General features: G+C 42.2%; 54 protein-coding genes and 2 pseudogenes (2 of these 56 running past the window's edge). 50 read left to right on the forward strand and 6 right to left on the reverse strand.

All coding sequences use genetic code 11. The features are described 5' to 3' along the window. Positions 1–654 carry the 5' portion of a MurR/RpiR family transcriptional regulator gene (locus IGK85_RS03840; protein WP_008377267.1) on the reverse strand. The gene continues 156 nt to the left of window position 1, outside the view, so the window shows 654 of its 810 coding nt (coding positions 1–654); it begins with the start codon at positions 652–654; its stop codon lies beyond the left edge, outside the window. Between the two features lie 107 nt (positions 655–761). On the opposite strand from IGK85_RS03840, the gene IGK85_RS03845 reads away from it, so the two are divergent. The 5 genes from IGK85_RS03845 (at position 762) to IGK85_RS03865 (ending at position 6,925) form a co-directional block, all read left to right on the forward strand. Beyond that, positions 762–2,633, forward strand: coding sequence for a beta-glucoside-specific PTS transporter subunit IIABC (locus IGK85_RS03845; RefSeq protein ID WP_081487899.1), 1,872 nt, complete (start codon positions 762–764; stop codon positions 2,631–2,633). After that, positions 2,630–4,072 (forward strand): glycoside hydrolase family 1 protein, encoded by a 1,443-nt coding sequence (locus IGK85_RS03850; protein ID WP_005237340.1) that lies wholly within the window; start codon positions 2,630–2,632, stop codon positions 4,070–4,072. Before IGK85_RS03845 ends, IGK85_RS03850 begins: the two co-directional genes overlap by 4 nt. 1 nt (position 4,073) lies before the next feature. Beyond that, the gene (locus IGK85_RS03855) at positions 4,074–5,534 is read left to right on the forward strand and encodes a glycoside hydrolase family 1 protein (protein ID WP_008377272.1); all 1,461 of its coding nucleotides are present in this window, start codon (positions 4,074–4,076) and stop codon (positions 5,532–5,534) included. 247 nt (positions 5,535–5,781) lie between these two features. After that, entirely contained in the window at positions 5,782–5,982 is a 201-nt protein-coding gene (locus IGK85_RS03860; RefSeq protein ID WP_005225331.1) for a cold-shock protein, read from the forward strand. A 589-nt stretch (positions 5,983–6,571) separates the two neighbouring features. Then, complete coding sequence (locus IGK85_RS03865; protein WP_005237337.1) at positions 6,572–6,925, forward strand: nuclear transport factor 2 family protein; 354 nt, start codon at positions 6,572–6,574, stop codon at positions 6,923–6,925. A 449-nt stretch (positions 6,926–7,374) separates the two neighbouring features. On the opposite strand, the gene IGK85_RS03870 is transcribed toward IGK85_RS03865, so the two are convergent. Then, positions 7,375–8,775, reverse strand: coding sequence for a metallophosphoesterase (locus tag IGK85_RS03870; RefSeq protein WP_008377278.1), 1,401 nt, complete (start codon positions 8,773–8,775; stop codon positions 7,375–7,377). A 392-nt stretch (positions 8,776–9,167) separates the two neighbouring features. On the opposite strand from IGK85_RS03870, the gene IGK85_RS03875 reads away from it, so the two are divergent. Next, positions 9,168–10,550, forward strand: a complete 1,383-nt coding sequence (locus tag IGK85_RS03875) for a CHAP domain-containing protein (protein ID WP_008377280.1) — start codon at positions 9,168–9,170, stop codon at positions 10,548–10,550. A 163-nt stretch (positions 10,551–10,713) separates the two neighbouring features. Here the strand turns inward: IGK85_RS03875 and IGK85_RS03880 are convergent, their stop codons facing one another. Beyond that, the gene (locus IGK85_RS03880) at positions 10,714–12,852 is read right to left on the reverse strand and encodes a HelD family protein (protein WP_429972140.1); all 2,139 of its coding nucleotides are present in this window, start codon (positions 12,850–12,852) and stop codon (positions 10,714–10,716) included. Positions 12,853–13,115: 263 nt separating this feature from the next. Between IGK85_RS03880 and IGK85_RS03885 the strand changes: the two genes are divergently transcribed. The 17 genes from IGK85_RS03885 (at position 13,116) to IGK85_RS03965 (ending at position 25,048) form a co-directional block, all read left to right on the forward strand. Beyond that, the gene (locus IGK85_RS03885; RefSeq protein WP_008377285.1) at positions 13,116–14,153 is read left to right on the forward strand and encodes an NADH:flavin oxidoreductase/NADH oxidase; all 1,038 of its coding nucleotides are present in this window, start codon (positions 13,116–13,118) and stop codon (positions 14,151–14,153) included. Between the two features lie 320 nt (positions 14,154–14,473). Next, a complete protein-coding gene (locus tag IGK85_RS03890) occupies positions 14,474–14,956 on the forward strand; it encodes a PTS sugar transporter subunit IIA (RefSeq protein ID WP_237714947.1) in 483 nt (160 codons plus the stop codon). Next, positions 14,953–16,356: a PTS fructose transporter subunit IIC gene (locus IGK85_RS03895; RefSeq protein WP_008377289.1), complete on the forward strand. Its 1,404-nt coding sequence runs from the start codon at positions 14,953–14,955 to the stop codon at positions 16,354–16,356. The genes IGK85_RS03890 and IGK85_RS03895 overlap by 4 nt, the downstream gene beginning before the upstream one ends. A 53-nt stretch (positions 16,357–16,409) precedes the next feature. Beyond that, positions 16,410–17,276, forward strand: a complete 867-nt coding sequence (locus tag IGK85_RS03900) for a ketose-bisphosphate aldolase (RefSeq protein WP_008377291.1) — start codon at positions 16,410–16,412, stop codon at positions 17,274–17,276. 67 nt (positions 17,277–17,343) lie between these two features. Continuing rightward, positions 17,344–18,048 carry a DeoR/GlpR family DNA-binding transcription regulator gene (locus IGK85_RS03905; protein WP_008377293.1) on the forward strand — a complete coding sequence of 235 codons (705 nt, stop codon included), beginning with the start codon at positions 17,344–17,346 and terminating at the stop codon, positions 18,046–18,048. 155 nt (positions 18,049–18,203) lie between these two features. Beyond that, the gene (locus tag IGK85_RS03910) at positions 18,204–18,521 is read left to right on the forward strand and encodes a PadR family transcriptional regulator (protein ID WP_008377296.1); all 318 of its coding nucleotides are present in this window, start codon (positions 18,204–18,206) and stop codon (positions 18,519–18,521) included. A 6-nt stretch (positions 18,522–18,527) separates the two neighbouring features. Continuing rightward, a complete protein-coding gene (locus IGK85_RS03915) occupies positions 18,528–19,361 on the forward strand; it encodes a hypothetical protein (RefSeq protein WP_008377298.1) in 834 nt (277 codons plus the stop codon). 117 nt (positions 19,362–19,478) lie between these two features. Next, positions 19,479–20,423, forward strand: coding sequence for a tocopherol cyclase family protein (locus IGK85_RS03920; protein ID WP_008377300.1), 945 nt, complete (start codon positions 19,479–19,481; stop codon positions 20,421–20,423). A gap of 78 nt (positions 20,424–20,501) precedes the next feature. After that, on the forward strand, positions 20,502–22,481 hold the full coding sequence (locus tag IGK85_RS03925) for a S9 family peptidase (protein ID WP_008377302.1): 1,980 nt from the start codon (positions 20,502–20,504) through the stop codon (positions 22,479–22,481). Positions 22,482–22,779: 298 nt separating this feature from the next. Further along, the gene (gene rpmG, locus IGK85_RS03930) at positions 22,780–22,932 is read left to right on the forward strand and encodes a 50S ribosomal protein L33 (protein ID WP_005225339.1); all 153 of its coding nucleotides are present in this window, start codon (positions 22,780–22,782) and stop codon (positions 22,930–22,932) included. Between the two features lie 16 nt (positions 22,933–22,948). After that, positions 22,949–23,218: a 30S ribosomal protein S14 gene (gene rpsN, locus IGK85_RS03935; RefSeq protein ID WP_005237326.1), complete on the forward strand. Its 270-nt coding sequence runs from the start codon at positions 22,949–22,951 to the stop codon at positions 23,216–23,218. 15 nt (positions 23,219–23,233) lie between these two features. Next, positions 23,234–23,368, forward strand: a complete 135-nt coding sequence (locus IGK85_RS03940) for a putative metal homeostasis protein (RefSeq protein WP_005237325.1) — start codon at positions 23,234–23,236, stop codon at positions 23,366–23,368. A 29-nt stretch (positions 23,369–23,397) separates the two neighbouring features. Then, positions 23,398–23,568, forward strand: coding sequence for a 50S ribosomal protein L32 (rpmF, locus tag IGK85_RS03945; RefSeq protein ID WP_005237324.1), 171 nt, complete (start codon positions 23,398–23,400; stop codon positions 23,566–23,568). Between the two features lie 37 nt (positions 23,569–23,605). Continuing rightward, complete coding sequence (locus IGK85_RS03950) at positions 23,606–24,001, forward strand: hypothetical protein (RefSeq protein ID WP_008377307.1); 396 nt, start codon at positions 23,606–23,608, stop codon at positions 23,999–24,001. 14 nt (positions 24,002–24,015) lie between these two features. Beyond that, on the forward strand, positions 24,016–24,423 hold the full coding sequence (locus IGK85_RS03955; protein ID WP_005237322.1) for a NusG domain II-containing protein: 408 nt from the start codon (positions 24,016–24,018) through the stop codon (positions 24,421–24,423). A gap of 160 nt (positions 24,424–24,583) precedes the next feature. Beyond that, the gene (locus IGK85_RS03960; RefSeq protein WP_005237321.1) at positions 24,584–24,775 is read left to right on the forward strand and encodes a hypothetical protein; all 192 of its coding nucleotides are present in this window, start codon (positions 24,584–24,586) and stop codon (positions 24,773–24,775) included. A gap of 105 nt (positions 24,776–24,880) precedes the next feature. Beyond that, a complete protein-coding gene (locus IGK85_RS03965; protein WP_005237320.1) occupies positions 24,881–25,048 on the forward strand; it encodes a hypothetical protein in 168 nt (55 codons plus the stop codon). Positions 25,049–25,091: 43 nt separating this feature from the next. Here the strand turns inward: IGK85_RS03965 and IGK85_RS03970 are convergent, their stop codons facing one another. Then, entirely contained in the window at positions 25,092–25,697 is a 606-nt protein-coding gene (locus tag IGK85_RS03970) for a TetR/AcrR family transcriptional regulator (protein ID WP_005237309.1), read from the reverse strand. Between the two features lie 174 nt (positions 25,698–25,871). Between IGK85_RS03970 and IGK85_RS03975 the strand changes: the two genes are divergently transcribed. Continuing rightward, positions 25,872–30,098, forward strand: coding sequence for a 2-hydroxyacyl-CoA dehydratase (locus tag IGK85_RS03975; RefSeq protein WP_008377313.1), 4,227 nt, complete (start codon positions 25,872–25,874; stop codon positions 30,096–30,098). Positions 30,099–30,297: 199 nt separating this feature from the next. Continuing rightward, entirely contained in the window at positions 30,298–31,005 is a 708-nt protein-coding gene (locus tag IGK85_RS03980; protein ID WP_005228765.1) for a GntR family transcriptional regulator, read from the forward strand. Between the two features lie 195 nt (positions 31,006–31,200). Here the strand turns inward: IGK85_RS03980 and IGK85_RS03985 are convergent, their stop codons facing one another. Next, on the reverse strand, positions 31,201–31,842 hold the full coding sequence (locus tag IGK85_RS03985; RefSeq protein ID WP_035006530.1) for a YigZ family protein: 642 nt from the start codon (positions 31,840–31,842) through the stop codon (positions 31,201–31,203). Between the two features lie 110 nt (positions 31,843–31,952). On the opposite strand from IGK85_RS03985, the gene IGK85_RS03990 reads away from it, so the two are divergent. The 16 genes and pseudogenes from IGK85_RS03990 (at position 31,953) to cls (ending at position 48,286) form a co-directional block, all read left to right on the forward strand. Further along, positions 31,953–32,246, forward strand: a complete 294-nt coding sequence (locus IGK85_RS03990; RefSeq protein ID WP_005237305.1) for a DUF7662 domain-containing protein — start codon at positions 31,953–31,955, stop codon at positions 32,244–32,246. Between the two features lie 72 nt (positions 32,247–32,318). Then, positions 32,319–32,639, forward strand: a complete 321-nt coding sequence (locus tag IGK85_RS03995) for a PTS sugar transporter subunit IIB (RefSeq protein ID WP_005228768.1) — start codon at positions 32,319–32,321, stop codon at positions 32,637–32,639. A gap of 106 nt (positions 32,640–32,745) precedes the next feature. Beyond that, complete coding sequence (locus IGK85_RS04000; protein WP_008377316.1) at positions 32,746–34,056, forward strand: DEAD/DEAH box helicase; 1,311 nt, start codon at positions 32,746–32,748, stop codon at positions 34,054–34,056. After that, positions 34,046–34,729 (forward strand): ComF family protein, encoded by a 684-nt coding sequence (locus IGK85_RS04005; RefSeq protein ID WP_008377318.1) that lies wholly within the window; start codon positions 34,046–34,048, stop codon positions 34,727–34,729. Before IGK85_RS04000 ends, IGK85_RS04005 begins: the two co-directional genes overlap by 11 nt. Before the next feature lie 137 nt (positions 34,730–34,866). Beyond that, the gene (gene hpf, locus IGK85_RS04010; protein WP_005237301.1) at positions 34,867–35,424 is read left to right on the forward strand and encodes a ribosome hibernation-promoting factor, HPF/YfiA family; all 558 of its coding nucleotides are present in this window, start codon (positions 34,867–34,869) and stop codon (positions 35,422–35,424) included. A gap of 188 nt (positions 35,425–35,612) precedes the next feature. After that, the gene (locus IGK85_RS04015) at positions 35,613–36,560 is read left to right on the forward strand and encodes a LacI family DNA-binding transcriptional regulator (protein ID WP_008377320.1); all 948 of its coding nucleotides are present in this window, start codon (positions 35,613–35,615) and stop codon (positions 36,558–36,560) included. A gap of 156 nt (positions 36,561–36,716) precedes the next feature. Beyond that, positions 36,717–37,982 (forward strand): extracellular solute-binding protein, encoded by a 1,266-nt coding sequence (locus IGK85_RS04020; RefSeq protein WP_061053856.1) that lies wholly within the window; start codon positions 36,717–36,719, stop codon positions 37,980–37,982. Between the two features lie 160 nt (positions 37,983–38,142). Beyond that, positions 38,143–39,432, forward strand: a complete 1,290-nt coding sequence (locus tag IGK85_RS04025; protein ID WP_005237298.1) for a carbohydrate ABC transporter permease — start codon at positions 38,143–38,145, stop codon at positions 39,430–39,432. Positions 39,433–39,434: 2 nt separating this feature from the next. Further along, on the forward strand, positions 39,435–40,268 hold the full coding sequence (locus tag IGK85_RS04030; protein WP_005237297.1) for a sugar ABC transporter permease: 834 nt from the start codon (positions 39,435–39,437) through the stop codon (positions 40,266–40,268). Positions 40,269–40,278: 10 nt separating this feature from the next. Beyond that, positions 40,279–41,094, forward strand: a complete 816-nt coding sequence (locus IGK85_RS04035; RefSeq protein ID WP_008377324.1) for a maltodextrose utilization protein MalA — start codon at positions 40,279–40,281, stop codon at positions 41,092–41,094. 247 nt (positions 41,095–41,341) lie between these two features. Beyond that, a pseudogene (secA, locus tag IGK85_RS04040) lies at positions 41,342–43,726 on the forward strand (preprotein translocase subunit SecA); the annotation flags it as partial. 45 nt (positions 43,727–43,771) lie between these two features. Beyond that, positions 43,772–43,846 (forward strand): annotated as a pseudogene (locus IGK85_RS04045) (SEC-C metal-binding domain-containing protein); the annotation flags it as partial. An 87-nt stretch (positions 43,847–43,933) separates the two neighbouring features. Then, a protein-coding gene (prfB, locus tag IGK85_RS04050) for a peptide chain release factor 2 (RefSeq protein ID WP_101495161.1) occupies positions 43,934–45,041 on the forward strand; the annotation gives its coding sequence in 2 pieces (ribosomal slippage) (positions 43,934–44,005 and positions 44,007–45,041; 1,107 coding nt in all). A gap of 112 nt (positions 45,042–45,153) precedes the next feature. Beyond that, positions 45,154–45,840: a cell division ATP-binding protein FtsE gene (gene ftsE, locus IGK85_RS04055; RefSeq protein ID WP_005237293.1), complete on the forward strand. Its 687-nt coding sequence runs from the start codon at positions 45,154–45,156 to the stop codon at positions 45,838–45,840. Then, complete coding sequence (gene ftsX / locus IGK85_RS04060) at positions 45,833–46,717, forward strand: permease-like cell division protein FtsX (protein ID WP_005237292.1); 885 nt, start codon at positions 45,833–45,835, stop codon at positions 46,715–46,717. The genes ftsE and ftsX overlap by 8 nt, the downstream gene beginning before the upstream one ends. A 123-nt stretch (positions 46,718–46,840) precedes the next feature. Continuing rightward, on the forward strand, positions 46,841–48,286 hold the full coding sequence (gene cls / locus IGK85_RS04065; RefSeq protein ID WP_008377328.1) for a cardiolipin synthase: 1,446 nt from the start codon (positions 46,841–46,843) through the stop codon (positions 48,284–48,286). A gap of 62 nt (positions 48,287–48,348) precedes the next feature. On the opposite strand, the gene IGK85_RS04070 is transcribed toward cls, so the two are convergent. Next, on the reverse strand, positions 48,349–48,468 hold the full coding sequence (locus IGK85_RS04070) for a DUF4044 domain-containing protein (protein WP_005237290.1): 120 nt from the start codon (positions 48,466–48,468) through the stop codon (positions 48,349–48,351). A gap of 332 nt (positions 48,469–48,800) precedes the next feature. Here IGK85_RS04070 and IGK85_RS04075 point away from each other — a divergent pair, with 332 nt between their 5' ends. From IGK85_RS04075 to IGK85_RS04115, 9 genes are all read left to right on the forward strand, one after another. Next, positions 48,801–49,169 (forward strand): DUF3397 domain-containing protein, encoded by a 369-nt coding sequence (locus tag IGK85_RS04075; protein ID WP_005237289.1) that lies wholly within the window; start codon positions 48,801–48,803, stop codon positions 49,167–49,169. 198 nt (positions 49,170–49,367) lie between these two features. After that, the gene (gene mraZ / locus IGK85_RS04080) at positions 49,368–49,799 is read left to right on the forward strand and encodes a division/cell wall cluster transcriptional repressor MraZ (RefSeq protein ID WP_005228792.1); all 432 of its coding nucleotides are present in this window, start codon (positions 49,368–49,370) and stop codon (positions 49,797–49,799) included. 25 nt (positions 49,800–49,824) lie between these two features. Beyond that, a complete protein-coding gene (gene rsmH, locus IGK85_RS04085) occupies positions 49,825–50,784 on the forward strand; it encodes a 16S rRNA (cytosine(1402)-N(4))-methyltransferase RsmH (protein ID WP_008377332.1) in 960 nt (319 codons plus the stop codon). Between the two features lie 5 nt (positions 50,785–50,789). Next, positions 50,790–51,209: a cell division protein FtsL gene (gene ftsL / locus IGK85_RS04090; protein WP_008377334.1), complete on the forward strand. Its 420-nt coding sequence runs from the start codon at positions 50,790–50,792 to the stop codon at positions 51,207–51,209. Beyond that, positions 51,210–53,405, forward strand: coding sequence for a penicillin-binding transpeptidase domain-containing protein (locus IGK85_RS04095; protein ID WP_008377336.1), 2,196 nt, complete (start codon positions 51,210–51,212; stop codon positions 53,403–53,405). 15 nt (positions 53,406–53,420) lie between these two features. Further along, complete coding sequence (gene mraY / locus IGK85_RS04100; RefSeq protein ID WP_005237283.1) at positions 53,421–54,383, forward strand: phospho-N-acetylmuramoyl-pentapeptide-transferase; 963 nt, start codon at positions 53,421–53,423, stop codon at positions 54,381–54,383. Between the two features lie 12 nt (positions 54,384–54,395). Further along, positions 54,396–55,754: a UDP-N-acetylmuramoyl-L-alanine--D-glutamate ligase gene (murD, locus tag IGK85_RS04105; protein ID WP_008377338.1), complete on the forward strand. Its 1,359-nt coding sequence runs from the start codon at positions 54,396–54,398 to the stop codon at positions 55,752–55,754. Positions 55,755–55,769: 15 nt separating this feature from the next. Beyond that, a complete protein-coding gene (gene murG / locus IGK85_RS04110) occupies positions 55,770–56,864 on the forward strand; it encodes an undecaprenyldiphospho-muramoylpentapeptide beta-N-acetylglucosaminyltransferase (protein WP_005237281.1) in 1,095 nt (364 codons plus the stop codon). Between the two features lie 86 nt (positions 56,865–56,950). Next, positions 56,951–57,671, forward strand: partial view of a cell division protein FtsQ/DivIB gene (locus IGK85_RS04115; RefSeq protein ID WP_005237280.1) — the 5' portion only. The gene runs 272 nt beyond the window's last position; only the first 721 of its 993 coding nucleotides appear in the window; its start codon is at positions 56,951–56,953; the stop codon falls past the right edge of the window.

The raw sequence follows: 57,671 nt of genomic DNA on the forward strand, positions 1-57,671 counted from the left end.
GATCACGATGACTTTGGCTTTGGTTCGATCAAAGAAATCTTTTCGAGGCGTTCCATTTCGAATTTGTTGCTTGGTCAGGTAGTCACCGGAATTGGTAAAAATAATAAAAAGCGATTCTTCATCGGCAGATTTGATGATTTCTTCCTGTACGAGATCGTCTTGGAAGGTCCGAATGAACTTGCCGTTGTAAGCTAGTTTGATCTGGAAATCAATAGCAGCCGATTCTGAGAATAATATTCCAAAAGCAAAGACATTTTTATGCGAAACAATTGCTTGTGCGACCCGTTCGATGGCTGGCAGATCAAGATGATGCCGCAGATAATCGATGTCTTGTATCACTGCGTCAAAATAGGAGTCTACGCCTTCTTGCTCCAAAGCAGACAAAATATTCGAGCGATAATTTAGCGGATTGTTGAAGCGGTTCTCGATGAAAGCTGCGTTGTCTTTTAAATCACCATAGTCATCAAAGCCTAAGGTACGGGCGAATTTTGAAACGGTTGACTTTGACACATGGCAAAGAGCGGCGAATTCACCAATACTTAGAGTTTGGATCTGATCGTAATAGTTGATCATGGTCAAACCGATATAGTAGTTGGTGGAATCAGTGGGTGCATTATTTAAAAGATTCAATAAACGAATGATTAAGAGGCCCATTTTCTTTCCTTTCTTGTAAGCAGTTTCCAAATTGCGAACTTTCGCAGGTGAGAGAAAAAAATCTGCTATAGTAACGCCATAAAGCGCTTTATAAATCAAACACGGGAGTGAGTCATTTGGCAAAAGATTATTCAAAACTTGCTAGTGAAATTATAGCACAGGTCGGTGGGGAACAAAATATCGTTAGCCTGTATCATTGCATCACTAGATTGCGTTTTAAGTTGAAAGATGTCGAGTTGGCACGAAAAAATAAGAAAAAAATCCAGCAGCTTGATGGGGTATTGTCAGTCATTGAAGGAAATGGCCAGTTTCAAGTCGTGATCGGGAATCATGTGGCAGATGTTTTTCAAACGATCATGAGCAAGTATTCGATCCAAAACGCTTTGGAAAGTGATGGAGATGCCGAAGAATCAACAGAAAAACAAGGCAATGTATTTATCCGATTCTTCAATGTATTGTCTGCGATCTTTAATCCAATCATTGTTGCGCTTGCAGGGGCAGGGATGTTGAAAGCTTTACTAGTTGTTTTTACGACCTATCATTTGATGGACGCAGAAGGAAGCACCTATAAAATATTAGCTGCTGCTGGCAATAGTGTCTTTTATTTCTTGCCTTTATTTTTAGCGATCAGTGCAGCGCGGATTTTCAAAGTCAATATGTTTATTGCTTTAGCAATCGTTGGGGCGTTGCTGGAGCCGAATTTTACAGCAATGGTGACGGAAAACGGTGTGACGGTTGATTTCTTTGGCATCCCAGCTGTGCTGATGGGGTATTCGGGTACCGTGATTCCAGCGATCGTTTCGATCTATATCTACTCGCACTTGGAACGCCTACTCAAACGGATCATTCCTAAGAGTATCGAGATTTTTGCTCTATCGCTAGTGGCTCTTTTGATCATGGTGCCTCTGACCGTTTTGATCATTGGACCGGTAGGTGTAATGCTTGGGGACGGTTTAGGCAATGCCATGAACTTTATCAGCGATAAGAGTGGGCTGTTGGCTGGCTTGTTGATCGGTGGCGGTTGGACATTCTTAGTAATGATCGGGATCCATTGGGGAGTTGTACCGATCATGGTCAATAACCTAGCGGTATATGGCTATGATACGCTGCGCCCGATGATCGCAGCAGCAACATTTGCGAGTGCTGGGGTTGCTTTAGGTGTATTTTTACGCTCTCGCAGAAAAGAAACCAAAGGTCTGGCGCTATCTTCCTTGCTTCCAGCATTGCTTGGAGGAATTACAGAACCCATCGTCTATGGACTTTCGGTAAAATTTAAAAAGCCGTTGATTGCTCAAACCATCGTTGGTGCCATTGCTGGTGCGTTTATGGGCATGATGCAAACCAAGGCCATCGTCTATGTTTTTCCAGCATTGACGACATTGCCAGCTTTCTTTGGGGACACCTTTGTGTACTATTTGATCGGCATTGCCTTTGCGTTCTTCGGTACTGCTATTTTGACCTATGTATTAGGATTTGAAGAAACGCTAGAACCTGTTTTAGAAGAAGGTGCAGGGCTGCAAGTGATGACACCAGTTGCTGGTGAAGCGATCACGCTTGATGATGTCAAAGATGAAGTATTTTCTTCTCGAGCAATGGGAGATGGATTAGCCGTTTATCCATCAGCCGGCGATATTTATGCGCCACTTACTGGTACGGTTGTGACAGTGTTTCCAACTGGACATGCTTTTGGGATCCAATCAGCTGCTGGGACGGAAGTGTTGGTTCATATCGGCTTAGACACGGTTGATTTAGCAAAAAACGTGTTTGAGATTTCGGTGAAACAAGGGGATCAAGTCGTGAAGGGGCAAAAAATTGGCACCTTTGACTTAGCAAAAATTATTGAAAAAGGATATGATCCGACAACCATGTTGGTCTTTACCAGTGTGATCAAAGAAGATGCATTGACAGTTGTGGATCAAGCGAAAAAAGACGTTACCGCATTGGTAGCAAATGATTTATTAAAAGGAGCGATTTCATGAGTGTATTTCCAAAAAATTTCCTATGGGGCGGCGCAATCGCCGCAAATCAAGCCGAAGGAGCTTATTTGGAAGGAGGAAAAGGATTAAGCGTAGCAGATATTTTACCAGTTGGTGAAAAACGTATTGAGCAAGTTTCACTGCAGCTTGAAGAGGAAAACTTTTATCCGAGCCATGAAGCCATCGACTTTTATCATCGGTACCCAGAAGACATTGAACTGTTTGCGGAAATGGGCTTGAAGTGTTTGCGTACCTCAATTGCTTGGAGTCGCATTTTTCCGAATGGGGATGAGACGGAACCGAATGAAGCAGGTTTACAATTTTATGATGATTTATTTGATGCCTTGAATGAAAAAGGGATCCAACCAGTTGTTACGTTAGCTCACTTTGAGACACCACTGCATTTGGTAACGAAATATGGTGGTTGGCAAAATCGTGCACTGATCGATTTTTTTGATCGGTATACAAAAGTGGTTTTTGCACGCTATAAAGGGAAAGTGAAATATTGGATGACTTTCAATGAAATCAACCATACCCATACGATCCCTTTACTCGCAGCAGGTATCGATGTGTTTTCTTTCGAGACTGAAGAAGAAAAATTACAGGCACTTTATCAAGCGAGTCATAATATGTTTGTTGCAAGTGCCAAAGCAGTTCTGAATGGGAAGGCAGTAGATGAAAACAATCAGATTGGCTGTATGCTGTCACTGAGTCCGATTTATCCTGCAACGTGCAACCCGCAAGATGTTTTTGAATCGTATCAACTGCGCCGTCGTTCTTTGTTTTATAGTGATGTGCAATTGCGAGGAGCGTATCCTGAATACTTCGACCGCATCGTGAAGGATAATCATCTGTTGCTGGACATTACAGAAGAAGATCTAGCGATCATTAAAGCGGGGACCTGCGATTATTTAGGCTTTAGTTTTTACCGCAGCTCATTGCATGAAGCGGGCATGAAAATTTTAGGCAATACTGGCGGATTATTGGGGAAAAAGAATCCTTACCTAAAAGAAACTGCTTGGGGATGGCCGATCGATCCGTTGGCATTACGCTATGTTTGCAGCGAATTGACTGATCGCTATCAAAAACCATTATTTATCGTTGAAAACGGAATTGGTTTAAAGGATGTTGTCAATGAAGATGGATCGATCGTCGATGAAGAACGGATGGCTTATTTGAAAGACCATGTAAAGGCAATGGCGGAATCGATCAAAGATGGCGCAACGATTCTAGGCTATACATGGTGGGGACCGATCGATATCGTTTCTGCGGGGACAGGAGAGATGGAAAAACGATACGGCTTTATCTATGTCGATAAGCAAAATGATGGTAGCGGAGATCTTTCCCGCAAGAAAAAAGCTAGTTTTGCGTATTATCAGCAAGTGATCGCCACGAATGGGGAAGCGTTGGCGTACGAATCATTTTTGAAAGGAGGCAAGTAAAATGAAAAGTTATTTTCCAAAAGATTTCCTCTGGGGGGGAGCAACAGCTGCCAACCAAGTTGAAGGAGGCTCTGGGATCGATGGAAAAGGCTTGTCGGTTTCTGATGTCTATCTGTTCGATTCCTCAATGCCGAAAGAACGTTGGACTGACCAATGGCATATGATGACTCATCAGCAAGTTGCAGAAGCACAGGATCCTAACAGCACGAAATACTATCCGAAAAGACAGGGCATCGATTTTTATCATCACTTTAAAGAAGATATTCGCTTATTTGCTGAGATGGGCTTCAAAGCCTATCGGATGTCAATTGCTTGGACACGGATCTTTCCAAAGGGGAATGAGGTAGAGCCAAACGAAGCTGGATTGGCATTTTACGACGCAGTCTTTGATGAATGTTTGAAGTATGGGATTGAACCAGTGGTATCACTATCCCATTATGAGATGCCTTTGTATTTAGTGACTGAGTATGGAGGATGGCCGAATCGGCAAGTGATCGACTTTCATGTCCGTTTTGCCAAGACGGTGATTGAGCGATACCAAAAGAAAGTCAAATACTGGGTGACTTTTAATGAAATCAACTGTGTCAAACACCATCCATATGTTAGTGTTGGGATCATTGAAGAAGGCCATCTTAATATTGAACAAGAAAAGTACCAAGGGGCGCACCATCAATTTGTCGCCAGCGCAATCGTGACTGACTATTGCCATCGATTGATTCCCGATGCTAAGGTTGGCTGCATGATCAGCTATCAATTATTAACGCCGTACAGCTGTGATCCGGACGATGTCCAAAAAACAGTCGAAAGTCAACGAACCTCACTCTTTTTCAGTGATGTGCAGGCAAGAGGCTATTATCCAGCATATGCCAACCGCATGTTTGAAGAAAAAGGAGTGGAATTGGTGATCGAACCAGGAGATTTAGAAGTCATCCGGGAAAACCCTGTGGATTTTGTTTCCTTTAGTTACTATATGTCCAGTGCAGTCAGCGCGCATCCAGAACGATTGGAAAGTGCTGTCGGGAATTTGATTACTGGTGGGATCAAAAACCCCTATTTGCCAAGCAGTAAATGGGGCTGGCAGATCGATCCCAAAGGGTTGCGAACAGCATTGAATCAACTCTATGACCGCTACCAAAAACCTTTGTTTATTGCCGAAAACGGTTTGGGAGCAGAGGATGTCGTAAACGAAGATGGCACGATCGATGATTTTTATCGAATCGACTATCTGCGTCAGCATATTGAACAAATCAATGAAGCCTTACATGATGGCGTCGAGGTCTTCGGCTATACGGCATGGGGCTGCATCGATATCATCAGTGCTTCGACCTCACAAATGTCGAAACGCTATGGTTTTATCTACGTCGACCAAGACGATGAAGGCAATGGCACAAAGAAACGCATCAAGAAAGCATCTTTTGATTGGTACAAAAAAGTAATTGCTTCAAACGGCGCAACTCTTTGATTTTTGATTCTTCCAGATAAAGCAATTCCTAGGCTTAATCATAAGGTTTCTTAACAATTTCGCTTATTATCAAGAAAAAAGCCCAAATTTATTTGCTATTTTATTTTAACCGTGCTATGATGAATAGGTAAAGTTCTGATATGTTAATACTTGTTTATCTTTTCTATTGATACACACTTCAATTACACATCATTTTCTATTACAAACAAATAAACACAGTCGATGTGTAATATGGAGGTATACGTTTATGAATAACGGTACAGTAAAATGGTTTAATGCAGATAAAGGTTTTGGATTTATTACAGGTGAAGACGGCAATGATGTATTTGCTCACTTCTCAGCTATCCAAGGCGACGGCTTCAAAACTTTAGAAGAAGGTCAAGCAGTGACTTTCGACGTTGAAGAAGGCCAACGTGGCTTACAAGCAACAAACATCGTTAAAGGTTAATTGACGTTAACAAGCGAGAATCCATTGGGTTCTCGCTTTTTTTTGTTTTATTTTATGTAAATATTGAAATTGATAAGGTTTCCAGGATCTGTTACAAGAGAATAGTTGCAGGCTTTGAGGGCCTGACATGGTAAATAGTACATCTTTGCTTTCGATAGTCAACTAACCCTAAGCGTTGCGTTTTACTTATCCATGATTTCTCATTCGATGATAAGCGTATAAAAAGAGGAAAACAGAAAGAGAGGCTATATACCGTATTTAATAAATAAATGCTTTTCACAGTAAATGAAAAAGTGATTGAACAGGTTTAATAGCATCGCTATCAATAAAATCAATGATCGCTAGTGATTCAAATGGCATGTCTCATTTGAATAGAATAAAGAGACAGGTACAGTGGAAAATGCCACGATTCAATGTATGGTCCCCCGTACTTATACAAGAGTAATTGATGTGCAAGATCGATAATTCTTATTCGTTTCATCGATATTGTCTTGAATCAATTGCAAAAGTAGAATATATTGATACAAATTAGATACTTTTTTTATTGCAGATGGGAACAAAGATGATTACCTATCGAGGGGGAATCTATATGAAGCCAAAAGAAATACTTTGCCAATGGGTTGATGCGTTTAATCAAGCAGATGTAGAATGTATTTCAGAATTATATGATGACAATGCAATAAACCATCAGGTTGCCAATGAGCCAGTTATTGGGAAAGAAGCGATAAAGCAGATGTTTGAGCAAGATTTTTCTAACGCAAAAATGGTTTGTATCGTTGAGAACATTTTCGAAGATGGACAATGGGCAATTTTAGAGTGGCGTGACCCATTAGGTTTGAGAGGCTGCGGTTTTTTTCAAATAGTAAATGATAAAATTTTATTTCAAAGAGGCTACTGGGATAAATTATCTTTTTTAAAACAGCACGACTTGCCTATTGAATAAAAGGAATTCCCGTATAGGAATGGTTAGCAGATATGCATGACAGGAAGGTTAATCGCTTCACGTAAAATTCTTAAAGGGCAACACTGTATGAAAATAAAGCTTTTTGTTTAAGTAATGTTTAAGAATAAGTACGTTTTCTTCCATTTGCACTCTGTCTCGTGGTATAGTTATTGATAAGCGACAAATATTTTTGTACCACACGTTACTTGTTTTGAAGAAATTTATTCAAACCTGGCGTAACTTCAGAGTTACAAGGATACAATAGAGGTTAGGGATTGTATCGTTTAAATGAGAAATAAATAATAGTAGTAATAGTATGCTGCACTTTCAAAGAATAAATATTGACTCGTCAGATAGCCTTCTCGTTTACCCAAACGAGAGGGCTATCGTTCATTAGAAAAGAGAAAGTGTCTTTTTCCTAAAAGAAAGGAAGAAGACACTTTTTGGCTTTATTCTGCTTTGAGGGGGATCGTCAGCTTGCGATCATCGGTTTGATCGTCGAGCATTGAATCGACATATTGCTTCAAAAAGTAAGAATAGGTCGCTAACCACTGATACTCCTCGGAGTCTTTGATGGCAGCTATTTCCTCGACTGAGTAAGTATCATTGCCAGTAAAAAGGGCCGTGTTCAGCTTCGTGACAAACGTGCAAAGTTGTGTGATCTGGGCTTCTGACAGTTCAGACACGGCGGACAATTGGTCGCGGACCAGTTGGTCGGTATCATTTTCAAAAATACTTTTCTGGTAGTTTTGATAGTCCAGTAACTGTTCATCAGTTTGCTTCGTTTCAGCCGCCCAAGCATCGAGATCAATCTGCCGAGCTTCGTAGTCGATATCTTTGTCAGAAAGAGAAAGGACGCCGTAGCCTAATTCTGCTGTTGAATAAGACCCAGTGACTGCTTCATAAAGCGAATCATTCCCTTCGTTAATGTCTTGAATGTGGATATGACCAGAGAAAACGGCTGGCACGTTGAAACGGTCCAACAAAGCGACAGTTTTGGAGGCATTATCGAGAACATAACCGTCTTGTAAGAGTTCATTATGACTGAACAAGTTATGGTGTAAAAAGACCAGTGGTACTTGCTCTGCTTCTTTTGTCAGGGTTAATTGCTCCTCCAACCAGGTTAGAGTAGCTGGTTTCAACTCACCATTCGTTGTGGGCTCATCCCAATTAACCTCAGAATCGTAGATACATGAATCTAGTAAAAAGAGGCGATACTTGTCATTTAACTGAATGCTGTAGCTAAGGGAAGACTTGTCGATACTGTTGGCTTTTTCGTAACCTTCAGCAAAAATCGTTTGAAAATCCTCAGGACTGATTTGATCGGCATAGTATTCCTTTTCACCTTGAAATGCTCGCGCCCAACCATTGTAAATCTCGTGGTTGCCAGGTAATGCTAAAACCATAATGCCAGCTTCTTGCAATGGTTCAAGCAATCTTGCCAACTCTTGAGCACTTGCTTTCTCGCCATTGAGCGTCATATCACCGGTCAAAATAATTCCCGTGGGTTTCTCTTTTAAGGCTTGAGCGGTGAAGGCTTCGATTGATTGTTCTTGATACATCATCTCTTTGCCAGCAGCTCCTTGCGTGAAGGTCTGAAAGGCTTCGCCATTATCATGAAGCGTGGAGGAAAGAAAATGAATATCACTTAAGAGCCAAAACTCACTGTTGCTTGCCTGTTGCAAAGGTGTATCGGCTTCATGCACCTTACGAAATTGAAAGAATAACAGGAAACAGGTGACAAAAAGTGTAAGAAGTGCCAATGGCCAAAACCATTTTTTGTGTGTACGAATCGCGATTCCCTCCTCGCTTGTTTTATTTATTATAGGAAGGAAAAGGAATCTTGTCACATAAAGGGTCTTTTTTTGAAAGATTTCTTGTTTTCATAGTTTTTCTTGTTAAGATAATTCCGAAAAAACTATAAGTGCTCTTATTTAGGTGCTTTTATGTGATAAAAATAACTAAAATAGAAAAAATATCATTTTTTGAAAATGAAAAGAAAACGCGATGTTTTATTCAGAAACATTGATTTAACGGTCTTTAATTGTTCTGTTATTTATCGCTGAGATAAAGGAAGTGTTAGATTGAAACATTTTTGTAACATTTCCTTTATCTGTGTGTCATATCATTGTGGTAGAATTCATTTGTCGTTAAATCGAACATTAAACTTTCTTAGACAAAATTAAGTTTTTATAAAGGCAGTTCATCTGTCAAATCAACCAGCTAGTCGGAGGAAAAACGAGTGAAGAATAGTTTGTTATCAGCATTAATGGTGTGTTCACTAACATTAACCGCAGTTGCAGCACCTGCATTAGCATTTGCAGATTCCATTGATGATCAAATCGAGCAGCAAGACCAAAAAATCAATTCTCTTAAAGGTCAGCAAGCTGACGCCCAATCACAGATCGATTCTCTAGAAGCAGAAATTGAAACAGTGAGTGCAAAAGTTGCTTCATTAGAAGCAAAACAAGTTGAGTTAGGTCAAGAAGCTGAGAAATTGCAAGACAAAATCGCAACATTGAAATTGCGTATTGCCAAACGTGAAGAAGCAATTCAAAAGCAAGCCCGTGATGTACAAGTTAACGGTCAAAGCACCAATTTCATTGATGCTGTTTTAGAAGCAGATTCTTTAACGGATGTTATCGGTCGCGTACAAGCGATGACAACGATCGTCAATGCAAACAATGATTTAGTTGAACAACAAAAACAAGACAAACAAGATGTTGAAGACAAAGTCAAAGAAAACGAAAGCAAGATCCAAGAAGTTGCTGCAAACCAAGCAGAACTTAGCCAACAAAAAGATGCCATTGCAGCAAAACAAGCTGATTTAAATGTCTTGAAAGCAAACTTAGCAGCAGAACAAGCAACTGCTGAAAAAGACAAAGATGCATTGAACAAGAAAAAACAAGAAGCGGAAGCTGAAAAAGCCCGTATCTTGAAAGAACAACAAGAAGCTGCTGCTGCTCAAAAAGCAGAAGAAGAAAGACAAGCTGCTGCTTTGAAAGAAGCACAAGAAGAAGCTGCTGCCCAATCAACAGAGAGCACGACAGAAAATACAGTTGCTTCTACTGAAACAGCAACAAGTAGTTCTTCAAGCAACACAAGCTCAAGTTCAAGCAATACTAGCAGTTCTAACAGCTCAAGTTCATCGAACACAAGCTCTTCGAACACTGGTTCAAGCAATTCAAGTTCAAGTAACTCAGGTTCAAACTCTTCATCAAACAATGATTCTACCGGAAATACTTCTACAGGCGGCGGAAAAGATCATTCAAGCTCAGGGAACATGTATGCTTGGGGTCAATGTACTTGGTACGTGAAAAACCGTGCTCCTTGGGTAGGTACTTACTGGGGTAACGGGGCCCAATGGGGTGCGTCAGCTGCAGCTGATGGGTACACTGTCAATGGTACACCAGCAGCCGGTGCTGTTGTAGTCTTTGCCGCTGGTCAATCAGTTGGTGGCGTTTGGACTGCTGATCCAACTTATGGTCACGTAGCCTATGTTGAATCATACAACCCATCAAACAATACGATCACGATCTCTCAAGGCGGAATGGGCTTTGACAGTCCTGGTGGACCAAACACTGCAACATTGAGCGCATCTGGATATACTTACATCCATCGCTAATCAAATCAAAAGCAAAGCATCAACGCAATCGCGTTGATGCTTTTTTATTTGATCGACCGCTTTCTAAATCGGTCAGACAAGAGAATTACCCGGAGAGACAAGACAGGGTTCTCTCAAATCTTATCAACATTCTATAGAAAATAGGAGGTTTCTCGTTCTACTATCAAATAGTGAGAAACGGTGAAAAGGTCGTTTTTGAAGTTACCATCAGTTCTTCCATGGCACGAGAAATCGCCGTATAGAGAATCCGCTGATCTTGATCGGTATGATAATTTTCTGCTGAAACATCATATAAAAGAACCTGCTTAAATTCCAATCCTTTGGCAAGATGAATCGGTAAAACCGTTCCATGAAATGACACGGCCTGTTTATCGAAGAATTGTTTAAGCTCTTCACTGGATCGACTATCTTTTGTGATGATCGTTACTGGCTGCTTAAGTTCCTTTACTATGTCTACCAAGGCAACGTCAGTCAGATTGGCATAAAACTGTGGCAACTTTCCTGCTGGTCGAACGGCAGAGATTTTTAAATTGGTTTCTTTTGGTAGCATTTGAGCAAATAACCGTGTGATTGCACCGCTAGACCGATAACTCGTAGTCAGCTGATACGTTTCGAGGGATTTCGCCTGTTGTTGAAATATCGTTTGAATTTCTGATACGGTGATGGCACTTGTAAAAATCGCCTGTTGCTGATCCCCCACGAGGGTGAAAGCGGTCATAGGAAAAAGACATAATAGAAACTGCAGTTGTGCTGGCGTATAATCTTGGACTTCGTCGATAAAGAGATAGCGCAAAGCAGGGACAGGTTGTTTTTCGGCCACCAAATGACGTATCAGCAATAGACAAACAGTATAATCCAAACTATCTGTTGTTTGCGTCAAAGCGATCTGTCCATGAGTAAAATAGTCGGCACTGTCTGCTAACAATTGTTTCGTATCAAACCACGTAAGGTCGTTGATTTGTTTCGTAACTTTTTCATATTTTTTCTTTAGGAGGCGAAGGGCTGCTTTCTGAATCGTTTTTTCTGAATCATCTTTTAAAACTGTCCCTAAAAGGGATCGTTGTTCATCTTCAGTCAAAGAACGAACTTGGTCGTGAACATTCGCTGCTAAGGCATTTTTTTGCAATCGTTTCTCCCAAGCGTAAGCCAATTTCTTTTTGACAGCTTGGATGCGATCGCGCAAGGGTGCCTGTTTCGGTGTTTCTTGGAAGAAAGTGTCGATCGTTTCTTCAGAAAAAAGGACGACGTTTTTTCTTTTGATTGGTTTAAACTGAAGCACAAGTTCTTCTGGCAGCTGTTTGCTCAAGGATTGAAGAAAGCGGCTGAAGTCAGCACTGCGTAAAAGTTCGATTGCTTCACTGGGTGCTTGCTGGATGCGGTCAAAATAACCCTCTTCCGATTCTAAGTCAACGCTAGGAAATGCTTGGCAAAACTGCCGCATGGTCAACGTCAATGGATTTTTTTCACCGAGGGAAGGCAGCACTTGCGAAATATAATCAATAAACCGCGAATTCGGGGAGAGGATCAAGACATTCTCTGCGGTCATCTCTTCACGAAAATGGTACAGCAAAAAGGCGATCCGCTGCATGACAGCAGAAGTTTTTCCGCTTCCAGCAACACCGTTGACCAGTAGGTTTTTATGCGCTAAGTCACGGATGATGACGTTTTGTTCGTGTTGGATCGAAGCAGTGATATCCTGCATTTTTTGGCTATTATTGGCTTCAAGGGCTGCCAGTAACACGTCATCTTGAATCGCCACTGAGGTATCAAAGGCTTGCTTCAATTGATCTTTTTCGATAATAAATTGACGGCGTTGTTCAAGAACGGCAGAAATCGTCTGATTGTTCACTTGATAAGAGACCGGACCCAGGCGTTTGGCATAGAACAATTCGGCAATTGGGGAGCGCCAATCATAGATCAGCCCTTCCTTATTTTCATTAACAAAACCATTGATCCCAATGTAAAAATCTTCTATCGTTTCCTCATCTTCAAATTGTAGGGAGATTTTACCAAAGTAGGGACTATCCAGAAGACGGTCGATGGCAGCTAATTCACGTTCAGCAGATTGAAGAGCGGCGTTCATTTGGTCGATCTCACGATTCTTACTTTCGATGGCAGCAAAAGTATCTAAACGGTCAGCAAAATTATCAAAGTTTAAGCGAATTTCTTCGCCGATGCTTTGCATCGCAAGGCGATCTTTTTTTCTGCCTTCAGTCAAGAAACTGTTCAGCACTGTCTTTCGTGTCAGCAATTGCTGGTACGTGTCTGCGAGATGCTTCTTTTCAGCCTTTAGGTTGTTCATTCAGACTCACATCCATTCTCCAAAGTAACTCAATTATACGGGCATCCACCAAAAATACTAGTCTATTTTTTTGACTCTGGATGCGGTATAATAATAGTGGGAAGAGGCAGCTGATTGTTCCAATGTCATGGGAGCAAGCAGAATGCGTCTATTTTTTTGTTTTAAAAATGAGAAAAAGGGTCATTGCTTGTGTTTTTGAAGGGGCTGTTTATACTGAATATAGAGAAAAATACAAAGCGAAAAATCGTTGAGGGAGTGTCAAAATGTCCAAACTATTGTCACCAGTGAAGCTAGCGAATTTAACATTGGCCAACCGCGTCGTTATGTCGCCGATGTGTATGTATGAAGTAAAAAAAGAAGACGGTGTTGCGGAGCCCTTTCATTTTGTTCACTATGGGGCACGAGCATTAAGCAAAGCCGGATTGATCATTATCGAAGCAACTGCCGTTGAACCAGACGGACGAATCACAAACAATGATCTAGGGTTATGGAATGAAGAACAGCAAACAGAACTGACGAAATTGGTGGAACTGCTGCATGGTTTCAATGCGCAAGTATGCATCCAACTAAGCCATGCAGGACGAAAAGCAGTTGATGCCACCAATCCTTTGGCACCAAGTGCCGTTGCCTTTAACGAACGCTACCCGTTACCGTCAGAAATGACCCTGGCGGAGATCAAACGGGTGCAAGACAGTTTTGTTCAGGCTGCCCAACGAGCAGCTAATGCGGGTGTCGCGATGATCGAACTTCATGGGGCTCATGGCTACTTGATGGATCAATTTCTTTCGCCATTCGTCAATCAACGCACCGACCAGTATGGTGGTTCCTTAGAGAATCGGTATCGCTTTGTAAAAGAAACGGTACAAGCAGTTCGGGCGGTCTTTTCTGGGGCATTGTGGATGCGCTTGTCACTGACAGACTATGAAGAACCAGGACGCCAAAATTCGTTGGAAGATTGGCAGCAAGTAGCCCAATGGCTTCAAGCAGATGGCATTGATTGTCTTGATTGCTCAACCGGTGGTGTGGTGGATAAAAAGCCTAATATTCCGATCTATGATGGCTACCAAGTGCCCTTTGCTGCAGCCATCAAGCAAGTGGTCGATATTCCCGTAGCAGCAGTCGGTTTATTGGATAATCCTGATCTTTGCGAATATCTTTTGCAAACCAATCAAGTGGATTTGGTTTTACAAGGCCGCGCGTTGATCAGAAATGTCAACTGGTTGGCAGATGCAGCGGCTAAACTTCACGATAAGTCCTTTCAAGCGTACAATGATTCCTATCAACGTGGGGTGAAACGTTGATATATGTTTTATTACATGAGAGTTGATTCGAAAGAATGACTTGTAAGTGTAGAGATCGGGAATGGAAGAAAAGTAGAGATTTACTTACGGTTCTTCTTTTAAAAATTTTTTTAGTATAGGTTAGGAATTAATCGAAATAAGAGAACAATGGACGATGATTTGTCGTTCTTTGTTCTTTTTTTTGACTTTTATAGATCATTTTTATGAACGTATTCCACTTTTTTTCGTCTATTTGCATTAAATAGCTCATAGCATTGAACTGTTTAGTTCACGATGGTATAGTTTAGGCAAGTTTTCGAAAACGATTACAAAAAATGGAGGTGTTGAAATTGGATATCGGTCAACTGATTGATGAACGACTCATTTTATTTGATGAGCAAATTCGGACAAAAGAAGAATTGTTTACTCAAGCATCTGTTTTATTCGAGTCCTCAGGAGTTATCAGTAATATAAAGAAGTACAAAAAAGATTTATTTCGTCGCGAGAAACAAACCTCTACTGGGATTGAAGATCATTTTGGTATTCCTCATGCAAAAAGTAAGGCAGTACTAAGGCCCGCAATCGCCTTCGTAAAGTCGAGTCCAATTACTGATTATCAAGCAATTGACGGAACGGCTGTCACCTATTCTTTTGTCATCGCAGTACCTGAAAAGAGTACTGACGATCATTTAATCATCTTAAGCAATCTCGCACGATTGTTGATGCACGAAGGATTTCGAAATGCAGTAAAGAAGGCAAAAGACGCCTCAGATATTATTAATAATATTCAATCAAATCAATCAGAAAAGAGGGAACCTGTATGAAAATTGTCGGTATTTCTGCTTGTCCGACTGGAATTGCGCATACGTATATGGCTGCTGAAAAACTGGAAAAAACGGCAAAATCATTGGGATATACAATCAAAATCGAGACACAAGGAGTAAAAGTCGAAAACATTTTGAGTACAGAAGAAATTCAACAGGCAGAGGTTGTCATTTTAGCGGTTGACAAAGAAGTACAGACCGACCGATTTGCTGGAAAAAAAGTTAAAAGAGTGTCAACCGCAAGAGCAATCAGAGAACCAGAAAAAGTGATCCAAGAGGCAATTGATGGGTTAGAAGTGACCACGATTGCCCAAGGCGAGCATGTTTCAAACGAATCCGGAAAGAAAGCTGGCATTTATAATCATTTCATGAATGGCGTTAATTACATGTTGCCTTTGGTTATTGCTGGTGGAATTTTAATTGCGTTTAGTTTTGCTTTTGGGATCAATGCAGCTGATCCTAGCGATCCATCATACAATCAAATTGCCGAAGTTTTAAGCACAATTGGTGGGAATACGGCTTTTGCATTGATGGTTCCTGCACTTGCAGCAGGAATTGCCACTTCCGTTGCCGGTAGACCGGGCTTTGCCGCTGGTTTGGTTGCGGGAACGATGGCGGCAAGTGGAGGATCTGGTTTTTTAGGTGGGATGGTTGGTGGTTTACTCGCTGGGTATGCTACGGATTATTTAGCGAATAAAGTAACAGTAGCAAAATCATTTGCGGCACTATATCAGTTGATTATTGTTCCTTTGATCTCAGTTGCTGTGACTGGCTTTGCCATGTTTTATTTCATTGATAAACCAATCTCTTATGTATTGGATGCTTTGACGAATTGGCTTAATGGACTTGGTTCTACGAGTGGTGTGGTATTCGGCTTACTGATAGGCATTATGATGGCAGCTGATATGGGCGGTCCCATCAATAAATCGATTTCAACCTTTAGTATTGGTTTGATGTCGGCAGGAGTTAATGCACCAATTGCGGCTTGTATGGCTGCCGGGATGACACCTCCTCTAGGCATTGCCTTGGCTTCTATCTTGTTTAAGCAAAAATTTACTCAAGAAGAACGAACTTCTGCTCAGTCTTGCTGGGTTTTGGGATTATCTTATATTACTGAAGGTGCGATTCCATTTGCTGTCGCTGACCCATTACGAGTAATACCTAGTTTGATGGCAGGTTCAGCAACCGCTGCTGCAATATCAATGGGTGTCGGCGTAACTTCATTAGCTCCACATGGTGGTATCTGGATCTTACCGATTCCCAATGTATTGAACAATCCGTTGATGTATGTCGTGGCAATCGTTTCTGGAACGGTGGTTACAGCATTGATGTTAGGGTTTTTGAAAAAATCTAGAACTGAAATGGAACGCCAACCAACCGATGAAGGAAAACTGATTTAGAAACTATTTATAAGTTGAAGCGAAACGAATCAAAAGAAAAGAGGAATGTCACAATGTTAATGACAATGAAAGAATTACTTGCTGTAGCAAAAGAATATAAATTTGCTGTTCCAGCATTTAATATTTGCAGTTTTGATATGTTAAAAGCAATCATGGAAGAAGTTGAGGCACAGGATGCACCAGTCATTTTAGAAATTCATCCTGATGAGATCGAATACTTAGGAGATTGTTTCATAGCGACAGTGCGGGAGTACGCATTAAAAAGTAAGGTACCAGTCGTTATTCATTTGGATCACGGGGGATCAATCTACGATGTCATGCGGGCGATCCGTAATGGCTATACCTCGGTGATGATCGATGCATCATTAGCCGATTACGAAGAAAATAAAAAAATCACGAAAGAAGTTGTTGAACTGGCACATATGGTTGGTGTCAGCGTTGAAGCAGAAATTGGTACGATTGGGAACAACGGTTCCGCAGAAGGGGGAGCTGCAGAAATTATTTACACAGATGTCGACCAAGCCGAAGACTTTGTACGTGCTACCGGCATTGACACCCTTGCCATTGCAATTGGAACGGCTCATGGGTTGTATCCAAAAAATATCACCCCTAAGTTGAACATCGATTTGTTGAAAAAGTTGAACGATCGTATTGCTTTACCATTTGTATTGCATGGTGGGTCAGGAAACCCAGATCATGAAGTGCGAGAGTCTGTAAAATATGGCGTATGTAAAGTAAATCTTAGTTCTGATTTGAAATCCGTATTTTTTGATTCAGTCAGAAAAGTATTGACGGAAAACCCTGCTATGTATGAACCAAATCAAGTATATGTACAACCAATAAAAGATGTGAAAGCTGTTGTACGCCATAAGTTGACCCTGCTGAATACGGTTGACAAAGCACGTTTTTATCAGAGATAATAAATGAAATGATTGATTGGTACAGGATTAAATTGGTGGGAATCTCTTTTTTAAAGGAGTTTAATGTATGGGGAAAGCAAAAGATGAGCGTAAGCAGAAAATCATGATGTATTTAAATGAAACGAAATTTGCTTCTCTGGGGGAATTAGTTGAATTCTTACATTATAGTGATGCTACGGTCAAACGCGATCTGATTGAACTGGAAAACGAAGAACAAATCAGACGTACCCGAGGTGGTGCTGTGCTGATCGATTCAGAGAAGGTCGATGCGGCTTATCTGACAAAAGTGGGGAATTATGTCAATGATGAAGAAAAACGCAGAATTGCAGAACGTGCAGTGACGTATATTGAGGACGATATGACCATTTTCGTGGACAGTTCGAGCACAGCTTTGCACCTGATCCCTTACCTGAAAAAAATTCATGGGTTACGAGTGGTAACCAATAGTGTGCTAACTGCCGCACTACTATCGGAACATACTGCTGCTGAGGTGACCATCGTTGGCGGGACGGTAACGAACAAAAAGTTTACCGTTAATTCAGTTACAGCAGTCAACCAGCTCAGAACCTATCATTTTGATCTTGCACTTCTCTCATGTAGAGGATACGATGAAGAAAAAGGAGCCACTGAGAATACTGAAGGGGAAGCAGTATTTAAACAGGTATTGAAAGACTGCACCGAAAAAATTATTCTAATGGTTTTAGAATCAAAGCGGAATAAAGTATATTTTTACAAGAGCCTCTTACCCGAGGATATCGATATTGTCATCTAGAAAAAAGCATCGGGTTTGTCAAAAACGGTCTTATTTAAAAGGCCGTTTTTATTTCCACTGCTAGTATGCTTTACAAACTAGTGGCAAACACGTATACTAGGTACAACACTAGTTTGTATAACAAACTAGATAAAGGGAACCAAAGGAGGGAAATCGTGAAAGAGACGCAATTGCTAAAAGGGGTTTTGGAAGGGTGTGTTTTGCAAGTGATTGCTCAAAAAGAGATTTATGGTTATGAACTGGTACAGGAACTGAAGCAAAGAGGCTTTGAAACGATCGTTGGCGGCACGATCTATCCTTTGCTGCAGAAGTTGGAAAAACAAGAACTTATTACCTCTGAGATGAAAAAGTCACCTGAAGGACCTGATCGCAAGTATTTCTCGATCACCCCGAAAGGCATAGACTATTTGGCACAATTTAGAGAACAATGGACGAACCTAATGAAGAAAGTCGAAGGATTATTTAAGGAGTGAGGAAACATGGCAAATAAACAAGAGACGACCTATTGGCGAAAGCAAACCAATCTGATCGAGCAACAATTCAATGAGAAAAATCGCCAATTTTTTGATGATTTTCGAGGCTACCTCTTACTTTCCAGCCTTTTTTACGATGAGCATAAAGTCACAGAGCAGGTATACGCGATTGCAATGGATTTATTAGAAGCACAAACTCATGGGGAAGAGGCGCAACACTATTTTGGCAATGATCCGAAAGGGGTGGCAGATGAACTATTGGCAAACACGCCAAAGAGTAATCTCAAAGAGCGCCTCAAATTGGCGTATCTAGCGGTTGGCATCAGTTGGGGAATCAAATTTATAGCTGATTTTACAAATCAAGGACCACTGGTTCTTAACCTTCTGGATTATCTTTTGACAGGATTGGTAACTGTGTTAGCGATCATCGGGATTTTTGCGATCATCAGCAAAACCATCTATCAAAAGAAGGGCACAAGCAAAGTGATTCGTTTCGGCTCCCTGTGGCTCGTTGTGAGTGGCTGGATTGGTCTTTCACTGCTGATCAATCTGCTGACCCCAAACTGGTGGCTCCTGACGATCGCATTTCCATTTGATGTAGTATTGGTTGGCAGTTTGCTGGTAGCGGCGATCGTTTTTGTTGTATCACTCAAAGAAAAAGCTTTTTATCCGATCGTTTTTCTACTGGGGGTATTTGTGTTGCTTGGTTGCCTGCAAAAAGCCATGGCATTTTATCACATTGGGGATCCATCGTGGATGACCGGCGGACTTTTGACACTGTTAGTTGTAGGGTTTCTTATTTTTCTCTGGTGGACCCGTCGAGTGATGAAAGAGCAATAAACAAAGCCAGAAACAAGTGTCTTACTTGTTTCTGGCTTTTTTTACATAGAAAAAGCATTATCCTGAGGAATCTTTCTGCTTCATGCTACACTAAAAAAGAAACGGAGGGAAATCAAGATGTTGACAACAGATCAGTTCTTTCACGGCCACGACAAGCAGACCGCTTTTTTTGAAGGCTGGTACCATAAACACCAAATCGGTGAAGAAGTCTATGCTTTTATTCCTGGTTTTTCGATTCAAAAAGACGGGACCAAAGAAGTATTCATTCAAGTGATCAATCATGAGGGTGCGCATTACTTTTCCTTTCCAGAAACTGACTTTCAAGTGTCTGAAGAGGAGCGTAAAGTAACGATTGGTGACAATATCTTTAGTGAAGCAGGCATCCAAGTCTCTTTAAAAAATAACGAACTTCAAGTACAAGGGTCAGTAAAGTATAACGACCACAAACCGATTCAGCGGACACGTTATGCGCCGAGTATCATGGGTCCTTTTTCGTATCTGTCATTTATGGAGTGTTATCACGGGGTCTTGAGCATGAGTCATACCTTAGAAGGTACGCTGCAGTGGAACGACGAAGCAATCGATTTTACGAACGGGATCGGTTATTTGGAAAAAGATTGGGGAACCTCCTTTCCAGCAGCTTATATTTGGGTTCAATGCAACAGCTTTGATGCGCCAGATGTTCGGTTCTTTTTCTCCGCAGCCGACATTCCCTTTGCTGGTTTTGCTTTTTTGGGAACGATTTGTGTTCTGCAAGTCGGGAGCCAAGAATATCGTTTTGCTACTTATCATGGTGCAAAGATTCATGATGTCAAACGCACGGAAGACCGTTTAGTGATCCATCTCAAACAAAAACAATGGTCCTTAACGATCGAAGTTTTGACGAAAGAAGGGCATTCTTTGAGGGCACCTTCTATTGGGCAAATGAATCGGATCATTCGCGAAAGTGCCAGTACGGAAATTGCCTTGACCCTTTTAGAAAATGGGCAGGAGATCTTAAGGCAGACAGGGATGTCGGCTGGTTTTGAAGAAGTTGCGAATTTGCGAGGATTTCACTATTAAAAAAAGCAGAAAAATTCGTTTCTTTTGATATACTAGTAGATAGTTACTACGAAAACACGTATATTTGGAGGGAAATGGATGAAAAAAATAACGAATGAGACACTGTTTGAACTGAAAACGATTGCGCAGCCTGCAGTGGGGCAAAATCAGGTTTTTTACTTGGAAACGGTAGTCAACCCAGAGACCAACACGTATGATTCAGCGATTTATAGTATTGACGCAAAGACCAATGAACGGCGTGAGTGGGGCACCGAAGCGACGACCCACAACAGTCTAAAGGTCTCGCCAGATGAGCAATGGCTCAGTTTTGTGACGACCGATCCAAAGAAAGGTGAAAGTACGTTATGGACGATGCCGATATCCGGCGGCAAGCCCCAAGCACTTGTCACTGAAAAAGGTCTGGGCGACTATTTTTGGGAGCAAGACGCAACGGCTATCTATTACCAGCTGGCACAAGAGGAGACAGTTTCAGAGGATCAAGACGACAAAGAAAAGACGGACAAGCAGAAGGAATTTCCACAAGTAAAAGCTACTACGAAAGTCAATTATTTGGCGGATGGCGTCGGCTTTTTAAAAGAAAAAAAACATTCGATCATCAAAAAAACGATCGCGACACAAGAAACGGAACTGATTTTTGAGCATAAGTATCCCTTTGTGTTCTCTGGCTTAGCGGATGATCAAGAGACTTTGTTTCTCACTTTTGACAAAGAGGAAGAAGACGAGTGGGACTATGGATCGAAGGTTTGTCTCCTAAATAGCCAGACGAAAAAGACAGAAAGTTTAGAAAACATTCTGCCAGAAGGAACGTATACTTTTGCTGCAGCGCGCAATGATCAGCTATTACTATTAGGCAATGATCTTTCCTATGGTTTTGTGACCTTGGATGATTTGTTTTTGGTCGACTTAAAAACAAAAGCGGTCAAAAATCTTTCCCAAGATCTTGACATCGCTTTTGGCAATGCGATCATCAGTGATTTTCAACAAAAAAATCGCGGCGTAGCGATCACCTGGTTGACGGATGACACATTCCTTGTACCCGTAACGGAGCATGGCAAGCTACAATTGTACCGCGCCTCGATCCAAGGAGAATGGACCAAACTGCTTGATGAAAAAATGGATATCCTTGATGCGGCGATCTATTCGGAAGCCAAACTTGCTGTTGCTTATGCGACGCCATCGATCCCTAGTCGCTTAGGCTTGATTGACTTAACAAGTGGCGAAGTAACTGATCTATACGATCCCAACCAAGCAATTATGTCACAGTTAGCGATCAGTAAACCCGAAGCGTTTTGGTACGAAGGAGCAGATGGTTGGCAAATTCAAGGCTGGTATTTGCCCCCGACCGAAACACAAGAAAGTCATCCAGCAATTTTGTACATCCATGGCGGTCCGCAAGTCTGCTACGGCGAAACATTTTTCCACGAGATGCAAGTCCATGCCGCTAACGGCTATGGGGTCATCTTGTTGAACCCTCGTGGCGGGCAAGGGTACGGTCAGGCGTTTGTCAAATCGATTTTAGGTGATTATGGCAATAAAGATTATCAAGACTTGCTGTTGGGGGTTGATGCCTTGGTGGCAAACCATCCAGAAATCGATACGAACACGATCCATGTAGCTGGTGGCAGCTATGGTGGCTTTATGACCAACTGGATCGTTGGTCATACCGATCGTTTTTGTGCGGCAGTTACGCAACGCTCGATCTCAAATTGGATCAGCTTTTATGGGACGAGCGACATTGGACCTGCCTTTGTCAAATTCCAATTGTTGCGGGAACTTGATGAGACCGAAGGACTTTGGAAGATGTCGCCTTTGGCCTATGCCAGCCAAGTCAAGACACCTACGCTAGTACTCCATGGGGAAAATGATTTGCGATGTCCGCAAGAACAAGGACAGCAGTTTTACATGGCGTTGCAGCGTAAAGGCGTCGATACGAAGCTGATGCTGTTTCCTCAATCCTCTCATGGTTTATCACGCAATGGCTTGCCGAACTTGCGGATAGAACGCTTGCAAGCGATCAGTGAATGGCTTGCATCACATGAGAACAAATCAGTAAATTAACCGAAAGAAATCACCTGATAAAGGATCACGACGTGGGCTGCTTGAAAAGCCCGACCAGTGATTCCTTAAAGATCAGGTGGTTTTTTTGCGCGATCAAAAGCTACAGGTTCCTGTTACCTTGCCGCCAATGACAGCAACGATTGAAAACAAATTCATATGACGTTTTCTTCACGTGTTAAATAACAAAAAGAAGAAATAGTTTTGCTTGCTTCCTATGTTTGAGTGTGATATGATACAAAACGTAATCGTTACACTTTAACCTTTTTTGGTGTGACGCAAGAGAAAGGAGCTGGTTATTATGAGAAACAATATTATTTTGGCATGTGTGGAGACAGGGGAAAGACTTTATTTGACCAATAAGAACCAGCGCAATACGCCGGAACGTTTAGAATTAAAAAAATATTCACCAAAGTTGCGGCGCAGAGCGATTTTTCGTGAAATCAAGAAATAGGAAGGACAATAACTGAATGGCAAAAAAATCAAAAATGGCAAAATACAACAAGCAAGTACAACTGATCGAACAATACCGAGCAGTGCGTCAAGAATTAAAAGCGCAAGGAGATACTCAAGCATTGGCCAAACTACCGAAGGATTCGAATCCGACTCGTTTGAAGAAACGGGATATGATCGATGGTCGTCCTCGGGGCTACATGAATAAATTCGGAATGTCACGGATCAATTTCCGTAAGCATGCACACCTCGGAGAAATTCCCGGCGTTACAAAAGCAAGCTGGTAACAGAAAGGAGTCAACATGGAAAAAACGGACTTGTCTAGTGCGTATCGACGTTTAAAGAGCCCGAACATCAAAACAAGGAAACGCGCATTAAAAATCATTCATGAATTTAAACGAAACAAACGAAAAAATGCATTGCAGCTGCGTGCATAATGAAAAAGTGAAAGAAAGTTGGAAATGACATGGCAGTACCTGCAAGAAAAACATCAAAAGCAAAAAAGAATAAGCGCCGGACCCACCATGGCGTCAAATCCCCAGCGATTTCGTTTGATGGGACAACAGGAACCTTCAAGCGCAGCCACCATGTATCTTTAGCAGAATACAAAGCACAGCACCCAATCGAAAAGAATTAACGCCGTCTTATGACGCCGTCCAGAAAGCAGGGGGAAAATGGAGATCATCTATCCGTCATTGATTGAAGAAGCCTACCGTCACAGTAAAAAATTTCATCCAGAGATCACCAAAGAGGCCATCTATCGCCATTTTTACGAAGCTGGTTTAATCAAAGAAAATGGCGATCCAACGGAAAAAGCCTTGTCAGAAGGGGTCGTTAAAGATTATACTGAGGACTGGGATCTTACCTTTGAAGAATTTTTGATGATCTACCCCGTGTTTCGTTCCTTTGACCCAAAGCATTTCAAGAAGATCGATCATTTTTGGGAAATGGATTTGGCTTTGCAAGAACAAATTCTTGACCAATGGGAACGAGAAACCTTCACAGAGGAAGAGATCATTGATCTGACTGCCTTTTTTGAAGAGCGATTACCTTCCGAAAATGAACAGTGAAAGGCGTACATGTGATGAAAAAGACGATCCAGCCATTTTTAAAACTATTAAAGCCCTATGATTATCTATTGTTTGTTCTATTAGTTGTTGGCTCTTTTTTACCGCTTTTTCTATTTGAAGCGCAAGCCCAAAGTGATACTGGGGATCGTTATGCGATTGTGCGAATCAATGGGGAAGAAGTTGACCGTTTCAACTTGGAAGAAATCGATGCGATGGAAAAAACGTATTATCCAGCAGAAGGTCAGTACAATATCGTCGAGATCAAAGATGGTGCGATCCGAGTGCGTGAAGACAATAGCCCGGACCAAATTGCTGTCAAAACCAGCTGGATCTATCGCAATGGACAGACGAGCATTTGCCTGCCTCATAAGCTAGTGATCGAGATCAAGCAAGCTGGTGCTTCTGACTATTTAATTTATTAATCGAACTTCGTGGTAGTTGGAAACTACACTATTTTGTGTTGGTGGGAAATCGTTGGATTTTCTACTGACACTTTTTTATTGAAAATAGAAAATAAGTGCGTCTAACTGGAGACAATCTGTCGATCAAACTCAGTCTCATTTGATAAGAAACGAGGAGCATATGAAAAAGATAAGTTTCTGCAAACATCCTTCAAACCAAAGCTATGTCAATAATGCTGTATTGCCAGAAATGGGGAACGGTGAAGGGGAGAAGAAAGGATCGTTCCGTTTGTTCAACAAATTTTCTTCTAAACCTAGAAAAACAGTTCAGCATTACGAAGCATTGGTTGCGTCTAAATCGCTTGTCCAATAAAGAGGAACGAAAACCCTAAAAATCCTTTTTTATGAAGGGCTATAAGTTGAAGATTTTTTTTATTTGCGATAGGCTATTAGTAAAGCATTCGGGAGATGAAAACACATGAAATTTAAATTGAATCTAAAAGAAAAAGTAACGGAAGTTGCAGAGCATGTCTATGATGTGGTGAAAAAGGAAGATTATGCGATTCGTGTGGCTCCAAAAGGAATCAAAGTAACGAAACAGCGCAAGACGAAAGACACGATCAAATGGCGTTCAAAGAATCACTAATTGAGGAATAAAAAAGAAACTGCACATTCGCAGCTTCTTTTTTTTATTCCTCAATCTCAATCCCCAAGACAGTCAGGTGGCCGTTTGCCACCAGTTTGATGACAAGTTTTGCTAGATGGTCGGGTGTCATCGTTGTTTCTGCCGTTAGCCACCAATGCAAGGTACCAACAAATATCGAGGTCATATAGTCAATGATGAAGTCTAAGGGCACTTCAATGTCTCCTTCGGTGATTCTTAACGTTGAAAAGATCTCTTGGTAACGTTCAGTCAAAATCAGGCCCAACTTTTTACGGATGATCTCAATGGCAGAGGCATCCATGATCGTCAAATAAAAGGAACGATTGTTTTGAATGTGTAAAAAAAGTTCGGTCATGGCCGCTTCGATTTTGCGGATTTTGATGCGATTTCCTTGAACAAAATCTTCAAAATCAAGAATCGCGGTAAATGATTCGACAGCCAAGTCAAATATCTTTTCATACAAGTCTTGTTTGTCTTTGTAATGGGCATAAAAGGTTGCACGGTTGATCATGGCTTCATCGGCGATATTTTGGACAGTCACTTGCTCGAAGCCTTTTTCTTCCACTAAGCGGATAAAAGCTTCAATAATGTACTTATTGGTTCGTTTGACACGTAAATCCAATTTTTTCATATTGTGAATTTCCTTTCAAAATAAACAACAAAAAACGGGTAATTGTTGTTTATCCCACACCTTCCTTAGAATTGTTTGTTGAATTATCAATCAAAAGAATTACAATGAACATAAGTATTATAACAAACGGCTTGTTAGATAATCAACAAAGTGTTGTTTAGATGGAGGCAACAAATGAAAAAATATAAAGCGGGCATCGATGTCGGGTCGACAACAGTCAAGATGGTTCTGTTAGATGAAGGCAATCAAACGTGTTTTTCAAGATATGAACGGCACTATGCAGATATCCAGAAAGCAGCGGAAAAAATCATTAGAGAAGCGCAAGAAGTGATCGAAGATCAGCCGCTTGCGCTGGCGATTACCGGATCAGGTGGGATGGGTCTGGCGGAAGTTTTGCGGATCCCATTTGTCCAAGAGGTCATCGCTTGTACCAAAACAGTTGAGACAGTGATTCCCGAAACCGATGTGGCCATCGAGTTAGGCGGCGAAGATGCGAAGATCACCTTTTTTGAAGGGGCATTGGAGCAGCGAATGAACGGCAGTTGTGCCGGTGGAACGGGTGCGTTTATTGATCAGATGGCGGTTTTATTGAAAACGGATGCCAATGGGGTCAATGAACTAGCCAAAGATTATCAAACCCTTTATCCGATTGCCTCACGCTGCGGGGTCTTTGCCAAAACCGATGTGCAGCCGCTGATCAATGAAGGAGCAGCAAAAGCAGACATTGCGGCGAGTATCTTTCAAGCGGTGGTCAATCAAACGATTGCTGGCTTGGCTGCTGGTCGTAAAATCAAAGGCAAGGTAGCCTTTCTAGGTGGACCGTTGACGTTTATGTCGGAATTGCGTCAACGATTTATCGATACGTTGAACCTGCAAGAAGCAGATATCATTTTTCCCGAGAACCCAGAACTGTTTGTGGCGATGGGGGCTGCACTATATGCAGAAGAAGAGCAACAGCTTTCCGTGCTATTAGCCCGCTTAGCCAACGGAGAAGATGGCAAACTCGCGCCAACTGATACATTAGCCCCATTGTTTAAAGACGAGGAGGAATTGACTGCTTTTCGTGCTCGCCATGCTCAAGCGGTGGCCACAGAAAAAGCGTTGTCTGAGCATACAGGCGCTGCTTATCTAGGCATCGATGCAGGATCAACCACAACGAAAGTGGTTTTGATCAATGATGCAGGGGAATTATTGTTTTCTTTCTATGGCAATAATGAAGGTGAACCGTTAGCGACAACGATGGCGGTTTTACAAGAGCTTTATCGTCAGATGCCTTCTGACGTTTACATCGCAAAGTCAACGATCACAGGTTACGGCGAGCATTTGATCAAACATGCACTGAAAGTCGATATCGGTGAAGTGGAAACGATGGCCCATTACAAAGCTGCCGAACATTTCCAGCCGGGGGTTGATTTTATCCTAGATATCGGTGGACAAGACATGAAGGCGATGACGGTTAAAGATGGCGCGTTATCTTCGATTCAATTGAATGAAGCCTGTTCCTCAGGATGCGGCTCCTTCATTGAGACTTTTGCCAAATCTATGAATCAGGATGTCAAAGAATTTGCGTTGGCAGCTACAAAAGCCCAAGCACCGGTTGACCTTGGTTCGCGTTGTACCGTCTTTATGAACTCAAAAGTGAAACAGGTCCAAAAAGAAGGGGCTTCTGTTGGCGACATTTCAGCCGGCTTGTCTTACTCGGTCATAAAAAATGCTATCTATAAAGTCATCAAGGTTCGGCGACCTGAAGACCTCGGCGAGAAAATCGTCTGCCAAGGAGGGACTTTCTATAACGAAGCGGTTCTGCGCGCTTTTGAATTGATCAGCGGCCGTGAAGTCGTTCGACCATCGATCGCCGGTTTGATGGGGGCGTATGGTGCCGCCTTGATCGCTTTAGAAGAAGCAGCCCTTGACGATGTTAGTACGTTGTTGTCTCCAGCAGAAATGGCCGATTTCCAAGCAGAAAAAGAATTTACGAATTGCGGTCTATGCGAAAACAATTGCTTGTTGACGGTGACCCTTTTTTCTGACGGTCGAAAATTTATTACCGGGAATCGCTGCGAACGTGGTGCGCGAATCAAAATCAAGAAAGAAGACCGCAAAATCAATCTTGTGGATGAAAAATATCGCCGCTTGTTTAAGTACCGTTCCTTACGTAAAAAAGAGGCCGTCCATGGCGAAATCGGCCTGCCAAGAGTATTGAATCTTTATGAAAATTATCCGCTTTGGCATACCTTTTTCACCAAGTTAGGGTTTCGAGTAACCTTGTCGCCACGTTCCAACAAAGAACTATATGAGCAAGGGATTGAAACGATTCCTAGTGATACGGTTTGTTACCCAGCCAAACTAGCCCATGGACACATCCAAGCACTGATTGATCAAAACGTACCGTTGATTTTTTATCCAGGTGTTATTTTTGAGCGACTAGAGAACACTGCCGCTGAGAATCATTTTAACTGTCCAATTGTGCAAAGCTATCCAGAAGTGATTCGTAATAACGTCGATGCGATTCGTGAAGGGGCGGTTGACTACCGCTGTCCGTTTTTGAATTTGGCGGATGAAGCCTCAATGGTCAAAACTTTAACGAGTACTTTTCAAGATTTTGGTTTTGTAGAAGAAGAAATTGCCCAAGCCCTACGCAGCGGTTTCGAGGAGCTGGATCAGTTCAAGACAGATATTGCGCAACGGGGAGAAGAAACGCTACGTATGCTGATGACGACCAATCAAAAAGGGATCGTTTTATCTGGAAGACCATATCATTTGGATCCTGAAATCAACCATGGGATTGCAGAAGTCATTACCCAAGAAGGCTTCCATGTATTGACTGAGGACAGTATTGCTCATTTAGCAAATGTCGGCGATCTGAGGGTTGTGGATCAATGGGTCTATCATTCGCGATTGTATGCGGCAGCTCGAGTGGTCGCGAAAAACAAACAATTAGAACTGGTTCAATTAAACTCATTCGGTTGCGGGATCGACGCAGTCACTACTGATCAAGTCGAAGAGATTATGGCGCAGTATGGGAAGTTATATACGGTGTTGAAAATCGATGAGGGAGCGAACCTTGGGGCAATTCGGATTCGGTTGCGTTCCTTGAAAGCAGCAGTCAACGAACGGGACAAACAGCACTTTGTACCTAAAAAGCAATACGAGGAACCGGCAAAGATCATTTTTACCAAAGAGATGCGCAAGCAGCACACGCTCTTATTGCCGATGTTGAGTCCCATCCATCAAAGCGGGTTAGTCGATGTTGCTTTGCAAGCTTCTGGGTATCAAGTGGTCTGTCTACCTAGTGAAGATCGTGAGGCGGTTAATGTCGGTTTACGCTTTGTCAATAATGATGCGTGCTATCCGGCGATCATTTCCATTGGACAGCTAGTAGAAGCATTGCAAAGCGGAAAATATGATGTTGAAAATACCAGTGTTTTGATGACTCAGACGGGCGGCGGATGTCGTGCAACGAACTATATTCCTTTGTTACGTAAAGCACTGAACGATGCAGGATTTCCACAAGTGCCGGTGGTATCTATTTCGATGGGTAACACCGGGGTTGAATCAAATCCGGGCTTTCGCTTTACCTTACCGATGATGAAGCGTTTGGCGGTGGCATTTTTATACGGAGATCTCTTTGAACGGGTCGTTTATCGCACCCGTCCGTATGAGCAAGAAGCAGGGGCTGTCGATCGGCTCCATCAAGAATGGCTGGAAAAAATTGCCAAAAACGTTCGTAATGGCTCCTTCAGTCTGTTTAATCGAAATATGAAAAAAATCATTCAAGCCTTTGATCAAGTGCCGATAAGAGATATCAAGAAGCCGCGTGTCGGTGTCGTGGGAGAGATTTTAGTGAAGTATTCACCGACTGCCAATAACGATGTCGTTCGCCTGTTAGAAGCAGAAGGAGCGGAAGCGGTCGTACCAGATATTGTCGGCTTCATGAATTATTCCCTCTACAATCAGATTTGGCGCTACGAGCATTTGGGGATGGCGAAGAAAAGTAAAATGATCGCTGATTTTGCGATCATGGCGATTGAAAGGCTCCAAAAACCGATGGATAAAGCACTGAGGGCGTCAACGCGTTTTGATGGTATCCATTCGATCCATCAGCTTGCGGAGCAAGCGAGCGAGATTGTTTCCATTGGTAATCATACGGGAGAAGGCTGGTTCTTGACCGGTGAGATGATTGATCTATTGGAAAATAATGTCAACAATATCATTTGTCTGCAACCATTTGGCTGTCTGCCCAATCATGTGGTAGGAAAAGGTGTTATGAAAGAATTACGTCGTCAATACCCGCAGGCGAACATTGCGGCCATTGATTATGATCCAGGTGTCTCAATCGTCAATCAATTGAATCGTATCCGATTGTTGATGGCCACTGCCAATAAAGCGTTGGCTGAATAAATTCTCAAGCCAGCGACCGAACCAATTTAAAAGAAAAGCGACTGCTCTTGTTTGGACATTTTGTGATAACTTCTTTCTTCTGCCTATAAAATAGGGAAAGAATTCGCACAAATTGAGAAAAACAGAGCAGTTTTTGCTTTTTTTATTAGCTATTTAGGTATATACCAGTTATAATAGGAGGGGAACGGAGGAATGTGTAGTGGTGGAAAAATTACCTGTTTATATCCAAATTCATGATCAAATTAAAGCCAATATTGAAAACAATACATACAAAATCGGGGATCGTCTGCCCTCAGAGCGCGAGTTGTCGAAACAATTCGGCGTGAGTCGCATGACGTTGCGACAAGCGATCCAAACCTTAGCAGATGAGGGGATTCTTGAGCGTAAAATCGGTTCCGGCACTTATGTGGCTCGCCAAAAAGTACAAGAGAAAATGACGGGCACGACGAGTTTTACCGAAATCATGAATTCTCTTGGTCGTAAGCCTTCCAGCAAAGCGGTCGCTTATTTCTTGACGGCACCTAGCTCCAGTGAGATGGAAAAGCTGCAATTAGAAGGTCACGAAACGATTTTACGGATGGAGCGGATTCGGTATGCAGATGATGTGCCGATCTGTTTTGAAGTAGCGAGTATCCCTGAAAAGTTTATTCATGACTTTAGCAAGGAGGAGATCATCTCTTCCCTCTATAAAGTGTTGGAAGAAAAAGGACAGCGGAAAATTGGCGGCGCTTCGCAAACGATCTCAGCTATGGTCGCTTCCGAGCAAATTGCTGATTACTTACAAATCAAACGCGGCGATGCGATTTTACGTATGCGGCAAATCACTTCATTTGAAGATGGTCAACCATTTGAATACGTGCGCACCCAATATGTTGGTAATCGTTTTGAATTTTATATGGAAAAATAACCTGTCTTGAGACGGCTGGAAACAAAAAAGACGCGAAAAGCCGAAAGGACACTGCGAGCATACTTGCTGTTGCTCCGCATCGGTCATTTCGGGTTTTCAACGATAGGGCCGTTCCTGCATTCGCTGCAGCAAACGGCATAAGTGTCCACGCTTTGAGGAAAAGAGCAAACCCGACATGGTGCTTGCCATGCGTAGTTACTCGGTTGGCTCCTCAATGAGGCGCTCTACATATTCGGTCTTGCCTTTGTTTAGCTGCACTTGCCCTTGCAGCAAGTCAATCAGAGCGGCTTCTTGGTCGGCAAGTACTGCTTCAGGAATCATTGAGGTGACAACGATTTTCTCCGTATAAGCAATATCTTTTATATAGATATTCTGCAGTTCTAAGTAGTTTTGGAGCTTGCCTAAAAGGGGATAATCGATGGTCAAGGCAAGTTCTTGATGCAAAATACCCTCGACGATTCCTACCTCTTTGATTCCAGCAGAGGCCGAACTTGAATAAGCGCGAATCAATCCACCAGCACCCAGTTTCGTTCCACCGAAGTAGCGGGTAACAACGGCGATCACATTGATCAGTTCGTTTTTCTTTAACACTTCTAAAATCGGTACCCCAGCGGTGCCGCTCGGTTCACCATCATCACTGCTGCGCTGGATCTCATGGTTTTCACCTAATACATAGGCGCTGCAATGATGATTTGCCTTCCAATGCTCTTTCTTGAGGGCTTGAATAAACGCTTTGGCTTCGTCTTCTGATTGAATTCGTTTTAATGAACAGAGGAAACGCGATTTTTTGATTTCTATTTCTGTTTCTCCGTCTTGTCGAATCGTTCGATAAGTCACGCGCACGATCGCCTCCTTTATGTTTCTAGTATAGGCAATCGGAAGGAAAGTTACAAATAGAAGAAAGAAACAGGTACGAACATAGACTCTAAAAAGAGGAGGCAGTTGCTTTGGGTAGACGCAAAAAGTACGATACGATCACTCACTATTTAAAAAACAACGGTGGTTCGCAAATCACCTTAACGTTTACGCAGTTTGATGAATTTCTTTTCCCAGCATCCGGTTTGCCCAAAAGTGCCCGCACCAGTAGCGATTGGTGGGCGAATGATTACCGACATCCAGAAAATGGGGCTTATGCGTGGCTGAATGCCGGCTACGAGGTAGTCCTAGTCAATTTAAAAAAAGAGTACGTCGTTTTTAATCGTTTAGTAAAATCAAACTGGTTGCTGGATAGAAAGCGTTGACAAATTTCAAACTTGTTCTATACTAGAGATAGGAAATGTTATCTTATTCTTAAAATTCAAGGAGTGTTCGATATGGCGAAAAAAACAATTATGTTAGTTTGTTCTGCAGGGATGAGTACAAGCTTATTAGTAACAAAAATGCAAAAAGCAGCTGAAGCAAAAGGATTAGAAGCAGATATTTTTGCAGTTTCCGCATCAGAAGCAGATCAACATTTAGAAAGCAAAGACGTAAACGTTTTACTATTAGGACCACAAGTTCGTTTCATGAAAGGCGATTTCGAGAAACGTCTAGCGCCAAAAGGAATTCCATTAGAAGTAATCAACATGGCAGATTACGGCATGATGAACGGCGAAAAAGTCTTAGATCAAGCTTTGACATTGATCGGCGAATAAGCAAGACCTGCTGTTGAAGCAAACAAGAAACCTGTAATCGGTTCAAGTACTTTTCAAAAAGTACTTGAACCGATTTTTTTGCGTAGTTAAAACTGAGGTGTATGTTATGACCAATCAAAAAGGAAGACAATTTTTTGTTTTAGATGAAACAATGAGTGTAGGAAAAACTTTTGATTCTCGACCGGCAATGCTCGAGCAGGGGAAGAGAATCGTTTGTCAGCGTTGCGGTTCTTCCCACCACAAGCCGTCGGTTCTATTGCCGATAGGCTGCTATTACTGTCCAACTTGTATTCGCTATGGTCGGATCACATCAGATGGCCAACTCGTAATTCAACAAACGGATCTTCCAGCCTTTGATCACAAGATCGTTTGGCCAGGAGTGTTGACTTCGTTTCAGCAAAAAATTTCTCAGCAACTAGTGGCAAATTGTCGACAAAAGAAATCGTCTCTTGTTTGGTCAGTCACGGGTTCAGGGAAGACCGAGATGATCTTTGAAACGATCCGCCACATACGGCAAGAAGGTGGTCGTGTGGCGATCGTCTCGCCACGGATCGATGTCTGCCGTGAACTGTTCCCCCGGATTCAACAAGCGTTCCCACAAGAGGCAAGCCTGCTCCTTTATGGGAAATCAGAAGAACCTTATCGTTATACAACGATCCTTATTGCCACCACTCATCAGCTACTGCATTTTTATCGCAGCTTTCAACTGATCGTGGTGGATGAGATAGATGCATTTCCCTACGAGGGCGATGCGCAGCTGCGTTACGGATTATACAATGCCTTGGCAGAAAACGGGTGTCTGATCTATTTAAGTGCGACGCCTTCAGAACGACTGCTGCAAGAAATTCGTGGAAAATTCGCTGTCTTGAGAATGCCGCTGCGGTTTCATCAGCGTCCATTGATCGTTCCAAAGCCTGTTCATTATAGTCACTGGGCGCAGGCTTATCGCAGAAAACGTTGGCTGCGACCATTGCTGCAGCAGTTGCAGCGGCTGCTTCAAAAAAACTTTGTCTTGGTGTTTTGTCCAAGCATTGCGCTGATGAAGGAAGTAGAAGCGGCTGTCCGCCGACAAGGCACGTCATGGTCTTTGACTAGCGTTTCGTCGCAAGATCAAAAACGGAGCGAAAAAGTAGCGTCTGCTCGTCGACAGATTTACAAGGTGTTGTTTACAACGATGATTTTAGAGCGTGGGGTGACGTTTGAAAACGTCTCAGTCATCGTATTGGGTGCTAATCATCCAGTCTTTACAAAATCGGCGCTCGTGCAAATTGCTGGTCGTGTCGATCGTAAAGGGGCCTATACGGAAGGGGAGGTCATTTTTTTCTACGACCAAATGACGGAAGCAATCCGTCAAGCAATCAAAGAAATCAATGAGATGAACCAATTAGCAAGGAGCTGGTTGACCGATGGAGTGTAGTTGGTGCCAAATATTTTTTTCAAGAGAGGTAACGATCATTGAGCTGTTGGCTCCTTGGCGCATCCCCGAAAAAGAATTATGTCCACAATGCGCTCAGCGATTTACAGTGATCGATTGGCAAAGCTGCTGCCCAACATGTGGCAAAAAGGATACCATTTCCTGCAGTGACTGTCTCTTTTGGGCGAAAACCTGTCCCATGATCCATTTGCAGCATCGGGCACTGTTTGCTTACGATCAAGGGATGAAGGAGTGGATTCACGAATACAAATTAATGGGAAACTATCAGTTGCGAGAGACCTTTGCTGCTGCCATCAGACAAAAGATCAACAACTTTGATTACGATTGTTTGATACCCATCCCGCTATCGGCAGAACGTTACCAGGAGCGAGGGTTTAATCAAGTGACCGCTGTGCTGGACGCAGGCGGAGTTAAGTCGAAAGAATGGCTGGATAAAGTGGTTGATACCGCACCACAAGCTCAACGTTCTCGCAAGCAACGATTAGAGGAGGCGCAACCTTTTGCGGTGAAGCCAGAGGCAACGGTTGAAATAAAAAACAAGAAACTGTTGTTGATCGATGATGTTTACACTACCGGTAGAACGTTATATCACGCAGCTGAAGCATTGCAGACCTTTGGCCCCCAGTCGATTCGATCCTTTTCCTTTGCCCGTTGAATCGTTATTTTGAAAACGCTTAAAGAAATTTGTTCGATTTACTAGGCAAATGAGCAAGAGTTCGATATAATAGAGTTAAGAAGAAGAAAAGAGTGGTCCTTTTCCTTCTTTACTGGTAGACGAAAGGGGTAATTTTTATGTTTAGATATAATGTGCGCGGCGAAAATATCGAGGTAACAGAAGCGATCCGTGATTACGTCGAGAAAAAAGTAGGTAAATTAGAACGTTATTTTAACGATGTGCCGGAAGCAACAGCACATGTTAATTTGAAAGTTTATACTGAAAAAACAGCAAAAGTAGAAGTAACGATTCCTTTACCATTCTTAGTTCTGCGTGCGGAAGAAACCTCACCTGATCTATATGCTAGTATCGATTTGGTTGTTGACAAATTGGAACGCCAAATCCGCAAATTTAAAACAAAAATCAACCGCAAATCTCGCGAGACAGCATTGGTTCCGCCAACAGATGGTGATTTGTTCACAACTGAAGCAAACGATGAAGAAAACAATGGTTCTGAATTAGACATCGTACGTACAAAACGTTTGTCTTTAAAACCAATGGACAGTGAAGAAGCTGTTTTACAAATGAACATGCTTGGACACAACTTCTTTATCTTTGAAGATGCGGAAACGAATGGAACGAGCATTGTGTATCGTCGAAAAGATGGCAAATACGGGTTGATCGAAACCGATTAACAAGTGTTGATACCTTTTTCTCGACACCCCAAAAAAATAGTCTTTTTTGACAGAGTAGCTGAGAAGCTACTCTGTTTTTTTATACTCGTTAAATTGGCTGGAAATCTTTTTTATATAGAGAGTGTCTTGGTTCTTCTTTTGGTTTATTATGTTATACTATAGATGAAATAATACAAGGAGAGTGAATCATGACTACGCTAGCAGATGTTGCTAAAAAAGCAAATGTTTCCGCAATGACCGTTTCTCGAGTGATCAATCATCCGGACAAAGTAACTGAAGAGTTAAAGCAGCTGGTTCATCAAGCGATGCTTGAATTGGATTATCAGCCGAATATTGCTGCCAAATCATTAGTTTCCAAGCGTTCCCATATCATCAAAGTGTATATTTTAGAGGAGATGGATACGACGGAACCTTACTATATGAACTTATTGGTTGGGATCGCTCGTTCTATTGGTAAAGCACACTATTCTTTGCAGCTAGTTACGACTGACGGGGTGGATCGTGGTCCAGCAGATGGCTGCATCATTACGGGCTTTCGCCAGGCTGACATGGACTGGATAAGAAATTTAAGAAAGCCTGTGGTGTTGTTTGGCGAAAATGAAGCTGGGTTCAGTTTTGTTGACAGTGACAACTACCAAGGAATCGTTTCTGCATGCAAACATGCTATCGACACCGGCTATCAACAATTGGTCTATATTGGTTTAGAGTTGGAAGAAGCGTTTACGAAAAGCCGAGAAAAAGGGTACATAGATACAGTCACAAAAGCGGGAATATCACCAAAAGTCTATCGTTTTGACAACCGATCTTCCGCCGCCCGCAAGTTTATCCAATCGCAGAATGAGCATTTAATGAAAAACACTTGTTTTATCTGTGCCACAGATCGTTTAGCGTTAGGCATCAATCAAGGCTTACAGTCGATCGGAGCGGAGGTGCCAGATGATTTTGGGATCATCGGCTACGATGGCGTATTCCTTGATCAGGTAAGTTCGCCAAAATTGACAACGATGAAGCAAGCCATCGTGGAAATGGGGGAAGTTTGCGGCGAATTATTGATCCAAAAAATCGAACATAATGATACGAGCCAGCGACAACAGCGCTTTTTACCTCAACTCGTGGTTCGTGAATCCACAAAATGAAAAATTAAGCAAATGGTTGCGCAATTTCTTTTCGATTCCTCGACATCTTAATTTAAAGGCTTTTTCTATTTTTGTTATCGCTAACATTTAGAAAAGGTTTGCCATTTTAAGAAACCGGTTGCATAATGGAGTTACAAATTGCAGGAGGTAAACAGGATGAAAGTGAATTGGAAAAAGGCAGCTCTAGGATTAGTTTCAGGAAGTGCGTTGTTAGCGCTTGCGGCGTGTGGCGGCAACGGCGGTAGTACCGATGGTAGTAATGCAGATGCAGGTTCAGGTAGCGATGAAAAAACGCTCACGGTCTCTGTAGGCGCAGACTATATTGATTATATCAATGAAGTGAAATCTGACTTTGAATCTGAAAATGATGTTACCATCAACGTTGTAGAAATGGATATGTTCGATCAAATGGATGCGCTTCAACTAGACGGTCCTGCTGGGAAAGGTCCAGATGTTACGATGTCTCCTTACGATCGTGTAGGTCAAGTAGGCTCGCAAGGGCATTTGGCAGAAATGACTTTGCCAGATGATGGACGGTACAGCGATACAGACAAGCAACAAGTGACGATCGATGATAAAATCTATGGCGCACCAGCAATGATTGAAGCAGTTGTCATGTTCTATAACAAAGATTTGATCGATGAAGCGCCAGCAACTTTTTCTGATTTAGAAGAGCTAGCAAAAGATGATCGTTTTGCAGAAGGCGATGACAATGTTGGTTTCTTAGCTCGTTGGACAGACTTTTATTATACGTATGGTCTATTAGCTGGTTATGGTGGTTATGTCTTTGGGGATGAAGGGACAGATCCATCTGATTTAGGGATCAACAATGAAGGTTCTGTTGAAGCAATCACGTACGCAACTGATTGGTTCCAAAATGTCTGGCCGCAAGGAATGCTGGATGTATCAGCCAACGAAAACTTGATGTTAGATTACTTTAACCAAGGCAAAACAGCAGCCATCATTTACGGACCATGGGGCGTGAACGGCTTTGAAGAAGCAGGGATTAACTATGGCGTAGCGAAAATCCCAACGCTGAGCAATGGCAATGATTATGAAACGTTTGGTGGTGGAAAAGCATGGGTTGTTTCCAACTACTCACAAAACAAAGACATTTCTCAACAATTTGTCGAATATTTAACAAACGAAGCTAATCAAGAGAAATTGTATGAAATGCGTCATGATATTCCAGCAAACATTATGGCTCAAGAAACAGTTGCTGCTTCTGATGATCCAGTAGCAAAAGCAGTGATCGAGCAATACAGTGTTTCACAACCAATGCCAAATATCCCTGAAATGTCTGAGGTTTGGGTAGGGGCTGAAAATATGCTGTTTGATGCAGGTTCAGGCAATATGACTCCTCAAGAAGCAGCGGATAATGCTGCCAAAACAATCGAAGAAGCGATTGAGCAGAAATATTAATAAATAGCCGATTACGGTCTGTCATTCATGTCGACGATTCTATAGAGGATGTTTGTCAAAAGGATTCCTTGCAACGTAGCACGCAAGAAATTGCTTGATGAGATTGATTTCTATGGATCGTCGGCCGCTTGGCAGACTTTCGATTTTAAGGAGGATACATATGAGGACGAATTCAAAAGCCACGCAGACAGCGCTTCTTTCAATCATCCCTGGGGTGGGACAATTCAAAAATGGTCAGAAATTTAAAGCGGGACTCTTTTTTGCGGTCTTTCTAATTTTTCTAGGCGAAATGCTTTTGTTCGGTGGACAAGCATTATATAACTTTGTCACACTGGGATCAGTACCGATGGAACACAATTCTTTGTTCTTGTTGATCGAAGGAACGCTACAGGTCATTGTTACCGTTATTTTCATTATCTTTTGGGTTTTAAATATCAAAGATGCCTATCAAGTTCGCCAAAGTATTGAAAAAGGGTTCCCGGTGGCAGTTACGAGAAAAGAGTTTTTCAATAAATTGTATGAGGATGGTTTCGCTTATCTATTGACGATCCCAGCCTATCTGGTGATGATCGTAGCAATTATTTTTCCGGTAATGGTGACACTCTTCATGGCGTTTACCAACTATGATTTTCGACATATTCCGCCAGCAAACTTAATCGACTGGATCGGTTTTTCGAATTTTACGAATATCTTCACCTTAAGTTCTTACCGCGACACCTTTGTAAAAGTGTTTAGTTGGACGGTGATTTGGACCGTTTTAGCAACTACTTTGCAAATTACCTTAGGAATACTGACAGCTGTTGTTGCCAATCAAAAATTTGTGAAGTTCCGTCGGGTCTTCGGGGTGATTTTCTTGCTTCCTTGGGCGGTGCCAGCGTTTATCACAATCATGAGTTTTTCAAATATGTTTAATGATACCGCAGGAGCGATCAATACGCAGGTGATCCCGCTATTGAACAATCTGCCCTTTGTGGATATTGGGAACATTGCTTGGAAAACCGACCCGTTTTGGACAAAGACCGCGATTATTTTGATTCAAGGTTGGTTAGGGTTTCCATATATTTATGTTATGGTCTCAGGGATTTTACAATCCATTTCTGAAGATTTGTATGAAGCAGCCAAAATGGATGGAGCAAATGCGATTCAGCGTTTTCGCAATATTACGTTACCGGCGATCTTTTTGGTGGCAGCACCAACCTTCGTTACGCAATATACAGGGAACTTTAATAACTTCTCCATGATCTATCTCTTTAACGAAGGTGGTCCAGGAAGTTTAGGTGGAAATGCCGGTTCGACGGATATTTTGATTTCATGGATCTACAAATTGACGACGGGCGGCTCGCCACAATACTCGATTGCTTCTGCATTGACCTTGATCATTTCCTTTGTGGTGATTTCCATTTCATTACTGGTGTTTAAAAAGACGAATGCATTTAATATGGAGGATTGAGGATGAAAAAGAAAAAGTTTTCTTTCAGCAAATTATTTACCTACTTGTTTATGATCGCTTTATCGATCGTTATCATCTATCCCTTGTTGATTACCGCAACCTCAGCCTTCAAGGCAGGGAATATGATCGCCTTTCGCTTGGATTTTGATGCGGATTGGACATTGAACAACTTTCGACGATTGTTCAATGAAACCCCCTATTTGACATGGTATAAAAACACCTTGATCGTGGCTGTTTCCACGATGGTGATCCAAGTAATGATCGTAACACTGGCAGGGTATACTTACAGTCGTTATCGCTTTGCCGGTCGTAAGAGCAGTTTGATGGTGTTCTTGATCGTTCAGATGGTGCCAACGATGTCGGCGTTGACCGCTTTTTATGTCATGGGCTTATTAGCAAACGGTCTAGATAGTTTCTGGTTCTTGACACTGATCTATATCGGTGGTGGGATTCCCATGAATACTTGGCTGATGAAAGGGTACTTTGATACGGTACCGATCGACTTGGATGAATCAGCAAAACTTGACGGTGCAGGGCATTTCCGCATCTTTTGGCAAATCGTTTTGCCCCTCGTAAAACCAATGGTTGCCGTCCAAGCATTGTGGGCCTTTATGGGGCCATTCGGCGAATTCTTGCTGGCGCGGTTCTTGCTTCGCTCACAAGAGCGTTTGACCGTCGCAGTCGGGCTGCAGACCTTTATCAACGATGCCCGTAATCAACGGGTCGCACTCTTTGCGGCTGGTGCGATTTTGATCGCCGTACCGATTGCTGCACTGTTTTTCTTCTTACAAAAATACTTTGTTTCAGGTTTGACCTCGGGCGGAACAAAAGGATAGGAATGATAGGATGTCTGAACAACGATTTCCCTTAACATACTTTGGGGCCATATTTTCTCCAACAAAAGTCTATGCATGGCGTAAAAAATTAAATCGCTGGCAGCAAGTGTTTGTCTATATTTTCTTGATGTCCTTGCTGATGATCCCGCTGACCTTGATGATCAGCAAGCAAACGGATCAAGCATTTGCAGCATTTTTCCCCCATGCAAAAACACTCATGACTGCTGAGACAGCAGCCGAATACAGTGAACTGCAGCTGGAAGATGGCAAACTTTTAACGGATGAGTCACAAGTCTTTTCGCAAACAGAAGCGGGCATTATAGGTGTTGCGCTTTCAGAAGCGGACCTTGAGGAAGCAAAATATGCCATCAATTTTCGTGAGACAGACTGGACCATCAAAGAGGAAATCGATGGACAAACCTATCATTATGAGATGCGTTACACGGCGGAAATGATGCCTGATCAAGTGCATGATGCGGCTTCGTTTCAGAAAGTGATCGAAGACGGCTTTTATCGCAACAACGAGACGGCGATTTTCTTCAGCCAGACGATCACGGTGGCATTTTTATTGGTGGCAATGAATAGTATCCTCGTCATGGGCGCAGCGTTTTTCCTCTGGCTGACGAAAAAGTCGCGACTGTCGACGATCAGCAGTTTCAAAGAAAGTACCAACGTGATTTTAAATGCACTGGGGGCAGGCTCTCTGGTGGCGATGTTGGCAGGATTTATTGGCGCGGACATCATCTTGATGATTGGGATCCAATCTTTAGGCATGCTGCTGATGCTCTTCTTAGCTTTCTTAAAAACCCGTTTTAAAACGGCCTAATTTGCAAATATTCGCAACAAGTCATTTGGACGTGCGCTGGACTTTGGGCACCGATCGATGGCTTGTTGCGTATTTTTTCCCTTCGTTTCTTTAAAATCTGTGAAAAAAGGTTAAGAATCCGTTTATCACGCAAGATTGATGCGATAGTTCTATCGAAAAATATTTCATTTATGGTGAACTAGTGCTAAAATAGTTAGGAGAGTTTCCAGCTAGGATAATGTAGAAGTAAAAGGAGAATTATTAAGGTATGGCCAATTTTTTTAGAAAATTAATCGAAAACGACAAAAAAGAATTAAAACGTCTTGACCATATTGCGAATCAAGTTGAATCACATGCGGATGAAATGGCCGCTTTATCTGATGAACAATTACGCGGGAAAACCGATGAATTTCGTCGTCGTTTCCAAGAGGGAGAGACTTTGGATAAATTATTACCTGAAGCTTTTGCAGTAGTACGTGAAGCTGCAAAACGCGTTTTGGGTCTTTATCCTTACCACGTCCAATTAATGGGTGGGATCGTCTTGCATGATGGGAATATTCCAGAGATGCGTACCGGTGAAGGGAAAACCTTGACGGCGACATTACCTGTTTATTTGAATGCCTTGAGTGGTCAAGGCGTCCATGTCGTAACCGTCAATGAATACTTGGCAACTCGTGACTCGACTGAGATGGGAGAGCTGTACAACTTTTTAGGATTGACAGTAGGTTTGAACATCAACTCAAAATCAGCAGAAGAAAAACGTGCGGCGTATGCTTGTGACATCACTTATAGTACAAACAATGAATTAGGGTTTGACTATTTGCGGGACAACATGGTGGTTTATCGTCATCAAATGGTACAACGTCCATTAAACTATGCCATTGTCGATGAAGTCGATTCGATCTTGATCGATGAAGCGAGAACGCCATTGATCATTTCAGGACAAGCAGAAAAATCGACCGCGCTATACAATCGGGTCGACAATTTCGTCAAACGCTTGACGGAAGAAGAAGACTACAAAATCGATATTCAATCAAAAACGATCGGCTTGACAGAACGCGGGATCGAAAAAGCGGAAGAGACCTTCGGCTTAGAAAATTTGTATGATATCGAAAACACCGCATTGACCCATCACTTGGACCAAGCGTTGCGGGCGAATTACATCATGATTCGTGACATTGATTACGTGGTGCAAGATGGCAAAGTAATGATTGTTGACCAATTTACAGGTCGGATCATGGATGGCCGCCGCTATTCTGACGGGCTGCATCAAGCGATCGAAGCAAAAGAAAGTGTCGAGATCGAAGATGAAACCAAAACGATGGCGACGATCACATTCCAGAACTACTTCCGGATGTACAAAAAACTGTCTGGGATGACCGGTACTGCGAAAACGGAAGAAGAAGAGTTTAGAGAAATCTATAACATGCAAGTCATTCAGATTCCTACGAACAAACCGATCTTACGGGATGATCGTGCGGACTTGCTTTATCCAACACTTACCAGCAAATTCCAAGCAGTCGTTCAAGACATCAAAGAACGCCACCGCAAAGGGCAACCAGTCCTTGTAGGGACGGTCGCTGTTGAGACTTCTGAATTACTATCATCAATGCTTGATCGGGAGAAAGTTCCTCATGAAGTATTGAATGCCAAGAATCACTTTAAAGAAGCGGAAATCATTTTGAATGCTGGGCAAAAAGGTGCTGTAACGATCGCGACCAATATGGCTGGTCGGGGAACGGATATCAAGTTGGGTCTTGGTGTTGCAGAACTAGGCGGATTGGCAGTTATTGGTACCGAGCGTCACGAATCACGACGGATCGACAACCAGTTGCGGGGACGTGCGGGACGTCAAGGAGATCCAGGGATGTCGCAATTTTACCTGTCGCTAGAAGATGATTTAATGAAACGTTTTGGTTCTGAACGAATCAAAGTGTTCTTAGATCGGATGAAAATCGATGAAGGCGATGCCGTGATCCAAAGCAAGATGCTTTCAAAACAAGTAGAATCTGCCCAAAGACGAGTGGAAGGGAATAACTACGATACCCGGAAAAACGTCTTGCAATACGATGACGTAATGCGAGAACAGCGGGAAGTTATTTACGGACAACGTCAAGAAGTAATCATGGAAGAAACGGATCTTTCACCACAATTAATGAATATGGTGAAACGTTCCATCAGCCGTGTCGTTGACAGTCATACGCAATTAGAAGAAAGCAATTGGAATTATGAAGGAATCGTTGATTTTGCTGCCAATGCACTTGTTCATGAAGATACCATCAGTATTGAAGACATCAAGGGCAAATCAGCTCAAGAGATTAAAGATTATCTAAACCAACGGGCAGAAGAAGTCTTTGAACAAAAGAAAACACAACTTAATAGTCCAGAACAATTACTGGAATTTGAAAAAGTAGTGATTTTACGAGTCGTTGATACGAAGTGGACCGACCACATCGATGCCATGGATCAATTGCGCCAATCGGTTGGGTTACGGGCTTATGGACAAAACAATCCGTTAGTTGAATACCAAACAGAAGGATTCAATATGTTTGAAAACATGGTTGGAGCCATCGAGTATGAAGTAACTCGTCTGTTTATGAAGGCAGAAATCCGCCAAAACGTTCAACGGGAACAAGTAGCCCAAGGAGAAGCACAAGGGGTAGAAGAAGCACCGGCTGCCCAAGCGCCAAGTTTCAAAAACGTGGGCCGCAATGATCCTTGTCCTTGCGGAAGCGGGAAAAAATTCAAGAATTGCCACGGGAAAAATATGTAACAAGTTTTGAAAAAGGTGAAGTAGGCTGGCAGACGTTTTTGTCCAGTCTACTTTCGTTTGTAAGAAAAAAAGAAAGAAGGAATTTTAATGGAAATCGCAGATATTCGGAATCAATTGACCCAGATGAATGAAAAAATAATCAGTTTTAGGGGGTCTCTTTGACTTAGATCAGTTAGAAGAGGACATTGCGGAAGCGGAACACCAAATGGCAGATCCTACCTTTTGGGATGATTCAGAAAAAGCTCAACAAGTCATTAACGCCAACAATGCCAACAAAGAGACTTACGATCAATTCAATCAGCTAGCAGAAGAATTGGAAGAACTCGAAGTGATGTTGGAAATGATTCAAGAAGAAGCCGATCCGGAAATGGAAGCAGAACTTGATGCGCGAATCGGTAAGTTAAATGAGAAAATGGCTTCTTATGAATTGTCGATGTTGTTAGATGAACCCTATGATCGAAACAATGCCATCATCGAGCTGCACCCGGGAGCAGGCGGTACCGAGTCGCAAGACTGGGGCAGCATGCTGTTACGGATGTATACTCGTTTTTGTGAACAACATGGGTATCAGGTGGAAACTTTGGACTATCAAGCCGGTGATGAAGCGGGGATCAAAAGTGTCACATTACTTGTGAAAGGCCACAACGCCTATGGCTATTTGAAGTCGGAAAAAGGCGTGCATCGCTTGGTCCGTATTTCACCTTTTGATTCTGCTAAGAGACGGCATACGTCATTTTGCTCGGTGGATGTGATGCCAGAATTAGATGGGGCGATCGATGTGGAGATCAACTCAGATGATTTGAAGATCGATACGTACCGCGCAAGCGGCGCTGGTGGACAGCACATCAACAAAACCGAATCTGCTGTGCGGATCACTCACATTCCAACAGGTACAGTGGTCGCTAGCCAAGCCCAGCGTTCACAGCTGAAAAACCGTGAGCAAGCGATGGGGATGTTGAAAGCTAAGCTGTATCAATTAGAAGTCGAAAAGAAAGAACAAGAAGCAGCAGCCTTGCGAGGCGAGCAATTAGAGATCGGCTGGGGCTCGCAAATTCGTTCTTATGTCTTCCATCCCTATTCAATGGTCAAAGATCACCGAACGAATTTCGAAACTGGGAATGTACAGGCAGTCATGGATGGCGATTTGGACGGCTTTATCGATGCCTATTTGAAGCTGAAACTGAATCAAAAATAACCTGGTATGACTTAAACAGATTGAAACACAATTGTAATCTGTTGCAAGCAAGGTGAAATATATTCATGCTATAATAAGCCAGAATGAAAATTTGAGATGGAGAGATAGCTGTATGATAGAAATGAAAGATATAATGAAAAAGTACTCTAATGGTACGACTGCTATCCGTAACCTTTCGATTTCAATTGATCAAGGGGAGTTTGTCTATGTCGTTGGACCATCCGGCGCCGGAAAATCAACCTTTATCAAATTGATGTATCGAGAAGAAAGAGCAACAAAAGGCGTTTTGAATGTCGCAGGATATGATTTGGTCGGCATGAAAAACCGTGAGATCCCTTTGATGCGCCGGGAAATCGGCGTGGTCTTCCAAGACTACAAACTTTTACCGCGGAAAACGGTCTTTGAAAATGTTGCTTATGCAATGCAAGTTATCGGACGCAAACCCCGTGATATCAAAAAACGGGTGATGGAAGTTTTGGATTTGGTCGGACTGAAACATAAAGTTCGGGTCTTTCCAAGTGAACTTTCCGGTGGGGAACAACAACGGGTGTCGATCGCTCGTGCCATCGTAAATACACCGAAGGTATTGATTGCGGATGAACCAACCGGAAATCTAGATCCTGAAAACTCATGGGAAATCATGAAATTGCTTGATCGAATCAATGCACAAGGAACAACGGTCGTTATGGCGACCCATAATAGTACGATCGTAAATACGATTCGTCATCGCGTGATCGCGATTGAGAATGGCCGCATTATTCGCGACCAAGCGGAAGGAGAATATGGTTACGATGATTAGAACATTTTTCCGTCATCTCCTGGAGAGTATTAAAAGTTTAAAGCGTAACGGCTGGATGACTATCGCGTCATTGAGTGCCGTGACGATCACATTAACATTAGTCGGTATTTTTCTAGGTGTAATCTTAAATGCAACAAAACTAGCCGAAGATATTCGTGAGAATGTGGACGTGTCGGTTTTCGTTGATATTGGTACAGAACAAGAAGACATGGATGCTTTAGAACAGGCCTTAAATGATCTGCCGAACGTTTCAGAAGTGACATTTTCTAGTCGAGACGAAGAATTGCAGAAGATCCAGGATGCCATGGGGGATTCATGGAACTTGTTCGAAGGCGACAGTAATCCACTGTATAACGTATTTGTTGTAAGTGCCACAGATCCAGAGTATACGACAGAGATCGCAGAACAAGCTGGGGATTTGCCGAATGTCTTTAAAGCCGATTACGGTGGAGACTCTTCTGACCGAATCTTTGAATTGTCTGCGGCTGTGCGGACTTGGGGCTTAGCTGCTGCTGTCTTACTGATTTTTGTGGCAATGTTCCTAATCTCTAATACGATTCGGATCACGATTTTGTCCCGTCAAAGAGAAATTCAAATCATGCGTCTGGTTGGGGCGAAAAACGGCTACATTCGTTGGCCATTCTTCCTTGAAGGAGGCTGGATCGGACTCTTAGGATCAATTGTCCCAATTGCGTTGATGTACTTCGGGTATCATCAAGTTTATGCAATGGTCAATCCATCCTTGCTACGTTCAAATTACAGCTTAATTGCACCAAATATGTTTCTAATACAAGTGTGCGGTGTGATGGCACTGATTGGTATCGTGATTGGTTCGCTTGGTTCCGTCTTATCAATGCGCCGATTTTTAAAATTCTAAACGTATGTTTTATTAAAGTCGATCGTCAGATCGGCTTTTTTTGTTTCATCACAGTGTTTCTTTACTTTAGGTACTATTTTTTGATATGCTTTAGTAGCGGGAAATCGGGGAAGAGGTGGAAAAATGGTTGTAATGGATAATTTGGTAACCATTTTATTTATAGTTAATATTTTGTTATCAATCATTATCATTTTCAGAGAGAGACGTCAGACTGCTCAGACATGGGCCTGGCTTTTGGTCTTGATGTTTATTCCAATCGTTGGTTTTGTGCTTTACTTTTTCTTTGGTAGAGGAATTTCCAAGGAAAAGATTTTCGATATGCGCTCACAAGCAAAGATTGGTCTAAACGTTGAATTAGACGAACAAAAACAAGCGCTCGCGCGTCATTTGTTTCCGCATCCGCCGACTGCTCAAGTAGAAGTCCAGCAGTTAGTCTATCTGTTGACGGTCTTTGGTCAATCCCTCTATACGACAGCCAATAGCATGACACTTTATACCGATGGGCGGCAGAAATTTGATGCCTTGATCGCGGATATCGAACAGGCAAAAAATCACATTCATATGGAATATTATATTTATCGCAGTGATGCATTGGGAAATGAGGTCAAAGAAGCATTGGTACGAGCCGCAAAGCGAGGCGTAAAAGTAAGAGTCTTGTTAGATGCTTGGGGCAGTACCCAGGTATCATTGAAGTTTTTTGATGAATTGCGTCTGCATGGCGGGCAAATTGCCTTTTTCTTTCCTTTGTTCGTTCCTTATGTCAATCCGCGAATCAATTATCGGAATCATCGTAAAATCGTGGTGATTGATGGTGAGATTGGTTATACAGGCGGTTTTAATGTGGGAGATGAATATCTAGGACAAGTGGAAAAATTTGGCTATTGGCGAGACAATCACTTGCGAATTGCCGGTTCAGCTGTCTATTCGCTGCAAAATCGGTTTTTGATGGATTGGAATTCACAACATGCCTTGGAGATCAAATATGATCCTTCTTTGTTTCCTGAAATCAAACAAGCGGGGACAGTCGCAGCCCAAGTTATCACTAGTGGTCCTGATACGGAACATGAAGAAATAAAAATGACGTATTTGAAAATGATCAATTTAGCCAAAAAAGAAATTCTAATCCAAACGCCCTACTATATTCCGGATGAAGCTATTCACAATGCCTTAAAGTTGGCACTGCTTTCTGGGGTGAAAGTCCATATCCAAATCCCTAATAAACCGGATCATCCCTTGGTATATTGGGCGACCTATTCCTTTGCGGCTGAGCTGCTTCATTTTGGTGCAATCATTGAAACCTATGAGAAAGGGTTTATGCATGCGAAAACGATGATTATAGATAGTGGACTTGTATCGATTGGTTCAGCAAATATCGATGTTCGATCCTTTCGCTTAGATTTTGAAGTCAATACGATTATCTATGATGCGCAACTTGCGACTCAAACAAAAGAAGCGTTTCTGGCGGATTCGATCGATTCCAAACCGTTAACGATCGAAGCGTATCAACAAAGAAAATTGACGATCAAGATCAAGGAAGGCCTGGCACGTCTTGTGTCACCGTTACTGTAAAAAAATGCCCTTTTCCAAAAGATGGAAGCCATCATTTTGGAAAAGGGCATTTTTTAATAGGATTAACCCATAATACTTGTGTACGCTGCTAAGAAAATCGAGCCGACAGTGAGAATAAGCATGGTCCAGATCACGACTTGCGTGATTTTTGCAAAGGTACTTTTTGGTTTTTTCTCGTTCATTCTAATCCACCTTTTAGAGTTATTCTAGTGACAGTTTACCCTCAATTTCTCAAGAACTCAAGTTGATCCAAGGAGAAATTAAGAAAATTTCAATTTCACTATAAAAAAATTCGTTAGAATGGCAAGATAGGCTTGTTGAAGCTACTCCCTTCTGTTTTAATAGGTAAAGAAATACATTCTTTAAAACTTTCAAAAGTTAGTTGTTGAAATAAGAGCCTCCTTAAAAAATTTCATGGCTGTCTTATTCCGGCTTAAATTTTTAAAAGAACTGAAACATGGATGTAAAGAAAATAAAGTATAGTGACACTAGTTGTTAGAAAGGATTTTGCTGTATGTCTGGATTTAATCCAATCGTTTTGTTTTGGTATATTTTTCCTGTGCTCGTTTATTTTGCTTGTCGTTTTATCGTTTCTGCACTTTCGTTGAATGATCGTTTCCATGTGAAGGCACCGGATTTAGCGGTACCATTTTTAATGGTGGGGATTCATCAATTATCAAAATATACTTTTGATCAAGCAATCACATTGTATTATTTGATCTCCATTTTTTTATTAGGCATTCTACTGGCCGTCTTTCAGGCGTACTACTATGAAGAGATCCAATATGGTCGCTATTTTAAGATGTATTGGCGCAGTATTTTTCTATTTACGATCATTTTTCATGTCGTTTTGATCATTCTAAATATCGTAAGTTACTTATAGTGTTTTGCCCCTTGATAAACGTCCATTTTTTCACTTAAAGTTTTTTTAAAGACTTTAAGGAGTCTGATTTCCTCTTTTTGTTCATTTGGTAAAGAAAAGTCAAACAACTTCCCTTTCAAATTTCATATAATTTGTGGTAGAAAGTGGGGGATTGTGGTAGACTGTGAATATCAGGTGGAGATCGGGGGTTATTTATCGATGTTTATGGGTGAATTTCAACATTCGATAGATGCAAAAGGCCGACTAATCGTCCCTTCAAAACTACGAGAAAAACTCGGAGAAAAATTTGTTGTGACACGTGGATTAGATGGCTGTTTATTTGGCTACCCCTTATCTGAATGGGAAAAACTTGAAGAAAAACTAAACGAAATGCCTTTAGCGAAAAAGGATGCTCGGACATTTGTCCGCTTCTTTTATTCTGCTGCAACAGAGTGCGAGATCGATAAACAAGGACGAATCAATATCCCTGTTACATTGAGAAATCATGCAGACCTTACTAAAAGCTGCGTGATCATCGGGGTTTCAAATCGAATCGAGATTTGGGATGAAACGCGTTGGCAAGCATTCTCTGAAGAAGCAGAAGAAAACTTTGATGAAATTGCTGAAACAATGATCGACTTTGGCTTATAGGCTTGATAGGAAGAGGAAAAAACACATGGCAGATTTTCAACACTACACCGTTATGCTACAGGAGACCGTTGATGGATTATCAATTCGTCCAGAAGGCGTCTATGTCGATTGTACATTAGGTGGAGCTGGTCATAGTGAATATTTATTGTCACAACTGTCTGAAGAAGGACATCTCTTTGCTTTTGATCAAGACCAAACCGCCATCGACCATGCAAAAGAACGTTTAGCACCTTATGTTGCTAAAGGGATGGTCACGTTTATTAAAAGTAATTTCCGCTATTTAAAGGAAGCATTGAATCAACACGGCGTAAGCCGAGTCGATGGTATTTTGTATGATTTAGGTGTTTCCTCACCCCAATTAGATGAAGCCGAACGTGGCTTTAGCTACCACCAAGATGCACCGCTGGATATGCGGATGGATCAAACTGCAGCATTGACTGCCTATGAAGTGGTCAATCAATTCGACTACCATCAATTAGTCAAAATCTTCTTCCGTTATGGAGAAGAAAAATTCTCAAAACAAATCGCTCGGGAAATCGAGCGGGTGAGACAAGATCATCCCATCGAAACAACGGGGGAATTGGTCGATATCATCAAAACAGCCATTCCAGCTCCAGCAAGAAGAAAGGGCGGTCACCCAGCAAAACGGGTTTTCCAAGCCATTCGAATTGCAGTCAATGATGAGCTAGGTGTAATTGAAGAATCACTTGAACAAGCCATTCATCTTTTAGCAGTCAACGGACGTGTCAGTGTGATCACGTTCCACTCATTAGAAGATCGCATTGTGAAATCGATGTTCAAGGAATACAGTACACCAAAGGATATGCCACCAGGTCTGCCGATGATACCAGAAGAATTTCAACCAACATTAAAACTTATAACAAGAAAACCACTGCTTCCTACTGAGGAAGAAGTAGCTGAAAATAATCGTTCTCGTAGTGCGAAACTACGAATCGCGGAAAAAATCAAGGAAAGCGAAGGGTAACAACTATGGCAGAACTAAAAGTTCATGACTATGAATTCAGAGAACCTCTTGAATCACAACCTTTGGATCACTCTGAACCGACAACTGAAAAACTGCCTACTGATCCCCAGCGTCCTGAGGTCATCCGTGTACCAGCATCTCCGGCTCGTCGGTTAAAAAGTATTTCTACTCTAGAAAAACTGATTGCTGCCTTTGTGATTATCGCTGTATTGACGTTGGCAATCTTGACCATCAATATTCGGACCAATATCAGCCAAGTTGAGCATGATATTTCCTTGATCCAATCGGATATCACTGAGAAAACAACACAAGCAGAACAGTTGGAACAAGAGAAAAATGAACTTTCTAAAACCGAGCGCATCCAAAAGATTGCTGAGGATAATGGATTGTCGATCGATGATGGCAATTTAAGGAAAGTGGACTAAATGAAGTTAACAGATAAATTCAAGCAATACTTAAAAAAGAACAATCAAACTACAACGAACAATCGCAAAAAAGTAGGTATTATTCTCTTTGCTACGAGTATTGGATTGTTCTTTTTGTTTGTCACGCGTTTGAGCTATATCGTCATTGTCGGGGATGTCGCGGGAACTTCATTAGCAGAAAAGACCAAAAATCTTTATGAAGGCAGCGAAGTGATCAAAGCGAAACGTGGAACAATCTATGACCGTAATGGGATTCCGATCGCCGAAGATGTGACCTCGTATTCCATTTATGCTGTTTTGAATCAGAATTACAAAGATGGCAACAAAAATCTCTTTGCAGAAAAAGCAAACTTCAATAAGTTGGCCAAAATTTTGTCAGATGTATTGTCCATTGATCAAGAAACAGCAGTCAATACGTTAGAGGATGGCCTTGAGCAACAATTGTGGCGGGTCTCTTTTGGGAGCAAGGGAAATAATATTACATTAGAACAAAAAAATGCGATCGAAGATGCAATGGAAAAAGAAGATATTGCCGGCTTCCATTTTGATAGCCATCCAGCTCGCCTTTATCCGAATGGGGTCTTTTCTTCTCACTTTATCGGGTATGCTGTTGCCAATGATGACGATACTGGTCTAGTCGGCAAAACTGGGTTGGAAGCTGCTTACAATGATGTATTATCGGGAACTGATGGTGAGATCGTTTATCAAAAAGATAACAATCAAAACCCGCTGCCCGGAACAGTAGCAGAGACCGTCGCAGCCGTTGACGGGAAAGACGTTTATACCACCATCGATAGTCGAATCCAAAGCTATTTGGAAACGCTGATGGACAGCGTCTTTAAAGAAAACAAACCAGAAAACTTAACAGCGAACTTAATGGATGCCAAAACCGGCGAAATCATAGCGATGGCGCAACGACCAACCTACAATCCAGAAAATTTGGATTCGATCAATGATTGGCAAAATCTGTTAGTTGAAGACAACTATGAGCCAGGATCAACCATGAAGATTTTGACGACAGCAGCTGCCATCGATCAAGGCATCTTCAATGAGAACGAAACCTTTACCCCAAGTCCTGATGGATTAAAACTTTACGATGCAACCATCAATGACTGGGACTTTGGTCAAAAAGGAACACTGACGATGCGCCAAGCTCTTTCATGGTCCAGTAATATCGGAATGGTGACCTTGGAGCAGCGGATGGCTGATCGTTGGCAACAATACTTAAAAGAATTTGGCTTTGGCCGTAGCACCTATTCAGGATTGCCTAACGAAAATACTGGAATCACCCCAGAAGATAATCCTGTCAGCCAAGCGATGACTTCCTTTGGTCAAGCGATTGGTGTGACGAATTTCCAAATGATGCAGGCTTTCACATCGGTCGCAAATAATGGAACGATGCTGAAACCACAATTTATTAGTAAAATCGTTGATGGCAATACTGGAGAAGAAACGGTCACGCAACCAGAAGAGGTCGGCCATCCGATCACAAAAGAGGCTGCAACAGAGGTCCGTGAATATATGCGTGATGTTGTCGAGAGTGAAAATTATGGAAGTGCCTATGGCGTTTATGAATTACCTGGCTACAACATTTCTGCAAAAACAGGGACGGCCCAAGTAGCCGATCCAACAACCGGTAAGTATTTGTCTGGTGGCACCAATTATCTATATTCCGTTGTTTTGATGTTTCCTTCAGAAGAACCAGAATACATTTTGTATTTGACGATTAAATTACCAGAGAAGCACGAAAGCACCGTGTTGGGTGAAATTGCCAATCCATTGATGAAACGGGTCATGGATCTGAAAAACTCTGCATTAGAAGAAAGCACAACATCTGGTAGCGAAACAACTGTGGGGGATTATCGCAATCTCGATACAGAATCGGCTGCAACGGATGTTCAAAAAGCTGGATTGATCCCGGTAGTCATCGGGGATGGTGAAAAAGTCATTGCCCAATCGGTTGACAGTGGGACTTCGATCATGCCTGGCGGACGGGTACTGCTCGTTACCGACAGCGATAAGTACTATATGCCGGATACGACTTCCTGGTCAAAAGCAGACTTAATCAAATTTGGTAGTCTGCTGAATGTAGACGTCAGTTTTGAAGGAAACGGCTATTGTACCAAACAAAGCGTGGAACCATACACCGAATTATCAGGACAATCGATCAAGTTTACACTAAGTGAAAACGAATAAATAGGAGAGAACAATATGGAATGGACAGAGATGATATTACCTTTGGCAAGTGGCTTTGCGATCGTAACAGCCACAATGCCTTTGTTTATCGGCTATTTTCAAATGAAGAAATACGGACAGGAAATACGTGGTGACGGCCCCAAATGGCACAATGTAAAGGCCGGTACACCAACGATGGGTGGGTTTGTATTTTTGATTTCTGCAATGATCACTGCCATCTGGGTAGGAGCATGGCAAAATCAATTGACTGCTTCATTGTTCATTCTTTTGTTCATTACCTTGGTTTATGGTGCATTAGGATTTCTTGATGACTTCATCAAGATTTTCCGCAAACGAAATATGGGGCTGAACTCGTTGCAAAAGCTGATTGGACAGATTTTAGGCGGACTCGTCTTTTACTTTGTTTTTCGATCCGAAGGCAATGCGGATGTACTGAATTTCTTTGGGATAGACGTGTCGCTATCGATTTTTTATGGCTTGTTCGTCATTTTTTGGCTTGTTGGTTTTTCAAATGCAGTCAACTTGACGGACGGTATCGATGGGCTAGTCGCAGGACTGGGCACGATTTCTTTTTCAACTTACGCACTGATTGCTTGGCGACAAGATCAAATCGATGTGTTAATCGTTTGTCTTGCGATCATCGGCGGATTGATCGGCTTCTTTCCCTACAATCGCAAACCGGCAAAAATCTTTATGGGGGATGTCGGCTCACTGGCTTTAGGCGGTCTGCTGGCAGCTATCTCGATTCTTTTACACCAAGAATGGACCCTATTGCTTGTCGGACTGGTCTATGTTTGTGAAACAGCAAGCGTGATGCTGCAAGTTGCCTCATTCAAATTAACAGGCAAACGAATCTTCAAGATGTCACCCATCCATCATCATTTTGAAATGAGCGGATGGTCTGAGTGGAAGATCGACACTGTGTTTTGGTGTATCGCGTTAGGTTGCTCGTTGCTCACAATAGCCCTTGTATGGTAGGAGATGAAGAAAATGAAAAAAATTATAACATATCAAAATAAAAAAGTTCTTGTGCTAGGATTAGCGCGTAGTGGATTCAGTGCGGCCAAATTGTTACATGATTTGGGCGCACTTGTGACCGTTAATGACGGAAAGCCATTTGCTGAAAATCCAGAAGCACAAGATCTTTTGGCTTTAGGGGTCAAAGTGATCACTGGCAGCCACCCGATTGAATTATTGGATGAAGGATTTTCGCTAGTCGTTAAAAATCCAGGGATCCCCTATTCACAACCTCTTGTTCAAAAAGCTTTAGAGAAAAAAATTCCTGTGATCACGGAAGTGGAACTAGCGTATCAAATCTCTGAAGCGCCGATTATCGGTATTACTGGTACGAATGGAAAAACCACCACAACGACTATGATCGCCAATGTCTTGAATGCTGGAATGGAAAAAGGACAGGCATTGCTTTCTGGAAATATCGGGTTTCCTGCAAGTTCCGTTGCTCAAACAGCTAAGCCTGAAGATCGCTTGGTGATGGAGCTTTCAAGTTTCCAATTGATGGGAATCGATACCTTACGGCCGAAAATCGCTGTCATCACGAATATATATGAAGCCCATATCGATTACCATGGTAGTCGCCCGGAATATGTCTTAGCAAAATGGCGCTTGCAACAACGAATGACCGCTGACGATTATTTAGTGATCAACTGGAACCAACCGGAACTAGAAGCACTGTCGGCCAAATCAAAGGCGAAAATCATTCCTTTTTCCACCAAGGAAAAAGTAGCAGGAGCATATATGCTTGATGGGATGCTCTACTATAAAGAAGAAGCAATTATGGCAGCGGAGGAACTTGGCGTACCAGGGGCACACAATATTGAAAATGCCTTAGCGGCGATCGCTGTTGGAAAACTTTGCAATATGCCAAACGAAGCAATCAAACAAGCGTTGCAAACCTTCACTGGGGTACCTCATCGGACCCAGTATGTCACCACCATCAATCAGGTGAAATTTTTCAATGATTCCAAAGCAACCAACATCTTAGCAACAGAAATGGCCTTAGGCGGTTTTGACAATGAGAAATTGGTCTTATTGGCAGGCGGCTTGGACCGTGGCAACAGTTTTGATGAGTTGGTTCCAGCACTAAAAGGACTCAAAGCTATCGTAGTGTTTGGAGAAACAAAAGAAAAATTAGCCTCAGCCGCTCAAGCAGCTGGCGTAAAAACGATTGAAATGACAGACAATGTTGAAACAGCCGTCCCAGTTGCCTTTTCTTTAAGTGCTGCTGGAGATACGATTCTATTGTCACCGGCGAATGCAAGTTGGGATCAATACCCTAATTTTGAAGTTCGAGGCGACAAATTTATGGCGGCAGTAGCAGAACTTAAATAGAAATGAGTGAAGGACATGAAAATACTTGTGACTGGCGGCGGTACTGGCGGCCACATCTATCCAGCGTTGTCTTTTGTCGATTACGTAAAAGAGATTGACCCGACAGCCGAATTTTTATACATTGGTGCAACAAGGGGCTTGGAGAATAAAATCGTCCCTCCAACAGGTATTCCTTTTAAAACGTTAGAGATTCAAGGCTTTAAGCGTAAGCTGTCTTTTGATAACGTAAAAACGATCCAGCTTTTCATGAAAAGCTATTATGCAGCAAAGAAAATCATCAAGGAGTTTCAACCGGATGTGGTGATTGGCACCGGCGGCTATGTTTCTGGCGCCGTGGTCTTTGCTGCAGCGAAGTTGAAAATACCTACCATTATTCATGAACAAAATAGTGTTCCTGGAATCACCAATAAGTTTCTAACCAAGTATGTGGATAAAATCGCCATTGCTTTTCACGATGCTTCTCAATACTTTCCAGCGAAGAAAACGGTGCTTGTGGGCAATCCCAGGGGTCAAGAAGTACGGAATAGTCAAAAGTCGACGATTTTGTCTTCTTACGATTTAAATCCGGCGAAAAAAACGGTTTTGGTTTTTGGTGGGAGTCAAGGAGCTCTGAAAATCAACCAAGCGATCATTGATGCGCTGCCGCTTTTTGCTCAAAAAGAGTATCAGTTACTTTATGCATCTGGGGAAAGGTATTACAAAGAGATCGAAGAAAAAATCGGGATGTCAAAAGATGCTTTCCCTAATATCAGTATTCGTCCCTATATCGATCAAATGGCAGAAGTGATGGCAAATAGTGATTTGTTGATTGGACGAGCAGGCGCCACATCGATTGCCGAATTTACGGCATTAGGGATTCCAGCAATTCTGATTCCTAGCCCTTATGTGACTAATGACCACCAAACTAAGAACGCCCAAAGTTTAGCCAATGCAGGAGCAGTCAAAATGATTGCCGATCATGAACTAAACAGCCAAAACCTCGTGGAAGCAGTAGATAGTATCATGCAAGATGAAGCCCTTCGTAGTAAGATGGCCAAAGCCTCAAAAGAACAAGGGATCAGCGATGCCTCGGAACGATTATTTCGACTTGTGCAAGAGGTAATCAAATAGTACAATGTGTGGGATAGAAAGGAGCGATTATCATTAGTAAAGACAAAACACCTCATGATGATCAAACCCCCTCGTCAACGGAAGAGTTGACCCCTTGGCAAAAAGAAAATCTAAAATATTTGCAAGAAAAAGGCAATCAGCCAGCTTGGTCTTCACCCGCTTCTGAAGAAACAGAAGACATGAAAGAAGCGCATGAAGATGAAGAGGAGTTGGCAGAAGAAGCACTTTTTGAAGCAGAACAAGCGATAGAAGAAACCGACGCTGGGAAAGAAGAGCTGCCTGAGCCAGAAAAAAAGGCTCGCTCCTTTGCTGACCGGCTACCTAATCTAAAGGCGTACCGCAATCAAGTATTGATTCGCCGTTTAGCGCTGATTATCGGTTTACTGATGATTCCTTTGCTGATTGTTTTGTATTTTGTTTCGCCGCTTAGTCGTTTGGCTAATGTGGTGGTCAAAGGCAATCAAGAAGTATCCGCAGAAGCGATTCTCAAAAATTCTGACCTAGCCGTCAATGAAGAGATGTGGCCGCAATTTTTTGAACGGAATCAGAGTGTAGCAGCAATCAAAAAAGAATTGCCGCGCATAAAAAATGCTTCTATTTCTTTATCTGGTATTAATCGTTTTGATATCACTGTCACTGAATTCCAGGAAGTGGCTTTATTAGCCAAAGATGGCGGCTATGCACCAGTTTTGGAAAATGGCGCTGTTTTGGATGATATCAGTGAGCAGCCAGAGGAAGGATTGCCGGTTTTAGAAAATTTTTCGGCTGAAGACAAAATCAAGGCGACACTCAGTGCCTATCAAGAAT

The organism is Enterococcus sp. AZ015 (assembly GCF_050499225.1).
Classification (GTDB): Bacteria; Bacillota; Bacilli; order Lactobacillales; family Enterococcaceae; genus Enterococcus_D; species Enterococcus_D entomosocium.

Excerpts from the sequence above, each read along its gene's own strand:
- IGK85_RS03850 (WP_005237340.1), top strand. The coding sequence starts at position 2,630 with ATGAGTGTATTTCCAAAAAATTTCCTATGGGGCGGCGCAATCGCCGCA.
- IGK85_RS03855 (WP_008377272.1), top strand. The coding sequence starts at position 4,074 with ATGAAAAGTTATTTTCCAAAAGATTTCCTCTGGGGGGGAGCAACAGCT.
- IGK85_RS03860 (WP_005225331.1), top strand. The coding sequence starts at position 5,782 with ATGAATAACGGTACAGTAAAATGGTTTAATGCAGATAAAGGTTTTGGA.
- IGK85_RS03865 (WP_005237337.1), top strand. The coding sequence starts at position 6,572 with ATGAAGCCAAAAGAAATACTTTGCCAATGGGTTGATGCGTTTAATCAA.
- IGK85_RS03880 (WP_429972140.1), bottom strand. The coding sequence starts at position 12,852 with ATGAACAACCTAAAGGCTGAAAAGAAGCATCTCGCAGACACGTACCAG.
- IGK85_RS03885 (WP_008377285.1), top strand. The coding sequence starts at position 13,116 with ATGTCCAAACTATTGTCACCAGTGAAGCTAGCGAATTTAACATTGGCC.
- IGK85_RS03895 (WP_008377289.1), top strand. The coding sequence starts at position 14,953 with ATGAAAATTGTCGGTATTTCTGCTTGTCCGACTGGAATTGCGCATACG.
- IGK85_RS03900 (WP_008377291.1), top strand. The coding sequence starts at position 16,410 with ATGTTAATGACAATGAAAGAATTACTTGCTGTAGCAAAAGAATATAAA.
- IGK85_RS03905 (WP_008377293.1), top strand. The coding sequence starts at position 17,344 with ATGGGGAAAGCAAAAGATGAGCGTAAGCAGAAAATCATGATGTATTTA.
- IGK85_RS03915 (WP_008377298.1), top strand. The coding sequence starts at position 18,528 with ATGGCAAATAAACAAGAGACGACCTATTGGCGAAAGCAAACCAATCTG.
- IGK85_RS03920 (WP_008377300.1), top strand. The coding sequence starts at position 19,479 with ATGTTGACAACAGATCAGTTCTTTCACGGCCACGACAAGCAGACCGCT.
- IGK85_RS03925 (WP_008377302.1), top strand. The coding sequence starts at position 20,502 with ATGAAAAAAATAACGAATGAGACACTGTTTGAACTGAAAACGATTGCG.
- rpmG (WP_005225339.1), top strand. The coding sequence starts at position 22,780 with ATGAGAAACAATATTATTTTGGCATGTGTGGAGACAGGGGAAAGACTT.
- rpsN (WP_005237326.1), top strand. The coding sequence starts at position 22,949 with ATGGCAAAAAAATCAAAAATGGCAAAATACAACAAGCAAGTACAACTG.
- IGK85_RS03940 (WP_005237325.1), top strand. The coding sequence starts at position 23,234 with ATGGAAAAAACGGACTTGTCTAGTGCGTATCGACGTTTAAAGAGCCCG.
- rpmF (WP_005237324.1), top strand. The coding sequence starts at position 23,398 with ATGGCAGTACCTGCAAGAAAAACATCAAAAGCAAAAAAGAATAAGCGC.
- IGK85_RS03950 (WP_008377307.1), top strand. The coding sequence starts at position 23,606 with ATGGAGATCATCTATCCGTCATTGATTGAAGAAGCCTACCGTCACAGT.
- IGK85_RS03955 (WP_005237322.1), top strand. The coding sequence starts at position 24,016 with ATGAAAAAGACGATCCAGCCATTTTTAAAACTATTAAAGCCCTATGAT.
- IGK85_RS03960 (WP_005237321.1), top strand. The coding sequence starts at position 24,584 with ATGAAAAAGATAAGTTTCTGCAAACATCCTTCAAACCAAAGCTATGTC.
- IGK85_RS03965 (WP_005237320.1), top strand. The coding sequence starts at position 24,881 with ATGAAATTTAAATTGAATCTAAAAGAAAAAGTAACGGAAGTTGCAGAG.
- IGK85_RS03970 (WP_005237309.1), bottom strand. The coding sequence starts at position 25,697 with ATGAAAAAATTGGATTTACGTGTCAAACGAACCAATAAGTACATTATT.
- IGK85_RS03975 (WP_008377313.1), top strand. The coding sequence starts at position 25,872 with ATGAAAAAATATAAAGCGGGCATCGATGTCGGGTCGACAACAGTCAAG.
- IGK85_RS03995 (WP_005228768.1), top strand. The coding sequence starts at position 32,319 with ATGGCGAAAAAAACAATTATGTTAGTTTGTTCTGCAGGGATGAGTACA.
- IGK85_RS04000 (WP_008377316.1), top strand. The coding sequence starts at position 32,746 with ATGACCAATCAAAAAGGAAGACAATTTTTTGTTTTAGATGAAACAATG.
- IGK85_RS04005 (WP_008377318.1), top strand. The coding sequence starts at position 34,046 with ATGGAGTGTAGTTGGTGCCAAATATTTTTTTCAAGAGAGGTAACGATC.
- hpf (WP_005237301.1), top strand. The coding sequence starts at position 34,867 with ATGTTTAGATATAATGTGCGCGGCGAAAATATCGAGGTAACAGAAGCG.
- IGK85_RS04015 (WP_008377320.1), top strand. The coding sequence starts at position 35,613 with ATGACTACGCTAGCAGATGTTGCTAAAAAAGCAAATGTTTCCGCAATG.
- IGK85_RS04020 (WP_061053856.1), top strand. The coding sequence starts at position 36,717 with ATGAAAGTGAATTGGAAAAAGGCAGCTCTAGGATTAGTTTCAGGAAGT.
- IGK85_RS04025 (WP_005237298.1), top strand. The coding sequence starts at position 38,143 with ATGAGGACGAATTCAAAAGCCACGCAGACAGCGCTTCTTTCAATCATC.
- IGK85_RS04030 (WP_005237297.1), top strand. The coding sequence starts at position 39,435 with ATGAAAAAGAAAAAGTTTTCTTTCAGCAAATTATTTACCTACTTGTTT.
- IGK85_RS04035 (WP_008377324.1), top strand. The coding sequence starts at position 40,279 with ATGTCTGAACAACGATTTCCCTTAACATACTTTGGGGCCATATTTTCT.
- ftsE (WP_005237293.1), top strand. The coding sequence starts at position 45,154 with ATGATAGAAATGAAAGATATAATGAAAAAGTACTCTAATGGTACGACT.
- ftsX (WP_005237292.1), top strand. The coding sequence starts at position 45,833 with ATGATTAGAACATTTTTCCGTCATCTCCTGGAGAGTATTAAAAGTTTA.
- cls (WP_008377328.1), top strand. The coding sequence starts at position 46,841 with ATGGTTGTAATGGATAATTTGGTAACCATTTTATTTATAGTTAATATT.
- IGK85_RS04070 (WP_005237290.1), bottom strand. The coding sequence starts at position 48,468 with ATGAACGAGAAAAAACCAAAAAGTACCTTTGCAAAAATCACGCAAGTC.
- IGK85_RS04075 (WP_005237289.1), top strand. The coding sequence starts at position 48,801 with ATGTCTGGATTTAATCCAATCGTTTTGTTTTGGTATATTTTTCCTGTG.
- mraZ (WP_005228792.1), top strand. The coding sequence starts at position 49,368 with ATGTTTATGGGTGAATTTCAACATTCGATAGATGCAAAAGGCCGACTA.
- rsmH (WP_008377332.1), top strand. The coding sequence starts at position 49,825 with ATGGCAGATTTTCAACACTACACCGTTATGCTACAGGAGACCGTTGAT.
- ftsL (WP_008377334.1), top strand. The coding sequence starts at position 50,790 with ATGGCAGAACTAAAAGTTCATGACTATGAATTCAGAGAACCTCTTGAA.
- IGK85_RS04095 (WP_008377336.1), top strand. The coding sequence starts at position 51,210 with ATGAAGTTAACAGATAAATTCAAGCAATACTTAAAAAAGAACAATCAA.
- mraY (WP_005237283.1), top strand. The coding sequence starts at position 53,421 with ATGGAATGGACAGAGATGATATTACCTTTGGCAAGTGGCTTTGCGATC.
- murD (WP_008377338.1), top strand. The coding sequence starts at position 54,396 with ATGAAAAAAATTATAACATATCAAAATAAAAAAGTTCTTGTGCTAGGA.
- murG (WP_005237281.1), top strand. The coding sequence starts at position 55,770 with ATGAAAATACTTGTGACTGGCGGCGGTACTGGCGGCCACATCTATCCA.